Source organism: Candidatus Halocynthiibacter alkanivorans (assembly GCF_003333265.1).
GTDB lineage: Bacteria > Pseudomonadota > Alphaproteobacteria > Rhodobacterales > Rhodobacteraceae > Halocyntiibacter_A > Halocyntiibacter_A alkanivorans.
The window spans coordinates 1-42,017 of the sequence record NZ_QOLB01000075.1 but is presented as its reverse complement, the minus strand read 5'-3'; the positions used below and the strand labels follow the sequence as shown (position 1 = coordinate 42,017).

Sequence of the window (42,017 nt, the reverse complement as noted above, 5' to 3'; positions counted from 1 at the left end):
AGCGCACTCACGTGGATGAGCGTCGTTAGTCACCATAGGGGGGCTGAGGTTGAGGCTGGCCGCAGAGACCACGTTAGATTCAAGGTCGGCTTTGGGCCGTGCGCGACAGAGTGGCAGAGGGAAGTCGAACACGATAAGGCGCCGCATCGCCGCAAGTCTGCTTTGAGCGCCATTCTGCCCTTCGCCCTACCGATTTGAACGACATTGTTCTGGCGGCGTAAGCCTGCCTTCACTGCAGACGCGAGTTCCGTCAAACAGTGTTTCCCAGGCAAACATTCGCCTTGGACCTACCGCCCCGGCGCATAGCCGATGCGCTGCAAAATGCCCCAATTCACCGATTTTCAGTTAAAACCTTGCAAGGGGCCCCGTCGCTTGCTAAATGACCCGGGCTAACGTTTTTCTTTTTCGACCCACTGTCTCCCGTTTTTCGGCGTCCAGTCTTTCGATCCAGACCGACCACGCCAGGTTGCCGCACGATGCGGGCATCACAAATCAGGAGACTACGGATATGGCCAATGGCACCGTAAAATGGTTCAACACGACTAAAGGCTTCGGCTTCATCGCACCCGACAACGGCGGCAACGATGTGTTTGTACACATTTCCGCCGTTGAGCGTTCCGGCCTGACCGGCCTGGCCGACAACCAAAAAGTAACTTTCGACATCGAATCCGGCCGTGACGGTCGTGAATCCGCTGTGAGCCTCGAACTGGCATAAGCCTTTACGAGCGAAGAGTTTTTGAAATGCGGCCCCTGATTGAGGGCCGCGTTTTGCGTTTCTAGCACAGTGTTCTGCGCTGTCTGGAAAACCTTTCCCAGCAGTTCTGTCAGGTTTGATCCGGAAGACGCACGCAGGCCCCAACAGAATGAATGTCTTCCTCTAATCCCTGCTGCCACCGTACCGGCCTGGCGGGACCGGGCGGGCACCAATGCCGTCTTTGGGATCAGCGACGCCAATCCGGAAGCGATCTTCACCTACGCGGCGCGTCAACTTTCCAAGCGCAACCTGGCATATCTGCACGTGCTTGAACCCGCGCTGGACAGCGGTAGCCCGATGTCTGCCGGTCTGCCGCTGCTCGCACCTGCGTTGCGGGAAGCGTACGACGGGCTGATGATCCTGAACGGTTCCCTCACACAACAAACTGGTCAAAGTGCTTTGACCTCCGACGCGGCGGACGCCATCGCATTTGGGGTTCCATTCATCTCAAACCCAGACCTTGTTGAACGGCTCAGAAACAACATCACTCTGAGTAAGCCGAACCCGGACACATTTTATGGAGGCGGTGCAGAGGGATATACTGACTACCCGGCCAAAGTACTCCAAAGCGCGTAAAAACTTAGATCATTCAGCCGCGCCTCGTCTCCACGAGCGCGGCTGAACATTTTTCGGCGCACTGGGTCATTTCATTTTAGTGTGACGGCCCGAACTCGAACTTGCCGGCTTAGGATGTGGCGTGAAGCTCGCCCAAGCCAACCACAGCGGTCACAAATCCTTCAAACTGCTTTTTCGGGGCAAATGGCTCCGGGTTCATCAAACCCTTCTGAACAGCGGGGCGTTCTGACACGCGCGCCCACCAGCGCTTTAAGTTGGCATTCTCATCCAGCGGCAACGTGCTACAGGCCGGGTGAACGACCAAAAGACGGATCCACGGAGCCACAGCCATGTCGGCAATCGTAAATTCATCGCCTGCGATATAGTCCTGCCCCTCCAGACGGGTGTTCAATACTGACAGGATCCGCGAGACTTCCGAGAAATAACGTTTTGTAACGGGCGGAAATTTATTTCCCCAGGCTGCTGCAAATACCAGATATTGCCCGAACATCGGCCCAAGCGAACCCATTTGAAACATCAAAGCTTCAACTGTCGCGGCGCGGGCCCTGGCCTCCGTCGGCAGAAACCGACCGGTTTTCTCGGCCAGGTACATCAAAATTGCACCGGATTCCGTCACCACCAACCCATCGTCTACCAACACCGGAATTTTTTGGTTCGGGTTCATCGCGGTGAATTCCGGCGTGGATTGCTCGCCACCCAGGAACACCTGGTGCGTGTTGTAAACAAGTCCCATTTCTTCAAGTGCGATGGAGATTTTCAAGCCATTCGGTGTTGCATCCGTATAGAGATCCAGCATTTTCTATCCTCGTCTGGTGCGCAAATGGGTAATCCAATGCGTCTGCTACTGAAAATAGTTCCCATAGAAAGCAGCAACAATTCTTGAAATCGCCACAAGGGTGGTGCAAATATCAACCAATGAACAGCTGGGATGATATACGTTACTTTTTGTCGGTCTCACGATCCGGCTCAGTCAGAGCGGCCGCGACAGCGCTGAATGTGAACCATTCAACCGTGCTCAGACGGGTTTCAAATCTTGAGGCTCAACTGGGTACGCAGCTGTTTGAAAAACTTCCTTCGGGATACCGGCTGACGCTCGCGGGCGAAGAGATCCTTGACCTGGCGACGAGCATGGAGGCGTCCTCTTCTCTGCTGCAAACCCGGGTCTTTGCCCGCGATCAGAACCTGAAAGGCCCGCTGCGCATAGCGATGCCGCCGTCGCTGGCCACTGACTTGCTGATGCCGGACCTTGCTACGTTTTCGCGACTTCACCCAGAAATAGAGCTTCAGATTTCGTCGTCTTATGAGGCGGTAAACCTGACCAAACGCCAGGCCGATCTGGCCATCCGTCTGGTTTACGACCAAGCGGCTTTGCCACAGCATCTCTTTGGGTCAGCCGTGCAGGACGTGCACCGAAGCGTTTATATATCGCAGGCGTTGCAAAGCGCTAATCAGAACGGCAATGCAAAAGTTCCAAAATGGATTTTGAAAGAGGAAGACGGCGATGTTCCATCCTGGGCATCAGACGTGGCAATCCCGGCTGACACACCTCCGGTCAAAGTTAGCGACCTCGCCTCACAGCTTGCTGCTGTGCGCGCGGGCATGGGCATGACAATTCTGCCATGTTTTGTGGGCGACATGGATCAATCCCTGACGCGGCTTAAGGGCGCTGCTACGCACTACTACGGTACGCTATGGATCCTTACCCACGGCGAGACCCGCAAAACAGCCCGGGTCCGGCTATTCGGCGATTTCATCAAGACCCGCATCTCGGCTTACAAGGATTTGCTTGGTGGTAGTGTGCCCATTGACCGGCTGCCACTGGGCTAATCGTTGCACCTTGGTGCAGTTTCGCACCAAGGAACGGCAAAACCCACGACTGTGAAGGCATGACCGCACTCTCTACCTGAAGTACATCAGCGAGAGGAAAACCCATGCCGAAAGTATCAACCCCGCTCCCCGGGGACAAAAACAGTTCCGTTGCCCTGGTCGAAGGCGCGATCAGAAACCCAGCAAACCCCAATCATTTCATGGTTGTGATGCCGGTGAAACAGCCTGTGCAAATCCACATCAATCAGACGCTTGTGGCGGAAACGACCCGTGCCTTGAGAGTCATTGAAATTGGCAATCATGCATACCAGCCCCGGTTATATATTCCGGAATCTGACGTCACAGCGAAACTGACAAAGGTGGACAAGACCACCCATTGTCCTCTGAAGGGGGACGCGACCTATTATGCATTTGGCGGCTCCGAAGTGGCGTGGCGCTACGACACATTCGACTTCGCAAACGTCCTGAACGGGCATCTGTCCTTTTCCGCCCCGGAGATGCGAACCACTGAGGGCGAATAATCTCCCTCACGACATTCTTTATTAATTCAGGAGGCCTGACATGGCAAAAATCACCTTAGAAAAAGCTGTAAATGCACCGCTGTCCGACGTTTGGAAGAGCTGGGACGCGTTCGCCGATATTTACACATTCCACCCCGGCATTGAAAACTCTTATCTGTTGGACGGCAGTCAGCCCACCGGAACCGGCGCCCGGCGGCGCTGCGATTTTGTTGGCGGTAAAAACCACGTGCTGGAAGAGATTGTCGCCTACGAGCCGGAGAAAAAACTGACGGTCAAAATCTACGACGGCAACATCCCCCTGAAAGTCGCGTTTGTGACCTTTGAGTTTCGCGCCCTGGGCCCTCAACGCACCCAAATCACAACAACCGCCGACTACGAAATGAAGATGGGTGTGCTGGGCAAACTAATTTCCCCGATCATGCGCAAGCAACTTGGAGCCGGTCTTGACGCATTGTTGGACGGCAACGCCGCCTTCATGACAGAACGTACAAAGGCAGCCTGACAGCAGGAACACGTCATCAAAGGCTGGCACAGAACGTTCCAGCCTTTTTATCTACACCCCAGAATGCTGAACGCCCCGCTGTTTTTGCAGAGCCGCCGTGATTAAAGTGGGGCAGGCGTCAGTAACGCTACACCAAACAGTCCGTCGGCATCTGTCCACATCTTCTGCATTTGCCACCCATTTTGATGCGCCAGCCCCTGCAGTTGTTCACGTGTGTACTTGTGCGAATTCTCCGTGTGAATGCTCTCACCGGCTGCGAACCGGATGGTTTTTCCGAGCAATTCAACCCTCTGAGCAACCTTGCTGATCAGATGCATTTCGATCCGGCTTTTGCCAGCTTTCCAGCGGGCTTCGTGGCGAAAACCACTCAGATCAAAATCTGCGCCGAGTTCACGGTTGATCCGAGTCAGAAGATTGAGATTGAACGCTGTAGTGACGCCCAGCTTATCATCATAAGCCCGGACAAGGGTCTGAGTGTCTTTGACCAGATCCACACCAATCACAAAGGCAGTTACGCCAGCCATCCCGCGCAACCGGCCAAGCAGCCTAGCCGCGTTATTGATCTGGAAATTGCCAAGCGTAGAACCGGGAAAAAACAGAATCTTAGATGTATTGTCCAAAGAGGATGGCAATACGATATCAGCAGTGAAATCCGCAACAACCGGATGAACATTAAGCGTTTCATATTCTGCTGCGACCTGATGGGCCGCAGCCTGCAGATGCTCCTGCGAGATATCAACCGGCACATAGCTTTGCAGACCAGGCAACGCATTCAGCAGGGTGCGCGTCTTGATGCTGGAACCACTGCCCAGTTCGACCAATGCCGTATGGGCGGACACAAACTCCTGCAAGCTGGCGACGTTGTCCTGAAGTATCCCAAGCTCGGTCCGGGTGGGGTAATACTCTTCCAGTTCGGTGATGGCATCAAACAATTGCGATCCGATGGCGTCATACAGCCATTTGCTTTCGATATGTTTTTGAGGCGCGCAAAGCCCGTTCAGGATGGAACGTGCAAACGCCGTTTCAGAAATACTCTGAGGCGCAAACGCAGTGACAGGCGGGTGGAGGGTCATGTGAGGCTTCCTTGAAGGTCAAAAACGTCGTCAGCAAGCCGGAGCCCAAGCATTTGCCAGCGTTGATGCGGGTAAAAGAACGTGCGGTAGCTCGGGCGCATCTGGTAGACAGGCGTGGCACAGGAGCCTCCGCGCAAAACAAACTGATTACACATGAACTTGCCGTTGTATTCGCCCACGGCCCCCTCGGGCGGACGAAATCCCGGATAGGGTGTGAACGGGCTTTGAGTCCATTCCCAGACATCCCCCCAGAATTGCCCATCCGACCGGTTGTCAGAAGGCAGTGGGCGGAAAGCCCCGTCGTCCAGAAAATTTCCTCTGACCGGGCGGTCCCGAGCAACAACTTCCCATTCTGCCTCGGTTGGTAACCGTTTCCCAGACCATCGTGCGAATGCGTCGGCCTCATAATAGCTCACATGAACGACAGGTGCATCCGAATCGATTGCTTGCGCGCCTTGCAGCGAATAGCTCCACCACGCGCCATCCTGTCGCCACCAATACAAGGGTGTGTCCCAGTTTTCGCGCTCACACGTTGCCCATCCATCGGCCAGCCACAATTCGGGCGTCTTATAACCACCTGCCTCGATAAATGCGATCCAGTCGCGGTTTGTCACCAAGCGGGAAGCCAGCCGGAAGGGGCGCAGATAGGCTTTGTGGCGGGGGCCTTCGCAGTCGTAGGCGAAACCGTCTCCATCATGGCCAATCTCAACCAGCCCGCCCGGATGCTCGATCCAACCGACCGGGACTGCAGCGGTAGCAGGTGCAGGCGTGGGTTCACGATATGCAGGCAGTAACGGATTGTGGGAGAGCGCGTGCAGCAGATCGGTGACAAGCAACTCCTGATGCTGCATTTCATGGTGGCAGCCAAGCGTCGCCAGCGCGCTGATTTCTTCCGCATTGGCACGATCCTCAGCCAGCAGCGCCAGCATTGCCGCATCAACATGCGCCCGGTAGGCTAGGACCGCGTCAACGCCAGGTCTCGAAATCAGGCCCCGGTTTGTTCGGGTATGACGTGGCCCCATTCTCACATAATATGAGTTGAACAGGAACGCGAACCGGTCATCCGGCGAAACATAGCCGGCAACGTGGGGCTTCAGGATGAACTGCTCAAAAAACCAACTGGTATGGGCCAGATGCCACTTAGCCGGGCTGGCGTCTTCCATTGATTGCAGCCCCATGTCCTCAGGCGACAGGTTCTTGACTAACGCCAGCGACCGACGCCGCGTGATCTGATAAAATTCGGCAGCGGGGGCATTTTCAGGCGCTGTCTCAAAGGACTGGTTTTGTTTTTCTAGCGCAAACACGGATAAATATCCCTTCACAATAATACACTACGGCACCCCGTGCGGATCCATACGACCCATCCGGGGTGCCACGTTTTGAGCAGTCGCAAACCATTTTCAGATACGGCGCAACCAGTCGGCCAGGCCCTGGCCAATTAAATGCGGGTGATCCTCCTGCAGAAAGTGGGTGCCAGCCCCGACAAAGCGGGTTTCAAGGTTCTTCACCTTTGCTGTCAGATAATCGACAACCCGCTTTGGCATCAGCGCCCCTGGTTCTGCATAGAACAGAAGTTTCGGGATCTCGCTCGACAGCAGCCATTCGCCGTTCCTGATCACCTCAGCCGTGGCGTGTTCCGGCAGCCCTGCAATCGGAACTTCGCGCGGCCATTGCAATGTCGGCAGGCGGCTTTCGGGTGTAGGATAAGGCGCGCGATAGGCCGCCATCTCAACTTCCGTCAGGCCGCGCATTACACCCATTTCCGGCAACAGTTTCTCAACAAAGAAATTGCCCTGCAAGACCATTTCTTCGCCAACTCCCGGTGTGCGCAGCGCTTTGAATAACTCGCCTATCTGAGGCCCCATCGCCTCATAGCTCGGCGCCGGAAGGCCGGGCGGAACAATCGCCTCCATGAACGCCATTGCGGTAACCTTGTCTGTGTTCAGGCGGGCATAACGCATCCCCAGTGCCGAACCCCAGTCATGGATCACCAGAATAATGTCTTTCAGTCCCAGCGCTTTGACAAACCCGTCGAGATACCTGGCATGCTCTTCAAACGTATAAGAAATATCTGGTTTTCCACTGTCGCCCATGCCGATCAGATCGGGCGCAATCGCCCGGTATCCGCCAGTGACATAGGGGATGATATTGCGCCACAGATATGACGAGGTAGGGTTGCCGTGGAGAAACAGAACCGGCTGACCCTCGCCCTCGTCAACATAGGCAATGTCGGAGCCTTCGACGCTGATTGTTTTCTTGGAAAAAGGAAAGTCCCCAGAAATAGCCAGGCCATAGGGGCTGGTTTCATTCGCTCCGACTGTCTGCGCAGCGGCAACTCCCGGCGTCGCCAGAACCGCAGCAACTGCACCCGATTTCAGTAAAGATCTGCGGCTCAGGCCAGATTGTGACTTTTGTGTCTTCGTTTTCAGCATTTCAGTTTCCTTTATTGAGAGATCAAGGGGAGGGGGATCAGCAAGTCACCACGACTTTGCCGACCTGAGTGTTGGATTCCATGTGGCGGAACGCGTCAGAAATTTCGGCAAGCGCGAATTCATTGCCCTCTGCTGTCGGGACATTTTTTCGACTTTGAACAGAGGCAAACAGAAGCCAATTTCGGCACGTAAACGCTCTGGATCGTTGAACAATTCATCCGCCATGTAACAGCTCAGCTGCGCGCCACTGCGTATCATCGCAAACACCGGCAGCAGCGTATTGGCGGCATCCGGGCCACCGTATTCACCGAACTTAACGACCTGTGTTGTTATCGCAGTTTCGCCGGTGCACTGATCCGTATGCGCCTGAAATGTCATCGCCTGTATCCTGTGGTGTTTCGCCTGGCCTGCCACTTCCCCCGAGCGAGAGAACTGTGGAGCTGGTGTGTTGCTGTGATCCACAGATAGTGGCGCAATTGAGCAGCGGAACCGTTGATTTATGCGGATTGTTGGTGCTAAATTGCACCAATGAATGATTGGGATGACCTTCGCTTTTTTCTGGCCATTGCGCGCAAAGGATCGATCCGAGGCGCGGCCGTGCTGCTTGGCGTGAACCACTCAACGGTTTCACGACGCATTGATGCTTTTGAAAAGAAACTCGGCACGCGCCTGTTTGAACGCCTGCCGTCCGGATATTTTATCACCCCGGCCGGCGAGGAAATGAGCCGTTCCGCCGCCAGGATCGAAGCTGAATTCGATACCATCGGACGACGGGTCACCGGCCGCGATGCGCAGCTTGAAGGCTTGCTCAGGGTCACGGTCCACGATTCCCTGGCCCAAAAACTGCTGATGCCGGATCTGGTCGCTTTTGGACGGGAGTATCCTGGCATCGAGCTGGAGCTGATTATCTCGCATTCAATGGCGGATCTTGCCCGGCGCGAAGCAGATGTTGCCATCCGGATCTCCAACGACCCACCAGACAGCCTCGTCGGCCGGCGAATTGTCCGCTATGCCACCTCTATCTATGCGTCACATGAGTATCTGGCGCAGCATGAAAATCTGAAAAATCACACTGATCTGACCTGGATTGGCTGGAACGACCGGGTGCCTGATCCGCAATGGGTACGCGACAGCCCTTATCCTGACGTGCCCGCCCGCAACCTCATTTATCACCCACTGACCCAACTGGAAGCAGTCAAAGCCGGAATGGGTTTGGCCATGTTGCCCTGTTTCATGGCCGACACAGAACCAACATTGCGCCGCGTTCCGCCCGCAACCGCCACACCCAACCGCGATATCTGGATTTTGACTCACGAGGATCTGCGTCACACGGCCCGCGTTCGTCTGTTCACCGATTTCATTGCAAAAGCGATGCTTGCCAGGAAAGATTTGCTCGAAGGCCGGAGTCCGATCAACAGCCCGGCCTCTGTCAGATGACGGAGTCTGCTGCGGCTTCCTTTCCGCCCTTTCGCGCCGAAATGTGCCTGGTGCAGCAATCGGGGCACGTCCCTCCGCCATAACTTTCGAGAAAGGCCCTTACTGGCCAATACTACGGGCGTACGTTCCGGACCGCCTTATTGGCTGATGGCTCCAAACCGCGCTGGCCCGGCGCACAACTCAGACTCCCCTGACAGGCGGCCATACAAGTGACCTGTTTTGTTTTGTGCCGTGCCACGCGCTCAGAGGGGGCACAGGGCGCTGAGTAAGATGTCAGCCTCATAGCCCCGGCCTGGTGCATGGAGTCGACGCTCAGCGGCGTTAAAATTGCGCATCCAAATTTAACGTGATTCTGCCAGGCCATTCCGTTCTGCCGGATCCTGCCTCGCCAGGCCTTTCGTCTCGCCAGGCGGTGCAGATCTGGTGTCGGTGATTTAGTCCTGATCTGGCGCGATCCGGGGCCAGGAGAGCCGGTTGTTTCAGATTGTCATGAAATCATGATAACAGATTGAATTTATAACATTTTTATCGCTCCGGGTCCTTCCCAGCCCTTTCGGTCTGCCGGGGGGAGCGCGGAGCCCGGAACTCGCCGATTCTGCTCAAGTTCTATGCGACAACGGGGTTTATGTACCGATCAGTCCAGTTTCAGCGGAGGGTGACCAGACCGGTTCGGTTTCTGCGGCGGCGCCTGCCGGGCACGGGATCGTGAGATGTGTTATCTCAAAAATTGTGGATGGGGAGCGGAACACCCCAGAACACCCTGGGTTTAGGGGGTGGGTCCGGTTTTTGTCCTTATTTATAAGGCTACAGAACAGTAGAACACCCAGAACACCCTATTTCTATAGAGTAATACTTTAAAGGAGGAGGCGTAAGGGCATTAGGGCAGGGATAATACACTGCCCCCTCATTCTGAGTAGAAAGAATGGGGGTTTGGGGTGTTCTGGGCTGTTCTGCGGCGCGTCGTAAGCGCCATAAGGTGCTGTAATATAACCTAAAAACAGCTAAAACACCTCCCTAACACCGGGGTGTTCCGGGGCTGTTCTGTTCTGGTTTTTGCCCGGTTTTCACATTTGTCGGGGCTAAAATCTGTTCTCACCTTTTCGTTGACAACTCACTCTGCCATCACTTGCCAATTATCTCATGAAACGAGAAAACAGGGAGAGACACTTTGGGACCGGCCGCTTTACACCTTATCGCCAACCCCGTTCAGGGTTACGCCGACGATACCAAAAGGGGGCGTGAAGGACGCAAAGCTCCTATTCCGAGACGACATCCATCTGGTGGCAGGCCTGGACGAGGGGGATCTCATGCGCGATGCCCTCACCTTTGACATCCTGATGTCGGTGATCGCGGACCGCCGCCTCACTGAGCTGCGCGAGCCGCCCCGGGCAGATCGTCGCCGCGCGGCCGGCGAACTGAAGCAGCTCGGGAAGCCGTCCGCCATGTGGACGCAGTTGGAATGGACGGTGGGCGAAACCGCGGCCGCTTCGGTTTGTGTCAAAGAGGCCACGGGTAGGTGCAGGACTGGTGGGACGCCAGGTCCCAGTCGTGGTCCGTGTAGGCCCACAGATCGCCTTGCATGTGGAAAGGAGGGCCGTCGTCCGCCGGCTGGATGTCGCAGGACCACGCGTCGAAGCCCCGCGCCCTGAACGCCCGGCGAACCACGCCGCTGCACTCGTAACCGATGAGAACACACGCGGCCCGGTCAATGGAGCAGGTCCCAGTCAGGGTCGACCTCGTCAGCGGGCACCCAGAGGTCGGTGGTTGTCACGCCCTTCCGCACCCACCAGCGGGCTTTTTTACCGCCCCGTGTGACATTCCCCTCCGGCGCCCAGTCCGTCAGTGTTTTCAGGGCCGCACTGATGATGTTTGGGGCGTTGCGCCCGAGGCCCCGGATGATCGGGTTATCGGCAAGGTCCTCCTGCACCGACGTTACGGACACATAGGCCCGCTTGTAGCGGATTCTGTCGTCCCTGACGTCCACGTCCTCGACGTCGCCGGCGTCGTCGAAAACCCCCTCTTTGTCGAGATACTCCGGAAGGATTTCAGCCACCTGTTCAAAGGGCTGGATGAGGCGCGCGTCCTCCCGCAGGTCGGTGGCCTCTGCAATGGCCTCATCCGACTTGAGCTTGACCATCAGCGCCCCCTCAGGCTGGGTTTTCCGCATTTCGCGGTAGCGGTGCAGCGCCTCGGCCCAGAGCTGATACCGGACTTCGATCAGACGCTTGAAGTCCACCACCCCGCCCTTGGGGATGCCACACTTGATTGGCAGGAACCTTGTGTTGCCCGACGAGTCTTTCAGATACTCACTCAGGTTTGTGGTGCCGGCGAAGATGCAGCGGCGCGGGAAGTTTTCTTCGTTCTTACGGTATGAAAGCCGGACCGTGTCGGAGGTCAGCGACAGGTGATTTTTCACGTCAAGCACGCTCGACCGCGACATCCCCGACAGCTCACCGAGTTCGACAATGAAGCTGTTGCGCTGCTGCTCGACCATCTCCTGCTTGTGTTTGAAGTCGGAGGAGAGAGTTACGTGGTATTTTTCGAACGCGAGGACCTGGAGCGCCCCGGACTTGCCGATGTCCTCCTCGCCCTCCAGCACGATCACTAGCCGGAACACACAGCCGGGCTCATAGGTCCGCAGGGCAGCACCCATAAAGAAAATATGGCCGCATTCGCGGTGGTAGGGCGTGTCTTCGGCCTTGAAAAAGTCGATGAAGAAAGTGTCGAGCCGCTCCACCCCGTCCCAGTCCTCACGCTCCATGTGCCGCTTGACCGGGTTGAAGCTGTTTTTCTGCGCCGCCAGCAGCGCCCCGGTGTGGAGTTGCAGATCGGTGACTTCCATTCCGTATCCGTCGAATTCCCGGGACTCCGAAAAACAGACCGCCAGGTTTGCAAAGTCGGTGTCGCTCACCGGCCTGCCATCGTGGCCATTGGGGATCGGCTCAAAGTGAAGGTCGCAATTCGGGAAATCCAGCGGCCGCAGGAGGTGCGGCGTCCCGGTCAGTTCGTTGGTTGCAATCGAATGGCAAATCCGGATGTCGTTGCACATGATCCGGCTGATGTTGGCTTTGGTCTTTTTGATATTGCCGTTTGTGTCGCGGGTCAGGCGGTTGACCCATTCCGGGATGGCCTTTTTCTTCGGTTTCTTCTTTTTCTTTGCCACCGGCTCGCCGTCATCATCCACCACTTCGAATTCACGTTCACTGAGGTCGTCCTCCTCGTCGTCATCGACCACCTCAAACGCCCTACAAGAAACATTACTGGCCGCAAGCTCGGCCGTCACCTCATCGTATTTCTGCAGCTCCTCGACCATCGCGATATATGACGGCAGATTGGTCGGGCTGGTGTTTTCGGGCTTGCCCTTGTCGAGGTCGCCGTAGAGGTGAAGGCGGACCATGTCAAAGGAGTTGCAGAGCTGCTCCCCAATCGGGTCAGAGCCGTGCTGTGAATAGATGAACAGCCCGTCGTCATAGACAATCGCGCCGTTTGAGCCTGTCCCCTGGATGTAATTATAGCGAACGTCGCTGCCCGGGCTGACACTCGGCTCGTAGACGTCAGGGAGGAAATCGGCGATGGCAGCTTCAATGTCGTAAGTCCGGCAGAACGCCCCGACCATGCCGCGCTTTGTTGTGGGGTCTTCAGCGCGAGTCCCCCGCTCCGACAGGCGCTTTTTTGTGCGCGTCTCGGAATAGGGCAGCAGAGTGTAGTCCTGCCAGTCGTAGTCAACCTCCTCAGCCAGGAACTTCTTTGCGTCGAGGATTTCGCCCTCATTGGCGAGACTCCAGAAATCCTGACCCTTCGAGATCGATGGCAGGTACATGAGCTGAGCGATGCGGAACGACACCTCGTCAACCGCATCCATCGACTCCGCGACCGTGGCGAACAGCATCGAGGCCATGATCCGCGAAATGGCGACGAAACGGACCTCGTCAACCGGCCCTTTGAGGGGGAGATACACGCGAAACTTTGGCTTTCCGGCCGTATGTGACCGGGTCGTGTGCGCCACAAACGTGTATGTGAAGAGCCCAGAAAGCTCGCTCATAAAATAGTCAAACTGCTTGCGTGTCGCGTTGTCGACGTCGAGGTTGATAAGATAGCGTTTTGTCACGTTTTCACGTTTGCGCCGCCCGCCTTTGCAGGGGCCGCCGACGACAAACTTGCCGCATTTCGCTTTTGCCTGGGCGTCAGGATCAAGCGCCATATATTGGGCGACGGTGAGGTTTTTATCGACCGTCGGCTCCTGCATCATCTCCTGGAACCCGGACCACGGAATTTCCCGGTTCTTGACCATTCCCATGTGTTCCAGGCCGTAGCCCTGTGCGAATTTTATCTGTGTGAGATCGGTATTCGATCTTTGTTTTTTAGCCATGTGAAACCTGACCCTCCGTCATAAAGGGTTAGGCTGAACGGAACTTAGCTGCCCGCTTCTCGGCTTTACGCGACTCGGAATTGCGCGCCGGATAGACAATTTCCTCTGGCAGGACAAAGTCGAAAAGCTCCTCGCGCAGAATCACATTGGCGGCGTCCGACTCACGGCTCAGCCGAATCAGATACTGCGCAACACGCAGCGACAGCCGGTTGTCTGTGAAGGACCGGTACATGGTTTGATTAGAGAACCCCAGCTCCCATGCGAGACGCGGAATGTCCAGTATTCCCTGACGTGTCCGGTACTCGGGAAACTTGTAAGTTATCAAATCATACAGGGGTCCGAAAGAATATTTGCGGCCGCTCAGATAGTTAAAATCTTGGGTGCTCATGGGCCTTACCTCATGTTCCTGGAGATGATCCTTGACTCATCGCTAGCATGAATGTTTGGTTGACCCAAGTAAAAATTGATTATTAGTTGAAATCCGGTTACCGATGGAAACCAACGCAAATTGGGAAGCAGAGGAGCGACGAAATGGCACTTGAAAACGTAGTGACGAATCTCGCTACGGCGTCGGATCGGAGCACGGCGGCGCTGATGGCGGCTGCAACAGGCGGGGAGCCCACGCCTTCGAAAGGCGGTCGTCCGCCCAAGGTAATGGTGGAGGAGAAGAAAGCTGCGGATGAGGTCGCACCCGAGAAGCCCGCCGCGAAAAAGCCCGCCGCGAAAATGACTCGCAAAAAGAAGCCTGCGGCGATTGAGGCGCGTGACGAAATCAGCCTCGTCGACATGCGTGCGCTGGCGAAAAGCTACATCCAGATCGACGACGCGAACGGCCGTGCACCGAACCGCGAAAACATCGCTGCGGCGTTTGATCACCTCAGCGTCACCAACCTTGGGAGCATTCCCGAGGACCGCGATATGCGGCGCATGGCGCTCTACCTCGACACCTGGATCGCAGGCAATGAAGTTAACTTTGAGGACCTGGACGGGAAGGTCGCTGAGTCACCCGACGACGACGAAGAAGACGACATGCTGGGCTGAGCTGCCCATCAACACAACAACATATAAGGAGTAATACATTGCAGAATCCAATAGCCTATAAATTATTGACCGATGCAGCCGATGCCATCAACGGCGAGCGTGCCGGAGACTACGGCCCTGCGATCAGGAATTTCGAAAAAATCGCCGGTCTCTGGACGGCTCTGCGGCCTGAAACCCCCGAGGGGTTCAAGGTGAAGTTCGAGCCGTCTGATGTCGCCACGATGCTGATGTGCGTCAAGCTCGCGCGGCTGCAGAACACACCGGACCACGAGGACTCGTGGAAAGACATCGCCGGTTATGCGGCGCTTGGGCACGAAGTGTCTTACGACGACGGCGATGGCGGCGAGGAGCTGACCGACCAGGAGAAAGACGTCGTCGGGGGGCATCCCGATCACTGGCTCCAGATTGCGAAAAGCGTAACGCATTCGGAGTTGATTGGGCGGGTTACCGATTTTGTAAACCGTTCAAAAGACTGCTGCGATTATGTCGATGCGTGCACAAAGGGCATTGGGTTTGCAAACGTTCTCGACATGGGCGGGGTCGACGATATCGCCCGGCTCTGGCTGCAGCTTGAACTGTACGACGTGGTCGGCCCCGAGCGCGCCGCAGTCCTCCGGGAGGCGCTCGACAACGAGATGAAAAAGTTTTTTGACGACTACGCTGCGGACCCGACTGTCACCCACCGGAGGCTGCCCTACCGTCCGCGCCCAACCCCGCCGGCCGGCTGCGTGACTGAAGGCGACGAAGACAGCGATCAGGAATACGTTCTGGAGCGGCTGCCGTACCGCCGGCACGCAACCTTGCAGCGCCGCAACCCAGTGGACAACGTCTCTCCCGAGAGGTTGCCCTACCGTTGGCCCGCACCCGAACAGGCGCAGAAGGGCTGATGTTGGGCGCTCACGCCAAATTCTCGCCGCCGTCGGCGCACCGCTGGCTCGTCTGCCCGAGGCAGTATGTTGCTGTCGACGACGGGCGGCGGCGATGGCAATGGCGGCGGGAGTTCATTCTGCGCGGCGGAGGGCACAGGCTCGCACACTGTTCGCGAATACTGTCTCAACTTCGAGCTGGAGCCGGTGGATTTTCTCGGCGACGTCGTGCAGATCGAAGGTTTCGAAACCACCATAGCAGAGGAGTCCGTCAAGGCGCTGACAGCGGGATTGAGCGGATAAGACTCCGCCCCGGTAAAAAATACTTCGAGCACCGGGTGACGCTTGTACGCTGGCTGCCTGACTGCTTGGGCACGCTGGACTGCGGCATTGTCGGTCGCGACGTGATTGCGCTCGATGGCCTCAAATACGGGGCAGGGATGCCGGTGCCGCCTGGGGGAACCGAGCAACTGCTCACCTGCGCGCTCGGGTTCTGGGACAATATCGTCCGGCACAAAACCGTGGTCACTGATTTTCTGCTGGTGATCGACCAGCCCCGGGCAGTCAGTGGCGGTGGCAAGTGGGAATGCACGCTCGACGAGCTGCTGGAACACGGCGAGCGTCTCACAAAAGAAGACGCGCGCATTGAGGCGATGTCGTCGGGCCTTGAAGACGGGTTTGCCCGGCGCAAACTGATCACGCCGACCCAGGCGAGGGAACTCCTGTCGGCAGACCCTGCCTGGCGGTGGCTGGCGAGGCAGATTGTGCAGTCAGACGTAAGGCCCGTTCCCGTGGATGAGGACGTCAAAAAGTAGGCGATTTCATCGCCTTGTAAGTTCGAGGTCGTGGATTTAGCTGCGACCTAAATGTCACGTTGGGTGAGCATAAAGGCGCCGAACGTGCGTAAACAAGAAGGGAAATACTGTGACAGAAAAAGACAAAAAAGAGAGAGGCCTGGGCGAAGTTTACCTGAAAGACGTGCGCCTGTCGTTTCCGCGCCTCTTTGAGAAAACATCTTCTGTCGACGGCGGCAAGAAAAAGTACCGCGCGAACTTCCTCATCGACCCTGTCGAAAAACTCGGCGCGAAAGTCATCAAAGCCATTGAGAAGGCGAAGAAAGCTGTCGAGAAAGAAAAGTGGGACAAGACGCCGAAATACAAAGACGACCGCTGCTGCTTCCAGGCAGGCGAAAACTTCACCGCAAGTGAGACCGGTGAAATTTACGGCGGCTATGAGGGGATGATGGTGCTCAAGGCGTCGGGCGACGGTCCCTTGAAACTCAAGTACAAAGGCAAAGGGGGCAATCTGACGCGGGATGACGACGACCCGTTTTACGCGGGCTGCCGTGTCGACGCGATTGTCCGCATCTATCCCATCACGAACAAAAAGCAGGGCGGCACCGGCCTTTTTGCTGGGCTTGAGGGTGTTTCCTTCCGTCGCGACGACGAGGCGTTCGGTGCCCCGGGTCTGAGCGATGACGCGTTTGAGGAAGTCGACGACGACGATGAATACGCTGACGACGAGGATGACGACGACGATCTCCTCGACTGATCACCCGGATCAAGTGCGGTGCTGGTTCTGGGTTGAGTTCCCGGCACCGCAGGCGTGGCTTCGCCAACGATCCGTGACGTGTCTCGCCGACATCCGATTGCGTCACGGATCATCGTAAAGTCACGGCCACGGACTCAACCTCCAGTTCGGAGGGCGGCACACGATCTGGTATGGCTTAACTCTGTCACTGAAGCGGTGCCAGCAGTTCGACGCGCGGCTCAGACGTCCAGGACAGGAGAGTCCGCACGTGTTCATCCACCACATTGTCGCTAGCGGCACGTTTGATGAAAGACTCGTGAAGCTCTTGGCAGGAAGGGCGAAAACGTAGCATCAGCTCACCAAAGTCACCAAATCATGCCACGAAAAGCCGTTTAAATTGAGTTTCTGCCGAAATGGATTGATAACTCACTTCTTCATTGAAAAAGGGGATTTTCAACTTTATCGTGATTTGCTATATGGTGTATCAGATGTGAGGACATTTTCATGAACACAGCATTAGAACACCGCAAGTCACCAGGCGCAGACAATTCCCTAGGCACTACTCCGGGCGAAACCCTTGGCGCGCGCCTGAAAGAGATGATGGCGCTGCACCCGCGCGCGCCCGCAGCTGAGCACGGCAGGCTGACATGGCTCCGCAACGAGTTAGAAGAAGTTTCCGGCGTAAAAGTTTCGCTGGAAACCGTCCGCAAGTGGGCCGCTGACGAAACCATCCCGCGCCCATCCAAACTGCCCGCGCTGGCGAAGGCGCTGGACGTCGATGAAGCCTGGCTGTCGCTTGGTCGCAAACCCACACTCACGCTGAAAGAAACGCGCCACGAGGTCCGGTCAGCGCAGAGCGCCTCGCTCTACGTCGCCGGTATCCTCGGGATGGCAGGCGTCAACGTCGCCTTCGCCGACGAAAAGGATGAATCCGGGACGCATATGTACGCGATCTCTTCAGGCTACCATGTTCCCGTCTGCGTGGCGCTGGCCGAGGAGGCTGACGCGACAGTCACGGTGAGCCTTGACGGCGTGAAAGGCGAGCAGGTCACTCTGGCGGTCCTCCCGCGCGGTAGGGATACGTTCCTGGTCTTCGACGTCACCCAGGCAGACTTCGCCCCCCGAGGCGGCCATTGCGCTGCTGTGTTCACCCTGGAAGACGGTGCGGTGAAACAGACGGGGACCGACGTGGTTTGCCCCCGCGTGACGAACATCGGCAAGATTCACAAACTCGGAAAATAAACCCGCCGCCACGTCCCGCGTGCTCGGCCACCGTCGTCCTCCCAAGAGCGGCGGTATTTACGCTCCCCGGTTCGATTCCCGAAAGGACAGTGGTTCGAGTCCCGGCGTCCCGAAAAAAGTTAAAACCCTGATTGCGCCCGACGAGGACCTCCGATTGTTTCTCCGGTGTTTCCCCAGATGTAAAAACTATCTTATAAGTCGTTGAAATCATGCAGAGTACTGTTCCGGCCAGCGGTACCACATTGAATTTAAAGAGGGTTTCTGCCCCTTCATTTTCGGCGTGATCACATCCATTACTCATTCATTACTCGCTTTGTTCTGGGTGCTTGTTTGACGCAGTTCAATAACGCGACTGATCCCTTGCAATTTGTCGCGCGCGTAGATGTCTGTCGCGGACATTTGGGTGTGCTGTGCAGCGTCGCGCAGCGCATATGGATCAGCGGCCATGTTCTTTGCTTCGGTTGCGGAAGCGCCGGCACGTGGGCCGGTTCGGGTGTTCATGCCACGTCAGTTGGGCAAGGATCGCGAGGGCAACTTTGTTACGGATCGCGACGGAAACCTTGTTCGGCTGGATGTCGGATATCAGGGGCGCAAAGCCATGCAGCGGGCCGACGCGTTTGGCGTGATGCAAGTGCAGGCCCGCAAGCGGGTGTTCACTGCCGGACAAATTGAAGCGGGCTACGGCTATGCTGCCCTGTTTGAACGCTATGCCAATGCCGGTGTGCGCTGTTCGTCGCTTGAGGTGATGCCGTCAGGTTCTGGCGGCGGTGGTGAATACATCGATGCTTTGTTTGATCTGGGTAGGCGGCTGCGATTGATCCAGTCCCGGATCGGTGGCGGGCTGGCAAAAGAGATCATGCGCAGTAAGCCTGGCACAGATGCGCGCCGGGTGATCACTGACCGGCAACAGGTGGATCAGGTCTGTCTGGCGGGCAAGACGATTTCGCAAGTGCTGAGGTATTACGGTTCGATCAACATCGAAGCGCTTTTCGGGCGCAAGGCGTGGGTCGGGCTGGAGCTGTCCAGCAAGGTGGACACGACTGCAATCGTGATCGCCATACCGGTTGATGGTCTGATTTATCTGATTTCGTTCACCTTCCTGCCGGTCGACCCCAAAGGGTTCATCCAGCGGGCGCAGATGGAAAAACGCGAGTATTTCGCCTGGCGCGATGATGGCTGGCTTGAGGTTCACACGGGCGGGTCGATTGATGAGGCTGAAATCGTCAACCGGCTTGATTGGGTACGGCAAAAACTCGATCTGCAAGAGTTCGCATATGACCCGTGGGGCATGAAATATCTGGCCGATGAACTGGACAAAAAACGCTTCCCGATGGTCGAACTTCGGCAGGGTTATGCATCGATGTCAAACCCGATGAAGCGGTTTGAAGAAAAGATTGCCCAGAACAAGATCCGGCACGGGGGAAACCCGGTGCCGGCCTGGCAGATCGGCAATGTTAACCGCGACGAAGACGCGGCGGAAAATGTGAAACCGAATAAGAAAAAATCCAACGGGCGGATCAATGCCGCCGTTGCCGCCATTGTTGGACTGCAATCCTTCGTGGCTAATATCGAGTTAACGCAATTGCCGTGAAATCGCCCCATGCAAACTGGGTCATTCACCAATACAGCAGATCACCGCGACCGGAATGTCCCGTCAGGGATGGTTCGGGCGGAACGCATTGAAGCGGCCTTCGCCAATCTCGATCACCCGGAAACAATCCTTTACGAACTGCCAGCGGACGTTGTCTGGCCCAGGAGGGGCGGCGAAAGCATCTGGTGGGAAATCGGGCAACATCCGGATAAACCCATTGTGCCTTTCAAATTGCATTTGGTCTGAGCGTCGGATTGACCAGCCGGGGATTTGGTCTCTGACAATAGCCAGCCATGTGCAGTTGCAGCATTTTGTCAGTATGGGCGGAGAGCAATATTTCGCTGCGATCAGCACCAATGACTGCTGAGCGGGGCGGTTTCAACGGGTCAACGCAAGTCCACAGTTCCCATAAAACGTGTTCCAACGCGATCCTTAAGGCTGGTTTACGCGCCGGCAAAACACTGGAATTTTCGGAGTAGAACGCGAATCTTAGCTACCCACCGCGCGCTTCAATTCGAATTTCCCGCGGGGATTTTCCGTTGCAACTGATGAATGCACGATTGAACGCACTGCGGCTATGAAATCCCACAAGTTCGGCAATACGCTTTACCGGCAAGTTTGACGCTGCCAACAAAGTGGCCGCCTTTTTCATTCGTAGATTTCGAAGCAAATCCATCGGTCCGGCCCCGTAAGAGTCGGAAAAATGCTTGGCAAACGAAGAGCGGCTCATGCCTGCAATATCTGCAAGGCTCGCTACGCTGTGTGGATTTTCCGGATGGTTCAGCATTACACGCAGTGCAATCCAAATTTTTTCATCCGAAAGGGCAGACATCCATATAAGTGCGGAATCCTGTGCAATTATTCGCTTGCGCAGAAGATGGATCATGCATTCCAGAACGAGTGTGCGAACCATTGCCTGACTGCCGAGTTGCGGCGCGGAAAGCTCTGTTATCATCCGTTCAAGTGGAGCGACCAGCGCCTGGTCGGTGATATCGGATTCGGTCAAAGGTTCGCGCACCAGATCAACAATCCCCTGGCTGCCTCGCAACGCAACATGAATGCGGCTGCAAACCGCAAGAAGTCTATGCTGGGGAAGGGAATTAGTAGCAGAAACGACGTGATGTGCCAGACCCAACTCTGCGGGGAGGCATTCGGGAAGAGGACCGTTTTTCATACCAAACCCCCGCAGAATGTGGAATTCGAAAGCGGGAACAAGCACAAGCGTGCCCGGGTACAGCGGCATGCTGGGTCTGTTTTTGAATACAATCTCACCTTCACCAGCCAAAATGTGATGCAGAGTTGCTCCGGCAAGGCGTCCCAGACCCAGATCACATTTACCGTGCAGTTCACACACGGCAAATGGCGTGGTCAGAACTTCCATTTCATCGAAGACATGGGCAACTGGCATAACGAAATCTACGGGGCCCTTGGATGAAAGTACACCATTTTTCGGCTGAACGGGCGCATCTTCCGGACGAAAAGGCACATCATAGTTGTCACATTGTCAGCACCATAACTTGCAAGGAGGACCAAACAATGTGTGAATATCACGACGATAAAACGATCAGCCGGCGCCAGGCCCTGGCAGGCGGTGTTGCACTGGCGGCAGCCACAACCGGTGCCAGCGTGGCCAGCGCACAATCTGGCGAATCCCCTTATGTCGACCCCGCAAGCCCGGCGCTGCCGCCAAGCGATATGGTGCTTGATTTGCCACGTACCGCACTTGTGGTCACCGATCCTCAAATCGATTTCCTCAGCCCGGATGGGGTAACCTGGGGCGTGGTCGGCAAGAGCGTCGAAGAACACAATACAGTGCCAAACATTGGACGCCTGTTCGCGGCGGCCAAGCAAGCCGACCTGACGGTGGTGATCTCGCCGCATTACTACTATCCGACGGACGGCGGCTGGAAGTTCGAGGGCGGGCTGGAAAAACTGATGCACAAAATCAGTATGTTCAGCCGCGCCGGCCCCTATGATATGGATAACTTTGAAAACTCAGGCGCAGATTTCATGCCAGAGTACAAAGAGTACATTCTTGACGGCAAAACAATCATCTGTTCGCCGCACAAGGTCTATGGCCCGGAAGCCAATGACCTGGTACTGCAACTGCGCAAAAACCACATCGACCAGGTGATACTGGCGGGCATGTCCGCCAATCTATGCGTCGAGTCGCATCTTCGCGAACTGCTGGAACAGGGTTTCGAAGTGGCAGTTGTGCGTGACGCAACCGCAGCGGCAATGCTGCCCGAAGGCGATGGATACCTCGCCGCCATCACCAATTTCCGCTACATCGCCAACGCGCTTTGGACAACGGAGGAGGCGGTCAAACGAATGAGCGCCTAAGCGTCGTCGTCGGATCGCATAAAAACAAATCAATTAGAGGGAGTATCAAATAATGAACATCAAAAGCATGATTTCCGTCGTGACGCTTGGCTTCGGTGTCGCTCTGTTCTCCACGGCTGCGAGTGCTGGGCCGAATACGACATTGGTTCTGCAAATGTTGGGAGACGGCGAACAGGTCGGCGATTTGGCTGAGGTATCTGCCCGCGTCGGCGTTGATCTGAGCGGTAAAGATCTCGGCTTTGCACTGACTGACTTTGCCTGCCACGAAGTGCCGCTTATCGACCCGGCGACCAAAATGAAGCTGGGAAGCGGGATCGATTGTCTGGCTGGAATAACGCCGGATGACAAGGGCGGTATGACATTGACTGGCGTGTCGATATTCCTGCTGCCCGGGGGCACCATCATCTCCAAAGGCGAGACCAGCGCTGCCCCGTTCATCGATGGTGTGGGGTCTGGGGATGGGGCCCGCAGCCACATCACTGGTGCCATCCCGATGAGCGATAACATCCTTGCCACCACGGGTGATTTTGAAGGCATGACCGGCAAATCCCGTCTGTCCGGGATGATCAAAGCCGGCGGCGAGAAAATGATGTTCGACTGTCTGTTCGTTCTCGACCTGGAACATACGTAGATTGCTGAGCCGGGCTGACAAATCGAAGCTCAATGTCGGGTGCGCGCATCTTAGCTGCGCGCACCCGACACATCGCTTTGCTTCGCGCGGATCGGCTCAACTTTAGTCCAGACGCGAGAGCGTTCCGTTTCGCCGCAAACATGCATGTTCAGATCCTGGGCAAGACACAGGGCGGCAAGCGTCACCCTCACACCGCCCACTTCCTGCGCCGGTTCGACCGCCTCACGACCATAGACGTAATCGACAAGCTGGTGCGCTTCAGACTGGCTGCTCCAGTGGATTGGACCGGTTCCAGCGCTTCTTCAATGAAGCGATGATTTCTTTCAGTCTTATCGCCCCAAATATCCTCTCCGAAGCAGGCGATCATCCAGGGCCGAATGCGGGTTTGAAAATAGATGTGGCTTTGTTTCAGGTCGCTCATGTCAGGTTCCACTTTGCTTTGTATCCGGCGATGAGATCAGCGGGGAATTGAGAGGCCCAGCCGCAATGGGGCACTTGAACTGCTCCCCGGTGAAACGTGTGCGAGGCATGCTGCAGCTGTCCCCGTCGCCGCAGTAAGGCGTGTATCCTGGTCGGGTCATCAGGTTGTTGCGGATGATGCTGATGCCGCCCCCCCGTTCATGGGGCTGGTTTGGCGCGCGCCCCGGAAACCAGGTATTGAACGGCCTGTGGTGGGATTCAGCGAGCAGATCCAACGAAATCAACGGGTAATAGCCCGCTGAAACGGTTCGCAATTTTGGGATTTCGAAATATCTTGCTTCACGGCGTGCCGGTTCGAGCCCGGCCAGTGGTACCGGCATCAGTTCAATAAGGTTTCAGGCTTCGCGCCGGCAGTGTGGTCACCGCCACAATTCGTCTGATCCGCTATTTCGCTGCTGGTCTTCCTGATTTCGGCAGCGTGAAGCAGCGATGAGCCCTGTCGCCCGGACTGTTGCCAACAGAGCAGCGTGAAATTTTCCGCCGGGCTGAAGCCGCCGCTTTGTTTAGGGCGGTTTACTGAATTTCCAGCGGGACCTAGAATTGAAAAGCGCTGCCGCAGACCGGCGGCGGTATGACCTTATCGGAACTGGCCCTGGTCAAATCAGCATCTGAGCGAGGTGCACGGTTGTGCCCGTCGCGCTGATCGCCGGAATAGCTGTTGGGGCGGCGTGCAGAGTGATCCGCCACGCCCCGTCTCAGGCAACAAAGAGGTCGCGGAAAACGTGGCGTGCAATGTCTTCACGCCGCAGTCCGAGGCTGGCCAGTTTTTTGTCGGTCATTGCGTTCAATTCGTTTATCTCATCCGCCCGGGCTTTTGCCTGGCCAAAGGCAACTAAACCCTGAGAGATGGCGCGGAAGAACGATGCGACGGAACGAGCAACTTTTGAAATCTGGCCATGTGCTGCCGGGGCATTTGCAGTAATATTTGTCATTTGAAACCTCATTCCATTGCGATGGTGGCGTTTTCTGTTGATCACAACATAGGCAGGCAGGGGCGCAACCACCAATGCCGGTTGCGCAACGCCGCTATGCACCATTGCAGGGAAGATCATTATTATGCCGTCACCATAATGCAGATGAGCGAACAAGAAGCCGTGCGGGAAAACGGGTGCAATTACCCTGATCGGTTCGGACAGCAATCTGGCCCGCAGACTGTCTGATATCTTCAGACCTGCTGCGGGCCAGCAACCGGGACGGGCGTTATTTGGCCAGGCTGTAAACTGTTCCTGGCTTTGCGTCGATCAGCGTGGCACTCAGCCCCGCCTCTGTCATCGCGGCGGCCAGATCAGAGGGCCGGTCACCGGCATCGGCATTCAGCCGGTTGTGATGGGCAAAAACCGTGGTCAGATTTGGATTTCCCTCGGTCAGAAATTTCGCCATCAGCGCCACGTCAGCCGCGCGCTGTGCCGGGGCGTATGCTAGCAACGCGACGTCCGGCTGGAACATTTCTCCCCACAGTTTCATATCCAGGGTGATGTCAGTGCTGCCACTGAAATAGAGTGTATAGCCGTTTTCCATCGTGATCATAAAACCCATGGCCGGGCCACCGGTGCGCCCGTTTCCATGCACTGCATTCACCGCACGGATGGTGACGCCATCAACGGTAAATTCGCTGCCTGGCTGCACCGCTCTGGTCTTGAGCTCTGTGCCTTCAAATTTGACCGGGGTGCGAAAACCGGCCCCCGCTTCTTTCCACTGCTGATTGATAACTTCGTGGGAGGCAAAGATTGTGGCGCCGGTTTTGGCCGCAATTTCAAGCGTGTTGCCGACCTCATCGCCATGGCCGGCTGGCACCAGGATGATATCCGCTGCCGGGATGTCCTCCAGAGTGATGCTGCTGTCGCGGTTTGCATACCAGGGGTTGGTCAGGATGACTGTACCGTCAGGAGAGGTGATGCGGAAAAACGAATGTGCCACCCATTCAATTTTCACATCATTTTCGGCCAGCGACGGGCCGGCAAAAAACGACAGGGCTGCGAGCGCCAGCACAGCCGCTCGCGCACGTGATACAAGGTGTCTGAATATGAGCTTGGAGAGATGCATTTGATGAAATCCAATTCTGAAATTACGGGTGAGGGAGGCGTATCTGCGGCTGGATGTATTCGTGTTAATATTGCCTCCGTCGCTATTATACGGCGCTGAGCACAGGTTCCGTCGCTCCCGCGTGCAGTTTGTTTGAATAACGTCAACTTGCCGGCGGCTGATATCTGAACTTTCCGGGCCGGAATTTGACCGTCAGGCGCTGCAGCACCGGCGGCTCCGGTTACTTGTTTCCTGTGGGAACGCATGGGCTGGCGGGGGGCATTGAAACTATGGTATTTTTCCCCGATCACGCGGGGGCAGTTTTTTACACCCTTGATTTGGCACCTGATCCTTCTAAAAGGACAGCTTCAACAGAGCTTAGGAAATATCACGAATGAATATGATTGGCACTTTCATCAAACCGATGCATCCGGAAGGCAGAAAGTTCGTCGCAACTTTTGCCGCCGTTACAGTTGGTTTGTTCCTGCTGTCAGATATCCTGGGCTGGGTTGGGGTGATCCTGACCATCTGGTGTTATTATTTCTTCCGTGATCCTGAACGGGTGACCCCGACCGGCCCCGGGCTGATCATCAGCCCGGCCGACGGTATTGTGTCGCTGATTGAACCCGCCATCCCACCCGCCGAGCTTGGCATGGCCGATGAGCCGCTGACCCGGGTCAGCGTGTTTATGAACGTGTTCAACTGCCACGTGAACCGTGCCCCGATTGCCGGCGAGATCACTGCAGTGGCCTATCGGCCCGGCAAGTTCTTTAACGCGTCGCTGGACAAGGCAAGTGTCGACAATGAGCGCAACAGCCTGTGCATCCGCATGGCGGACGGGCGCTCTATTGCGGTGGTGCAGATCGCTGGCCTGGTGGCGCGGCGTATCGTGTGTTTTGTTAAACCGGGCAGCGAGATGCAGACCGGCGAACGTTTCGGCCTGATCCGCTTTGGCTCACGGCTGGACGTCTATCTGCCCAACGGGGTGGAGCCGATGGTGAAAGTGGGTCAGACCATGATTGCCGCAGAATCCGTGATTGCCGATCTGAACGTGGCTGACGCCGCGCAGGCGGAATAGAATATGGCAGGGCGCCCGATCAAACCCCGGTCCGAATTTGCGCTTATTCAGCTGTTGCCAAACATGCTGACCATTGCCTCCATCAGTGCCGGTCTGACGGCGATCCGCTTTGGGGTGCAGGGCAATCCGGTCTATGCGGTGCAGCTTATCCTTATTGCCTGTGTGCTGGATGGCATTGACGGGCGGGTGGCGCGGCTGCTGGGGGCGGACAGTAAAATGGGCGCCGAGCTGGATTCGCTGGCTGATTTCCTGAATTTCGGTGTGGCACCGCCGCTGGTGATTTATTTCTGGGCGCTGCAGGATATGCGCAGTGCGGCGTGGATTTCGGTGCTGGTCTTTGCGGTCTGCTGCGTCGTGCGGCTGGCGCGCTTTAACGTCAGCACCAAATCGGAAGAGGTGGGCGAGAGCAGCGCTTATTTTGTCGGTGTGCCGGCACCGGCGGGGGCGCTTCTGGTGCTGCTGCCGATGTACCTGTCCTTTGCCTTTCCCGAGCTGAAAGTGCTGCCGGGTTATTTCCTGGTGACCTATATGGTGGTGATCGGCTTGTTGCTGATCAGCCGTATTCCAACCTGGTCCTTTAAAACCACCACGGTGTCGCGCGAAAACGTCAAGTTCTTCCTGGTGGGTTTTGCCTTTGTCGCCGCGGCGGTGCTGACCTTTGCCTGGATCACCCTGATCGTGCTGTGCATCACCTATGTGCTGGTGGTGCTCTGGGGGCTGCGCCGCTTTAAACACGAAACGACACAGGGCGAATAAACCTGCAAACAGATGTCGCTGTGTGGCAGTGCCCGCTGGTGACGCGATGTTTCAACGAAAAACGGCAGCCCCGGGAACAGGGCTGCCTTTTTTGTGTCCGGATGCGGCCGGTTTATTCAACCGTGGTGCGCAACAGAACCAGGTTGTCCAGCACCAGATTAGATGACCAGATGAACTGCGCGTCGGCCTCTTTGTTGTCAAACAACTCATAGAAGTTGGTATAGGCCGTTTTATTGTCCACACCGACGGTATCATTGCTGAAGGTCACCGCATCGGGCCATGCACTGTCATCAAACTCTGACGCCTGCCAGGCCTCGGGCAGCGCCCAGTGCGCCGCGGAGTAACCGGTGCCGTCAGATACGCTTTCGGTGGAGCAGGCGGAGCTGTCCCAGTTGGCACCGTCAATCACCAGGCAGTCACGCGTGTTCAGCGGCGCGGTATAGAAGGTCTGCGCCTTCCAGCCGGCGTCGGTCAGCGCGACATTGTTGCCGGCAGCGTCATCCACCAGCATCAGAAAACCCGCGTCGCCTGGATGATAGGCTTTGCCACGGTTGTTCTCGGAACCAAGACCGAGGTTCTCTTCCCAGTCCACGCCCATCACCGCCATGGAGAAGGGGCGGTCGGCTTTGAAGCGCACCACATTGCTGTTGAACGGGGTAAAGACCACCGGATCGACCGCGATCATCTTGCCGTTGACGTAGAGCTCAAAGTAATTGTCGGCGAAAATATAGGCGGTGAAGATCTCGCTGCCGCCGAGGTCGACCACATCAACTGTGTTCACGTCCAGTTCGGAGATTGAGGTCAGCTGGGTGCCGCCACATTGGTTGAACAGGTCTGCGGCTTTGGGCGCGGTTTCAAAATTGACCGGTGCCGGCACCACCCATTCGCTGCCATCGTCTGCAGTGATACGCCCCAGGGCGCTGACGCGGGACCCCCGGGTGCTGCAGCTGATCAGCCCGGGATTGATGACCTCAGCCGGGCCGGTGGAGAAGGAGACGCTCTGCGCCTGGGCCGTTGTGGCGATGGTGGCGGCAGTGGTGACGCTGGCGAGGCCAAGCGCCGTGATGGCGAGGTAGTTTTTCATATCAGTCCCGTTTGTGTTTGTGGTGAAGTCGCGGCATTTCACTTTGGCGCTGCGTTGTAAAAAGGTGTCAGACCTGTGTGTAAGAGGGGCGGGCCGGAAGCCCCTGTTCATTCCAGGAGGGGCTCCGGCGCCGTCGGCAAATTCGTCAGCGTGCTGCGAGAGGCGCGCCGGTAAAACAGCCCAGAGTGTAAGGGTATTCGCGGGTCAGGTGATAGTGGTAGAGCGCGCGCATTTCCCCGTCCTGCAGCACCGGGCCGGTATGGCCGTGGCAGGCATCAAGATCCTGGTTGCTGATCTGCTGACCGCCACTGCCGCGCAGCCCGTAAAGGCCAAACCCGTCCAACGCATAGCCGATCAGGCCGGAATGCCCGTCGGGTGAGGCGCCGGTCTCAACCATGCAGTCGGTCGGCCCGTGATAATGATACTGGCCCTGTCGCTCGGGGTGGCCGCCACAGCTGTCCTGAATTTCATTTGCCGGGGCGTCGTCACCGCGTGCGTCCAGTGCGTTGTAGATTGCGGCACCGGTCAGCGAAACGCCGATCATGCCCATTGGCAGGCAGGTGGGGTTGGTCGCGGCTTGCGGATCGGAGGGCAGGCGCAGGGTAACATCCTGGGCGCGGATGCGGTTAGGGTTGCGGTCATATTGATAGGCGTCGTCAGACTGCCGCACCGGATAGATGCCGGTGCCATGGGTCGGCAGGTTTGTGGTGGTGAGCACCCGGGTTCCGTTGCGCACATCCTGCTCAACCCCGCCATTTTCCCAGGTCACATTGCCGCTCACAGTGGGCTTGAGTTCGGGATACCACAGGTCGCCCTTTATCCAGTCGCCGGTGGCGCGCGCTCCAGGCGCGTTTTTGTTGAAATTTTGTTGGCAGGAATAGACATAACCCGCTTTGGGCGTGTCGGAGATTTTGCCGCTGCCCACCGGGATGCCCTGGGCGAATGCGGTGGACGTCATGGAGAGGCTGACCATGCCAACCAGGCTGAGCAGAGCTGTCAGGCGAATTTGCGGCCGGGTTTTTAGGTTCATTGCGATATGTCCTGCTCTAATATTTGAGAAATTCTGCACGTGATACGGATGGGGTGCAGGTTTCCGTCGCAATAATTTTCGGGAGTTGTTTGCGCATCAAAGCGCGCAGGGCTGGGGGGCGAGGGCGGCCCGGGCAGGCGCACAGCCGATGAGCCCGCTGCCGATTGGGACGGCGTGGTCCAGGAGACGTATCGGCCACGGCTGGGTGGTGGTCAGCGTGGCGCGGCGTGGCGGTTAAGGCGGCATGGCGATCCGCGCGGCGTGGCAGCCCGCACGGCGTAGCGGTCCGCACGACGTGGCGGTCAGGGGAGCGGCGCGGTCAGGGGGCCTGGACGCGCAGGGGGCGGGGCGTGACCCGGATCCCATCGCCGCGCTGCGCCCGCCCCAGCTTTCTCAGGCGGATTTAAGAAGTTGGCTGCCTGACATCAGTCCGCCAACCACGAAAATCGCAGTGCCAATATAAATCGGGCCGATATGGGTGACCCAATTGTGGTCAAACACATCCAGATAATGCATTGGCAGCGCCACGATCAGTGCCACCACCGGCGAGATCATCGCCGCCCACCAGGCCCACCATCTGCCTTCCTGCACCCCGTACCAGCACAGGGCCATCACCGCGATACTGGTGGAGGCGATGAAACCCGCAGTGGCGATGTGCAAATGCGCGATATAGGCCATGATCGCCGGGTTCAAAGCGTTCAGATCGGCCGGGGTAATCCCGTTCAGCGTTGGCACGCCAATTTCAAAACCGGTGCCGGAAAAGCTGAGGAAGAAAAAGACCACCGCATAGGCCAAAAATATCAAAGCGCCGGTGACCATCAGTTTGCTGCCCTTCTGCAGAGCGGAATTTACGTCTGTCATGATGTTTCCTCTCAAGTCTGAATTACGCAAATTTTCTGGAGCCGGCACGCGGTGCCATGCCCGGGCCCGCGTCTTGCTGACCCTTCTCCCTATTTAGGGCACAGAGCGAAATAATCCGGGAAAATCAGCGTTTCCACGGGTTTGCAATGCAGCCATGCGCCGGTTTATCGCTATGAGTGTGACGATCAAAGCGGTCAGCTCAGCGTGCCGGGATTTGAGTGAAACAGCCGGTTTAGGCGCAGACTTCTGCACGCACCTGCGCCAGGCGCTGCAGTTCAGAACCCGTGAGTTGCAGGTCATATTTCTTGCTGATACGCAGAAAGCGCAGGGTATATTCGCAACGGAACGCCTTTTGCGGTGGCAGCCATTCACCTGGCCCGTCGCCGGGGACCTGCGCACCTTTTTGCGCGTTCAGCCGGCCCTCTGTAACGATCAGATTGCCGGGCTCGTTGAAAAAAGCCCGGGCGCGGGACCGGGGCCAGCGGTTGGCACCGTGGGCCCAGGCAAATTTCAGCGGAACCAGGTGGTCGATCTGCAGGTCTCTGGCCTCAAAATACAGCTGGCCGGAATAAGGATCGCGCCACTGGCCGCGCAGGATACGACAGCCAGAGGCGGATTTAATTGTTGGCTGCAGGGATTGCGCCTCCAGCAACTCCTGGCGCGTGTTCAGACAGTCGCGGTCACTGTCAGGCCAGCGGCCAAAAAACGCCCGGTTGTAACTGATGTCGGCGGCCAGCAGAGCGCTGCCCAGAGCAAGGTAAATCATCAATATGCTGAGGGGAAGTTTCATCGGGGCGGGCGGCCAAATCTTAGAGAAAACAGGTCAGAGCCCGCAGGGTATGTCAAAAATCAATGATTAAAAACAACAAGTTAATTCAAATTCAGTTGGAGCAGTTCCGGTGTGGCCTGCCAGTCCCCCGACAGGCCACAGGGACAGATCAGCGTTTGTAGCTGTCGTCTTTGGCGTCGAGCATACGTTTGAGATGCTCGAAATGTTTGAACGAGGCACCCGTGTAATCCCCCCAGGAGGCGGCGGTCTTTTCCGCCAGCGCATCCGGCATCACCGCCAGTGGCTGGCCAGTGCTGTAGGCCAGAACCAGGGTGCGGGCGGCTTTTTCAAAGAAATACATTGCTTCAAACGCTTCGGCGACGGTTTCGGCCACGATCGAGACACCGTGATTGCCCATCATCAGCGCATTGTGATTGCCAAAGGCGCGCGCGATGCGCAGACCTTCTTCGGCGTCGTCCGCAATACCGCCAAAACCTGTATCCACACCCATGCCAAAAAAGCGCGCGGTGTTCTGGTCCACCGGGTACATGGTCGGATCTTTCAGCGCCGCCAGCGCCGTGGTGTAAGGCGGGTGCAGATGCAACATCACCCGCGCCGCCGGGCTGGTGCGGTGCACCGCGCCATGGATACACCACGCCGATGGGTCCGGCGCGTCCGGCCCCTGCATAACACTGTCATCTTCCGCATCCAGCAACAGCAGATCGCTGGCGCAGATTTCGGAAAAATGTTTCCATTTCGGATTGAGCAGGAATTTTTTGCCGTCGGCCGACACTGCGGCGCTGAAATGATTGCCGACAGATTCATGCCAGTCAAACTCCACCGCCAGCCGGAAGGCCGCTGCCAGGTCGACCCGCAGCTGCCACAGCGCCGCCTCATCCAGATCTCCGGACTGTTTGGATATGGTGGTCTGATCGTTCATGCGGTCTCTCCCTTATTGGACAATGCGCGGTAAGTGCTGCGCAATTCGCCCCGGTCTGTATAACAGCCGCGAAGATGCCGGTCGCCGCTGGAGGCGGTATAGCCCTCGCGCCCGTGCACAATGCGGTGATTATCAAATACAATACATTCGCCGGCGTTCAAACGAAATCGCATCAGATATTTCGGATCGGTCAGCAATTGCCCAAACCGCCAGTAGGCCGGATAGAAACGATCGAGGTAATCCTGCGACAGATCAAACACGTCAGCCAGGTGCCCGGAAATAGTCAGGCCTGAGACCGCGCCGTACCTGTCCAGCTCAATCACGCGCTGACGGGCGCGCATGTCAAATTTCTCATGCTCGCAGTAAAACGGGATATCGGTGCTCGCCAGCAGTGCGAAATCTTCCGGGTTGGAGAGGCGGAAATCTTCTGCCAGCGCCGCGCCATCGAGAAACAGGCTGTTGCCGCCTTCAACGGTGTTGGCGATGCAATGCAGATACTGGATGCCGGGGGCCAGGTCTTCGGCGGGCAGGTCAGTGTGCATTTCAAGCGCTTTGGCGGTGAACGCCAGGTTGGTTGGGTTGATGTGGGTTTTCACATCGAAATAATCGCCAAAGAACGAGGCGCGAATATAGCCCAGAAGCCCGGCGGTGCCGCTCAGCCCTTCTTTGTCGCCCGGCATGTCGGTGATAATGGCCACACCTTCTTCCAGCAGGGTCCGGGCCCAGTCTTTCACCAGCGCCGGGTCTGCCATCAGCGCCGGCTGGCTGAAGCGGTGAATGTCCGGGTAGTGGTCCCCATACCAGAGCTTGCGCGACAGATCGGCAACGTCGCGGCGCGGGCCGGGCGCGGTATGAGCGCGCAGGAAAGACAGCGGGTGGCGGCTCACGTGCTCTTCGCCCTGCCAGCGGATTTCCAGCGCATCAGCGCTTATGTCAGCGCGTTCAGGACGGGGTGGCTGACCGAGTCCGAACACATCAAACACCCGTTCGCGTGTGTTGCTGTCAAAGGACGTCGGACAATTGTCGCGCAGCCAGAAATAGTTAAAATAGGCCGTTTGTCCGTCGCCCAGCGGGCAATCAAGCCCCTGGTGTTGCAGGGTGATCTGAGTATTCATCGCGCTGTCCATCTGATGATCTTGATGCGTTAAGTATGCACACCCGTCTGTGCGGGGTCGTTTTAGTATTGCGCTGTGAGAGCAAACAGAGGAAGGCTGGGAATGCTAAATGTAACATAAGCCAGGATTATATTATGCCAGACCTGCCACCGCTGCGCCTGTTGCTGGTATTTGAAACCGTGCTGCGCCGGGGTGGTTTTGCGCCGGCGGCGGCCAGTCTGAATGTCACCCAGCCGGCGATCAGCCAGTCTTTGCGTCAGCTGGAGGAGCATCTTGGCGAGAAGCTGTTTGACCGCAGCACCCGTCCGGCGCAGCTGACCCGGGCAGGACATATCCTGCACGCGGCCACAAAAGACGGGTTTGAGCTGATGTCTGCGGCGGTGGACGACATTCGCCGGCTCGGCGCGGCGACGCGCAACAGTGTGACCATTTCCTGCACAGTCGGGGTGGCGACCTATTGGCTGATGCCGCGCCTCGCGGTGCTGTCGGCACAAATGCCCGACATTGCCATCAATGTCTCCACTGTGCACCAGGGCACACCGGCCCTGAGCGCCGGCATTGATCTGGCGCTGCGCTTTGGGCACGGAGACTGGCAGGATGGGGAAGTCACCCCGTTGTTTAAGGAACAGGTGGTGCCGGTGGCCAGCCCGGCGCTGATGGCGCGATTTGAAAGCGTGGGCCGCGTGGTGGAACATGCACCGCTGCTGCATGTGGAAGTCGAAGATAAAAGCTGGCTGAACTGGCGCGTATTTGCCGCAAAACAAGGGCTGACGCTGAACACCGGCAAGGGGCCGCGCTTTACCAACTATGTTCAGGCCACCCAGGCGGCGCTGAACGGGCAGGGCGTGCTGCTGGGCTGGCGCTCGATTTCAGGCGATCTGGTGGGGCAGGGGCGGCTGGTGGCGCTGGAAGATCTGATGCTTGAGACCCGGGATGATTTCTATCTGGTCCGGGCGCGGGGCAGTCAGAACGCTGCCGTGGTGGCACTGGTGGAAGCCGCGATACTGGATGCGGCACGGAACGGCGAGCTGACAGAGCCGTGAGCACTGAATCGCCCGGGCTGTGGCGGGAGCGACGCAGCATCCCGGCTAAATCAAATCGGTATTTCAGATCTTAACACCTGTATTCCCGGGCTGACCGCCGCCTTCTACCACCGGTTGCATCCGGTCCGGGCCATACCGTATTTGCCGCAGAAAGCATTGTTCAAATTGGTAAAATTTCGATCCAATCCGTTGCTGTAACGAAATCTAAACACCCGCATCCCATCCTGGCATCGTGATAACTTGAAGCGAATGATGTCCTACTTACCAATCATCCTTATGCAACTGCTTGCCGTCGTCCTGACGCCGGTGGTTCTGGCCATGTCCTCGCCGCCTCAGCCGGATGAGCCGGTACTGGTGGTCGCGCTGGTGGGGGCTTTGGGGCTGGATGAAATCATTGCAAATGCGGGTGGCGAAATACTGGGGCCGGAACAGGCCCCTTTGGCGACACTGGCATATTCAAGTGATCCTGATTTTATCAACCAGCTGCACCTTAACGGGGCATGGCTGGTGCTGGATGGACGCCGGATAGCGGCAATTTGCGGAGTAAGCAGCTAGTGGAAAACGAAACTGAGCGAACAAATTATCAGGCGCGCGCGTCTAAGTTAATAATAATGGGCGTCTGGCTGAGTATCCCGCTTGCGCCGCTTGCGGGTATGTTTGTTGGCAACAATCCGTTGCCGCTTGGCATTGCCAGCGTGATCTTTGCGCTGCTCGGGCAGGTCTCGCTGCGGATGAAACCGGAGATTGCCCGCATTGGGGCGGCGCAGGCGGCGATTGGCCAGGCCATCGTGATCAACGCTGCGTTTGCCGGCCATCGCTGGCAGATCGATATGCATATGCTGTATTTTGCGGTGCTGGCGGTGACGATGATCCTGAATGACGCCCGGGCGACCATTCTGGCCACAGCGACCATCGTGGTGCATCACCTGGCGGCAACAGTGTTTATGCCCGCAATGGTATTTCCCTCCGCGAGCTGGCAGGAAAACCTGCCGCGCACCCTGTTACATGGTGCGGTGGTGGTGATGGAAACCGTGGCGCTGGCCTATGCGATTATCTCCAGAAACCGGCTGGATGACATGGCGGAAAAACAAAGGGAACAGGTGAGCGAGGCGATGCAGCAGGCCGATGTGGCCCGCGGCGAGGCGGAAAGCTCCCGCGAAGCCGCTGAAACAGCGCAACAACATGCGCTTGAGGCCCAGGCCCGTGCCGAGGCCGCACTTCAGACAGCTAAAGAAGAATCGGACCGGGCGCGGGAGGCCGATCTGATGGCGCGTGAGGTTTCTGGACATGAAGCCCGCCAGCGCGAGGAGAACGCGGCGAAACAGATGCAGGTGGTGGATGCGCTGCGCCAGAGTCTGACGTTGCTGCGTAACAATGATCTGACCGCCCATATTGACGCGACATTCGCGCCCGAGTTCCAGGATCTGAAAGACGATTTCAATGAGATGGTGCGCGGCTTGTGCATGGCGATCGAAGGCGTGTTTGCAAATGCTGAAGTGATCGAAACCGAGTCCAACACGCTGTTGGCGGCCTCCACCGATCTGGGCAGACGTACCGAGGGCCAGGCGGCCTCGCTGGCGGAAATTACCGCTTCGGTGTCCTTGCTGGCTACGGCAGTGAACGGGGCGGCGCGGGATGCGCGGACTGCGAAAGATTCGGTCCTGAAAACCCGTGAGGAAGCCACCGAAAGCGCAGGGCTGGTCAATAAGGCGATTTCGGCGATGAATGAGATTGAGACCGCGTCGCATGAGATCCAGAAGATCGTCGGGGTGATTGACGACATATCGTTCCAGACCAACCTGCTGGCACTGAACGCCGGTGTTGAAGCGGCGCGCGCCGGGGAATCAGGACGTGGATTTGCCGTGGTGGCCTCAGAAGTGCGGGCGCTGTCGCAACGTTCAGCCGAAGCGGCGCAGAGCATCAAGACTTTGATCACCGACAGCGCGGCACAGATTGTCCAGGGCGCCAATCTGGTGCGCAAATCCGGCGAGGCCAATGCCTCGGTGATGGAAGCGGTGACTGCCATCGTCGGGCTGGTGGAAAAGATCGCCATCAGTTCTGACGAGCAATCCGTCAGCCTGGCCGAAGTCAACACAGCGCTGTCTGATCTGGATTCGGTGACCCAGACCAATGCCGCGATGTTTGAAGAGACCACCGCAGCCAATACGACGCTGGCCAGTGGCATTGAAAACCTGATCAATGCGGTGCGCATCTTTGTGGTGGAACATCCGGGTGCCCTGGCGGGGGCACCGCAGCAACAACGCATCGCCTGAACCGGGCGCGCGCAAACGCTGACAATATTACGGAGCAACAGAAGCCCCGCGCCGGACGCAAATAGCGATCGGCGCGGGGTTTTACATTTTTGAGACAAGCGGCGCCGGCGGTTGGTTCTGCAAAAAAATGCGCCGTCAGACCCGCCGCAGAGCGGCCCCGATACTGCTCCGGAGCAGGCCGTTTGCAGGCAGTGCGCAAGTGCGGGAGGCATCAGCTCCGGGAAATTTATCCAAACAGTAAAAATATGCTAACCTGGCCCGATCCGGATTTGTTCAGACCCCGTTGTTTCAATGTTTCAGGAGTATGCTGCCATGTTACTGACCCGCAGAAATTTTATCGCCAGCACCGCCGGGCTGATTGCGTTACACCCGTTTTCCGCCAATGCCGCCGGCAACCAGGTCCATCTGAGACTGATGGAAACCACGGATCTGCATGTGCATGTCTTTCCCTATGACTATTATGCCGACAAGCCGCGCGACACCGTCGGGCTGGCACGCACCGCCTCGATCATCAAACAGATCCGCGCCGAGGCCAGCAATTCGCTGATGATCGACAATGGAGACTTTCTGCAGGGCAATCCGATGGGGGATTACATCGCCTATGAGCGCGGCATGAAAGAGGGCGACATGCACCCGGTGATCCAGGCGATGAACGCGGTGGGGTTTGATGTATCGACGCTGGGCAATCACGAGTTCAACTACGGGCTGGATTTCCTGATGAAATCGCTGGCCGGCGCCGCTTTCCCGGTGGTGAATGCCAATATAAGCAAGGAACCAGGCAGCGATCCGCGCAAAGATACCACGCTGCTGAAACCCTATGTCATTCTGGACAAGCAGCTGGTGGATGGCGATGGCGTGGCGCATTCGATCCGTATCGGGTTTATCGGTTTTGTGCCGCCGCAGGTGATGACCTGGGACCGCCGCAATCTGGAAGGAAACGTGCAGGCGCGTGACATTGTTGAAACCGCCCGGGCCTGGGTGCCGCAGATGAAAGAGGAGGGCGCCGATATCATCATCGCGCTGAGCCATTCCGGCATCGGGTCGCCCGAGCACAGTGACGGCATGGAAAACGCCTCGGTGCCACTGGCGCGGGTGGCGGGCATTGATGCGATCATGACCGGACATAACCACCTGGTGTTCCCCTCCAATGCCTTTGACGGTATTGACGGGGTGGATATCGCCGCCGGCACCATTTCGGGCATCCCCGCGACCATGGGCGGGTTCTGGGGCTCGCATCTTGGGCTGATTGACCTGCTGCTGGAACGCTCCGGCGGGCAGTGGCGCATTGTCAGCCATGACTCAGAGGCGCGGCCAATCTCCAAACGCAATGAGGACCGGTCAACCTCGGCGCTGGTGGAAAGCCAGGAGAGTGTGCTGGCCAGCGTGCAGGCGGATCATGACGCGACACTTGCTTATATCCGCCGGCCGGTGGGCAAGACCGACGCGCCGTTGCACAGCTATTTCGCGCTGGTGGCAGATGATCCTTCGGTACAGATCGTCTCAATTGCCCAGAATTGGTACATCACTGAGATGATGAAGGGCACCGAGTATGAGGGCATCCCGATCCTGTCCGCCGCTGCGCCGTTCAAAGCCGGTGGTCGTGGCGGGCCGGAATATTTCACCGATGTGCCCAAAGGCGATGTGGCGATCAAGAACGTTTCAGACCTTTATCTCTATCCCAATACGGTGCGCGCGGTGTTGGTCACCGGCGCTGAGGTCAAGGGCTGGCTGGAACGCTCTGCCGGCATCTTTAACCAGGTCGAGCCTGGAAAAGCGGACCAGGTGCTGCTGAACCCGGCCTTCCCGTCTTATAATTTCGATGTGATTGACGGGGTCAGTTATCAGATTGATTTGAGCCAGCCGTCGATGTTTGATGTCAAAGGCAATCTGCTGGATGCCTCGGCCAGCCGGATTGTGGAGCTGATGTATCAGGGCAAGCCGCTGGATCCGGAGCAAAAATTCATTATTGCCACCAACAATTACCGCGCCAGCGGCGGCGGCAAATTCCCTGGCACAGTGGACAGTGTGATTTTTGAAGGGCCGGACACCAACCGGGATGTGATCGTGCGCTATATTGTGGAGCAGGGCACCATCAGCCCGCGGGCGGACGGCAACTGGCGTTTTGCGCCGCTGGCGGGGACCAGCGTGCTGTTTGACACCGGCCCTGGTGCTGCGGCCTATGCGGGCGATGTGACCGGCGTCAGCATAGAGCCCGCCGGCGATGGTCCCGACGGTTTCGCGCGGTTCCGCATTCCGCTGAACTGAACGAACTGAATACGCCGAACGTGCAGATCCTGGCCGGTTTGAGGCAGAGAAAATCAGCGGCGGCCGCCTCCGGGAATATCCGGTGGCGGCCGCTGCTACAATCTGGCCCGGAAAGTAGCGCTGCCAGTGGCGGCGGGCGAAATTTCCGGCGCGCTCTGACGCGTCTAATGGATGTTATTTACTTAACCAGTCAGCGCCTCGAAACGAGAGATCTTAACCTTATTGTCCTGATAATCCGGCTATAGCCTTTTGATTCGCAGCCGGCAAATAAGGATAGAATCGTGGTAATTTCCGTGGTTTAGAGGACAGTTGCGGCAAAAAGCCACCACTGTTTCCACAGCGACGCCAGAAACCCGGACACAGTACGCCTTTCCGATAAAGTAGCATTTTGGCAAAAATTAACCATTAATTGTCTCCCAATAAGAAACAATAATGCGGCCGCACTATTGCAGCGCCTTACGCCGGAAAACCAATTTATCGATCAAAATAGCTGATTTTTAAAGTGATAGAAACAATTCTGGGATCAGATGGTGCGGAAGATCTGAATTCAAATTTATAGACAATTGGCGCGGTTTTCGCGTGAAGCTGTTCCTTGGTTCACATTGAAACCTTTGAAGAAGTGCCCAGGTTTTGCCCTGGTTTGTTCTTTTTCTGTTGGGGGACGGCGGTTTTTGTGTAGGTTGAACCTGCCCGACTGGGGGGCATTTCTACGGTCACGGGGGTGGCCATAAAATGAAAGTGCGCTGTCAGGCGTGCAAAGAAGATTAGCCGTCTGTGTTACCGGTCTTGCTGCAAAGACCTGGATAACGCGTTTGGATGAACCACCGGACACAGCCCGCAAAGGGTTGCTTCTCACGGCAGGTCATTGACGGAAAACTGCTTTGCCGACCGACGGAGCTTGCAGGTGCTGAGGGGCCTTGCAACTGCGATATGGGTGTAAAAATTACATTCACATTGATTAGAGCGAATTTTGCGGCCGGGACCTCGTCCTGGCAGTGGGTTTGCAAAATGTATCGGCCTTTGTCGGGTAAAACCCGGCAGCAGGCGAAGTAATTTTGTGCGCGGTGTCAGGCCTTTGTCCGGAACTGTGTAAAGTGAGGAGTTATCATGGGCTATGAAATTGACTGGGTTGATACAGAAATTGATGGCGACAATTTGCTGGAGCATGACGGCGATACCATCGGCGTTTCGGTCTTAACGCCTGACAATGACAACGATAATTCCTGGGTCCTGAAAAATGGAACGTTGACCAGCAGCGATGTGACCAAAGAAACTGAGGTTACGCTGACTTTTGACCAGGCGGTTCAGAACGTCACTTTTGAAATTTATGATGTTGATGCCTTCAACCACGAGCCTCATGAGACTGGTGGCTCGGGCGGTTCTGGTGGCTCCGGTAAGGGCTCTGGCGGTTCTGGTGGCTCTGGTAAGGGTTCGGGCGGCTCGGGTGGCTCTGGTAAGGGTTCGGGCGGCTCGGGTGGCTCTGGTAAGGGTTCGGGCGACTCGGGTGGCTCGGGTGGCTCGGGCGATCATGAGCACGACAATGCCTGGGATGACAAAATCACCATTCTGGCCACCAATGCCAACGGTGACGTGATGGAGATCAGTTACTCAGAGTTGATCGCGCAGCACCAGGTGGATGGCAATAGCATCGAGGGCGGCGGCAACGACAACCCAGGCGTCGAGGGCTCCGGCGCGCCGGACACAGTGACTGTGACCATTCCCGGACCCGTGGTGTCGATCACCATTGTCCATGAAAGCGGCGATTCCTCCGACGTCACTGGCACGGTGCGTCTTGGTCCCATCAGTTTTGATGAGGTTGGACCCGAGCTTGACGGTATCGTTTCCGGCACGGCCGGCGACGACCTGATTGACATTGCTTATGACGGCGACCCCCATGGCGATATGGTCGACAATAATGATGCTATCCTGCCTGGCGAAGTGGGCCATGATGACATCATTCTGGCCGGAGGCGGCGATGACGTTGTGTTGGCCGGTGCGGGCGACGATCTGGTCTATGGTGAGGGCGATAATGATACGCTGTCTGGCGGCAGCGGCACCAACGAGCTTCATGGCGGTAGCGGCGATGACACCTTTATCGGTGGCGAGGGCGCGGACAGCTTTTCCGGCGGTGCCGGCCAGGACAACCTGGATTATTCCGGGTCTGATGAGGCCGTGCAGGTCAATCTGAGCAACGGGTCTACTTCCGGCGGTGACGCAGGAAACGATACCATCCTTGGTGGAATCGACGGGGTGATCGGCTCAGATTACGACGATACGCTGATCGGATTTAACGCCTCCAGCACCGACCCCGACGACACGTATACCAATGAATTGTTTGGTGGCAAAGGCAACGATACCATCGAGGGCCGCGGCGGCGACGATCTGCTGGAAGGCGGCGAAGGCAACGATACCATCTCCGGTGAAGGCGGCGCTGATACCATGTCGGGTGGCGACGACCGCGACACCTTTCTGGGCGCCACCGATGGCGACACTGTGGACGGCGGCAGTGGCGGCGATGATTATGATACGCTGGACCTGACCGGCTCGGGCCCCCTGCGTGTCATCTATGACAGCAATCCGGAAGACGGCACCGTCGAGTTTCTCGATGGGGATGGCAATGTCACCGGCACCATGACGTTTGAAGATATTGAAAAAGTGGTGCCCTGTTTCACGCCGGGCACCATGATCGCCACTGCCAGCGGCGAGCGCCGGGTCGAAGATCTGCGCGAGGGCGACAAGGTCATTACCCGCGACAACGGCCTGCAGAAGATCCGCTGGATCGGACAGCAGGTTGTGAACGGTCCGGTACTGGCGGTCAGCCCGCATCTGCAACCGGTTTTGATCCGCGCAGGTGCCCTGGGCAATGGTCTGCCTGAACGCGATATGAAGGTCAGTCCCAACCACCGGGTGCTGGTCGCCAATGACCGCACCGCGCTATATTTTGAGGACCATGAGGTGCTGGTTGCAGCCAAACATCTGGTCAACAACCGCGGCATCAGCGTCGCGATGGAGCGCCAGGTAACCTATGTGCACTTTATGTTTGACCAGCACGAGATTGTCCTGTCCGATGGCGCCTGGACCGAAAGCTTCCAGCCCGGGGATCTGACTCTTGCCGGTCTGGGAAATGCGCAGCGCAGTGAGATCTTTGAACTGTTCCCGGCGTTAAAAGAGCGGGACGGGGTTGAGGCCTATGGCGCGGCACGGCGTACGCTGAAGAAACACGAGGCGCGGCTGTTGCATCACTGAGGCCGGATTTATCGAGGACGTGCAGGTGTTGGGAGGCAGCTGCACGTCCTCTGAATCATCTGGGGTGCTTGGATCAACAGTCGCAATTAACCGCGCCGCGTGCTTGCATGCGGCGCGGTTTTTATATGTTGGTGCCGTGGCGCCGGAGGGAGAGCGGATCTGCGCGGCGCAAACAGAGGTGGCACCGTCGCGTGTCGCAACAGAAACAGCACGGCAAGCAGACCACAGACCACAGACCACAGACCACAGACCACAGACCACAGACCACAGACCACAGACTTTGGAAAACGAACCGCAGAGCGAGCGCAACGGACACCAGC

40 protein-coding genes are annotated in these 42,017 nt (G+C 57.3%); 22 read left to right on the top strand and 18 right to left on the bottom strand.

The annotated features are described in order from the left end of the window. Window positions 1–508 precede the first annotated feature (508 nt). Window positions 509–715, top strand: coding sequence for a cold-shock protein (locus tag DWA01_RS07865; RefSeq protein WP_114285293.1), 207 nt, complete (start codon window positions 509–511; stop codon window positions 713–715). A 39-nt stretch (window positions 716–754) separates the two neighbouring features. Next, window positions 755–1,330: a beta/alpha barrel domain-containing protein gene (locus DWA01_RS07860; RefSeq protein ID WP_114285292.1), complete on the top strand. Its 576-nt coding sequence runs from the start codon at window positions 755–757 to the stop codon at window positions 1,328–1,330. A 109-nt stretch (window positions 1,331–1,439) separates the two neighbouring features. Here DWA01_RS07860 and DWA01_RS07855 read toward each other — a convergent pair whose 3' ends face one another. Further along, window positions 1,440–2,126, bottom strand: coding sequence for a glutathione S-transferase family protein (locus tag DWA01_RS07855; protein ID WP_114285291.1), 687 nt, complete (start codon window positions 2,124–2,126; stop codon window positions 1,440–1,442). 119 nt (window positions 2,127–2,245) lie between these two features. Between DWA01_RS07855 and DWA01_RS07850 the strand changes: the two genes are divergently transcribed. The 3 genes from DWA01_RS07850 to DWA01_RS07840 all read left to right on the top strand — a co-directional run bounded on the left by DWA01_RS07850 (window position 2,246) and on the right by DWA01_RS07840 (window position 4,180). Next, window positions 2,246–3,157, top strand: a complete 912-nt coding sequence (locus tag DWA01_RS07850; RefSeq protein WP_114285290.1) for a LysR family transcriptional regulator — start codon at window positions 2,246–2,248, stop codon at window positions 3,155–3,157. Between the two features lie 104 nt (window positions 3,158–3,261). Next, window positions 3,262–3,678: a DUF427 domain-containing protein gene (locus DWA01_RS07845; RefSeq protein WP_114285289.1), complete on the top strand. Its 417-nt coding sequence runs from the start codon at window positions 3,262–3,264 to the stop codon at window positions 3,676–3,678. 40 nt (window positions 3,679–3,718) lie between these two features. Further along, window positions 3,719–4,180 carry an SRPBCC family protein gene (locus DWA01_RS07840; protein WP_114285288.1) on the top strand — a complete coding sequence of 154 codons (462 nt, stop codon included), beginning with the start codon at window positions 3,719–3,721 and terminating at the stop codon, window positions 4,178–4,180. Between the two features lie 101 nt (window positions 4,181–4,281). Here the strand turns inward: DWA01_RS07840 and egtD are convergent, their stop codons facing one another. From egtD to DWA01_RS07820, 4 genes are all read right to left on the bottom strand, one after another. After that, a complete protein-coding gene (gene egtD, locus DWA01_RS07835; protein ID WP_114285287.1) occupies window positions 4,282–5,253 on the bottom strand; it encodes an L-histidine N(alpha)-methyltransferase in 972 nt (323 codons plus the stop codon). Then, the gene (gene egtB, locus DWA01_RS07830) at window positions 5,250–6,557 is read right to left on the bottom strand and encodes an ergothioneine biosynthesis protein EgtB (RefSeq protein WP_268807708.1); all 1,308 of its coding nucleotides are present in this window, start codon (window positions 6,555–6,557) and stop codon (window positions 5,250–5,252) included. Before egtB ends, egtD begins: the two co-directional genes overlap by 4 nt. A 96-nt stretch (window positions 6,558–6,653) precedes the next feature. Further along, window positions 6,654–7,685, bottom strand: coding sequence for a haloalkane dehalogenase (locus DWA01_RS07825; RefSeq protein ID WP_114285286.1), 1,032 nt, complete (start codon window positions 7,683–7,685; stop codon window positions 6,654–6,656). A gap of 45 nt (window positions 7,686–7,730) precedes the next feature. Next, window positions 7,731–8,303, bottom strand: a complete 573-nt coding sequence (locus DWA01_RS07820; protein ID WP_200832523.1) for a hypothetical protein — start codon at window positions 8,301–8,303, stop codon at window positions 7,731–7,733. Between DWA01_RS07820 and DWA01_RS07815 the strand changes: the two genes are divergently transcribed. Beyond that, entirely contained in the window at window positions 8,283–9,122 is an 840-nt protein-coding gene (locus DWA01_RS07815) for a LysR family transcriptional regulator (RefSeq protein ID WP_235008464.1), read from the top strand. The genes DWA01_RS07820 and DWA01_RS07815 overlap by 21 nt on opposite strands. 1,705 nt (window positions 9,123–10,827) lie before the next feature. Here the strand turns inward: DWA01_RS07815 and DWA01_RS07805 are convergent. After that, window positions 10,828–13,491 (bottom strand): virulence-associated E family protein, encoded by a 2,664-nt coding sequence (locus DWA01_RS07805; RefSeq protein ID WP_114285282.1) that lies wholly within the window; start codon window positions 13,489–13,491, stop codon window positions 10,828–10,830. Window positions 13,492–13,519: 28 nt separating this feature from the next. Then, the gene (locus tag DWA01_RS07800) at window positions 13,520–13,879 is read right to left on the bottom strand and encodes a hypothetical protein (protein WP_114285281.1); all 360 of its coding nucleotides are present in this window, start codon (window positions 13,877–13,879) and stop codon (window positions 13,520–13,522) included. Between the two features lie 143 nt (window positions 13,880–14,022). On the opposite strand from DWA01_RS07800, the gene DWA01_RS07795 reads away from it, so the two are divergent. The 6 genes from DWA01_RS07795 to DWA01_RS07775 all read left to right on the top strand — a co-directional run bounded on the left by DWA01_RS07795 (window position 14,023) and on the right by DWA01_RS07775 (window position 18,170). Then, a complete protein-coding gene (locus DWA01_RS07795; RefSeq protein WP_114285280.1) occupies window positions 14,023–14,532 on the top strand; it encodes a hypothetical protein in 510 nt (169 codons plus the stop codon). A 38-nt stretch (window positions 14,533–14,570) separates the two neighbouring features. Beyond that, window positions 14,571–15,419: a DUF6378 domain-containing protein gene (locus tag DWA01_RS07790; protein WP_136057689.1), complete on the top strand. Its 849-nt coding sequence runs from the start codon at window positions 14,571–14,573 to the stop codon at window positions 15,417–15,419. 66 nt (window positions 15,420–15,485) lie between these two features. After that, window positions 15,486–15,701 carry a hypothetical protein gene (locus DWA01_RS23090; RefSeq protein WP_160115978.1) on the top strand — a complete coding sequence of 72 codons (216 nt, stop codon included), beginning with the start codon at window positions 15,486–15,488 and terminating at the stop codon, window positions 15,699–15,701. Between the two features lie 35 nt (window positions 15,702–15,736). Beyond that, entirely contained in the window at window positions 15,737–16,213 is a 477-nt protein-coding gene (locus DWA01_RS23085; protein ID WP_160115977.1) for a DUF2800 domain-containing protein, read from the top strand. Between the two features lie 109 nt (window positions 16,214–16,322). Continuing rightward, on the top strand, window positions 16,323–16,949 hold the full coding sequence (locus DWA01_RS07780) for an ssDNA-binding protein (protein WP_114285277.1): 627 nt from the start codon (window positions 16,323–16,325) through the stop codon (window positions 16,947–16,949). 483 nt (window positions 16,950–17,432) lie between these two features. Next, complete coding sequence (locus DWA01_RS07775) at window positions 17,433–18,170, top strand: helix-turn-helix domain-containing protein (RefSeq protein ID WP_114285276.1); 738 nt, start codon at window positions 17,433–17,435, stop codon at window positions 18,168–18,170. A gap of 297 nt (window positions 18,171–18,467) precedes the next feature. Here DWA01_RS07775 and DWA01_RS23255 read toward each other — a convergent pair whose 3' ends face one another. Continuing rightward, window positions 18,468–18,617, bottom strand: coding sequence for a hypothetical protein (locus DWA01_RS23255; protein WP_200832522.1), 150 nt, complete (start codon window positions 18,615–18,617; stop codon window positions 18,468–18,470). Here DWA01_RS23255 and DWA01_RS07770 point away from each other — a divergent pair. Continuing rightward, on the top strand, window positions 18,616–19,761 hold the full coding sequence (locus DWA01_RS07770) for a terminase TerL endonuclease subunit (RefSeq protein WP_235008463.1): 1,146 nt from the start codon (window positions 18,616–18,618) through the stop codon (window positions 19,759–19,761). The two genes, DWA01_RS23255 and DWA01_RS07770, sit on opposite strands and share 2 nt — an antisense overlap. Before the next feature lie 493 nt (window positions 19,762–20,254). On the opposite strand, the gene DWA01_RS07760 is transcribed toward DWA01_RS07770, so the two are convergent. Next, window positions 20,255–21,169 (bottom strand): helix-turn-helix transcriptional regulator, encoded by a 915-nt coding sequence (locus tag DWA01_RS07760; RefSeq protein WP_114285273.1) that lies wholly within the window; start codon window positions 21,167–21,169, stop codon window positions 20,255–20,257. A gap of 128 nt (window positions 21,170–21,297) precedes the next feature. Between DWA01_RS07760 and DWA01_RS07755 the strand changes: the two genes are divergently transcribed. Beyond that, the gene (locus DWA01_RS07755; protein WP_114285272.1) at window positions 21,298–22,104 is read left to right on the top strand and encodes a cysteine hydrolase family protein; all 807 of its coding nucleotides are present in this window, start codon (window positions 21,298–21,300) and stop codon (window positions 22,102–22,104) included. A 52-nt stretch (window positions 22,105–22,156) separates the two neighbouring features. Beyond that, window positions 22,157–22,735 carry a hypothetical protein gene (locus tag DWA01_RS07750; RefSeq protein WP_114285271.1) on the top strand — a complete coding sequence of 193 codons (579 nt, stop codon included), beginning with the start codon at window positions 22,157–22,159 and terminating at the stop codon, window positions 22,733–22,735. A gap of 187 nt (window positions 22,736–22,922) precedes the next feature. Here the strand turns inward: DWA01_RS07750 and DWA01_RS23480 are convergent, their stop codons facing one another. The 3 genes from DWA01_RS23480 to DWA01_RS07730 all read right to left on the bottom strand — a co-directional run bounded on the left by DWA01_RS23480 (window position 22,923) and on the right by DWA01_RS07730 (window position 25,204). Next, a complete protein-coding gene (locus DWA01_RS23480; RefSeq protein WP_235008462.1) occupies window positions 22,923–23,156 on the bottom strand; it encodes a hypothetical protein in 234 nt (77 codons plus the stop codon). A 754-nt stretch (window positions 23,157–23,910) separates the two neighbouring features. Next, window positions 23,911–24,267, bottom strand: coding sequence for a DUF1127 domain-containing protein (locus tag DWA01_RS07735; RefSeq protein WP_136057688.1), 357 nt, complete (start codon window positions 24,265–24,267; stop codon window positions 23,911–23,913). Window positions 24,268–24,415: 148 nt separating this feature from the next. Next, on the bottom strand, window positions 24,416–25,204 hold the full coding sequence (locus DWA01_RS07730) for an MBL fold metallo-hydrolase (RefSeq protein WP_160115976.1): 789 nt from the start codon (window positions 25,202–25,204) through the stop codon (window positions 24,416–24,418). Window positions 25,205–25,631: 427 nt separating this feature from the next. Between DWA01_RS07730 and DWA01_RS07725 the strand changes: the two genes are divergently transcribed. After that, window positions 25,632–26,315 carry a phosphatidylserine decarboxylase gene (locus DWA01_RS07725; RefSeq protein WP_114285267.1) on the top strand — a complete coding sequence of 228 codons (684 nt, stop codon included), beginning with the start codon at window positions 25,632–25,634 and terminating at the stop codon, window positions 26,313–26,315. A gap of 3 nt (window positions 26,316–26,318) precedes the next feature. Continuing rightward, on the top strand, window positions 26,319–27,071 hold the full coding sequence (gene pssA / locus DWA01_RS07720) for a CDP-diacylglycerol--serine O-phosphatidyltransferase (RefSeq protein WP_114285266.1): 753 nt from the start codon (window positions 26,319–26,321) through the stop codon (window positions 27,069–27,071). A gap of 112 nt (window positions 27,072–27,183) precedes the next feature. On the opposite strand, the gene DWA01_RS07715 is transcribed toward pssA, so the two are convergent. The 6 genes from DWA01_RS07715 to DWA01_RS07690 form a co-directional block, all read right to left on the bottom strand. Continuing rightward, window positions 27,184–28,155: a hypothetical protein gene (locus DWA01_RS07715; RefSeq protein ID WP_114285297.1), complete on the bottom strand. Its 972-nt coding sequence runs from the start codon at window positions 28,153–28,155 to the stop codon at window positions 27,184–27,186. Between the two features lie 145 nt (window positions 28,156–28,300). Further along, window positions 28,301–29,185 carry a YHYH protein gene (locus DWA01_RS07710; protein WP_114285265.1) on the bottom strand — a complete coding sequence of 295 codons (885 nt, stop codon included), beginning with the start codon at window positions 29,183–29,185 and terminating at the stop codon, window positions 28,301–28,303. A gap of 393 nt (window positions 29,186–29,578) precedes the next feature. Further along, complete coding sequence (locus tag DWA01_RS07705) at window positions 29,579–30,046, bottom strand: SAM domain-containing protein (RefSeq protein ID WP_114285264.1); 468 nt, start codon at window positions 30,044–30,046, stop codon at window positions 29,579–29,581. 232 nt (window positions 30,047–30,278) lie between these two features. Beyond that, a complete protein-coding gene (locus DWA01_RS07700) occupies window positions 30,279–30,836 on the bottom strand; it encodes an HNH endonuclease family protein (RefSeq protein WP_114285263.1) in 558 nt (185 codons plus the stop codon). A gap of 148 nt (window positions 30,837–30,984) precedes the next feature. Beyond that, complete coding sequence (locus tag DWA01_RS07695; protein ID WP_114285262.1) at window positions 30,985–31,755, bottom strand: class II aldolase/adducin family protein; 771 nt, start codon at window positions 31,753–31,755, stop codon at window positions 30,985–30,987. Then, window positions 31,752–32,870 (bottom strand): TauD/TfdA family dioxygenase, encoded by a 1,119-nt coding sequence (locus tag DWA01_RS07690; RefSeq protein ID WP_235008461.1) that lies wholly within the window; start codon window positions 32,868–32,870, stop codon window positions 31,752–31,754. Before DWA01_RS07690 ends, DWA01_RS07695 begins: the two co-directional genes overlap by 4 nt. A 134-nt stretch (window positions 32,871–33,004) precedes the next feature. Between DWA01_RS07690 and DWA01_RS07685 the strand changes: the two genes are divergently transcribed. The 5 genes from DWA01_RS07685 (at window position 33,005) to DWA01_RS23820 (ending at window position 41,697) form a co-directional block, all read left to right on the top strand. Beyond that, a complete protein-coding gene (locus DWA01_RS07685; RefSeq protein ID WP_114285260.1) occupies window positions 33,005–33,913 on the top strand; it encodes a LysR substrate-binding domain-containing protein in 909 nt (302 codons plus the stop codon). 252 nt (window positions 33,914–34,165) lie between these two features. After that, complete coding sequence (locus DWA01_RS07680) at window positions 34,166–34,468, top strand: hypothetical protein (protein WP_136057687.1); 303 nt, start codon at window positions 34,166–34,168, stop codon at window positions 34,466–34,468. 56 nt (window positions 34,469–34,524) lie between these two features. Next, complete coding sequence (locus DWA01_RS23910; RefSeq protein ID WP_160115975.1) at window positions 34,525–36,186, top strand: methyl-accepting chemotaxis protein; 1,662 nt, start codon at window positions 34,525–34,527, stop codon at window positions 36,184–36,186. Window positions 36,187–36,498: 312 nt separating this feature from the next. Then, a complete protein-coding gene (locus DWA01_RS07670; RefSeq protein WP_114285296.1) occupies window positions 36,499–38,451 on the top strand; it encodes a bifunctional 2',3'-cyclic-nucleotide 2'-phosphodiesterase/3'-nucleotidase in 1,953 nt (650 codons plus the stop codon). Between the two features lie 1,107 nt (window positions 38,452–39,558). Continuing rightward, the gene (locus DWA01_RS23820; protein WP_200832520.1) at window positions 39,559–41,697 is read left to right on the top strand and encodes a Hint domain-containing protein; all 2,139 of its coding nucleotides are present in this window, start codon (window positions 39,559–39,561) and stop codon (window positions 41,695–41,697) included. Window positions 41,698–42,017: the final 320 nt, after the last annotated feature.

What these genes read in the sequence shown, in the direction of transcription:
- DWA01_RS23255 (WP_200832522.1), bottom strand. Translation starts at nt 18,617, where the DNA reads ATGGCCGCTGATCCATATGCGCTGCGCGACGCTGCACAGCACACCCAA.
- DWA01_RS07845 (WP_114285289.1), top strand. Translation starts at nt 3,262, where the DNA reads ATGCCGAAAGTATCAACCCCGCTCCCCGGGGACAAAAACAGTTCCGTT.
- DWA01_RS07825 (WP_114285286.1), bottom strand. Translation starts at nt 7,685, where the DNA reads ATGCTGAAAACGAAGACACAAAAGTCACAATCTGGCCTGAGCCGCAGA.
- DWA01_RS23480 (WP_235008462.1), bottom strand. Translation starts at nt 23,156, where the DNA reads ATGAGCGACCTGAAACAAAGCCACATCTATTTTCAAACCCGCATTCGG.
- DWA01_RS07855 (WP_114285291.1), bottom strand. Translation starts at nt 2,126, where the DNA reads ATGCTGGATCTCTATACGGATGCAACACCGAATGGCTTGAAAATCTCC.
- DWA01_RS07805 (WP_114285282.1), bottom strand. Translation starts at nt 13,491, where the DNA reads ATGGCTAAAAAACAAAGATCGAATACCGATCTCACACAGATAAAATTC.
- DWA01_RS07795 (WP_114285280.1), top strand. Translation starts at nt 14,023, where the DNA reads ATGGCACTTGAAAACGTAGTGACGAATCTCGCTACGGCGTCGGATCGG.
- DWA01_RS07695 (WP_114285262.1), bottom strand. Translation starts at nt 31,755, where the DNA reads ATGAACGATCAGACCACCATATCCAAACAGTCCGGAGATCTGGATGAG.
- DWA01_RS07840 (WP_114285288.1), top strand. Translation starts at nt 3,719, where the DNA reads ATGGCAAAAATCACCTTAGAAAAAGCTGTAAATGCACCGCTGTCCGAC.
- DWA01_RS07680 (WP_136057687.1), top strand. Translation starts at nt 34,166, where the DNA reads ATGTCCTACTTACCAATCATCCTTATGCAACTGCTTGCCGTCGTCCTG.
- DWA01_RS07670 (WP_114285296.1), top strand. Translation starts at nt 36,499, where the DNA reads ATGTTACTGACCCGCAGAAATTTTATCGCCAGCACCGCCGGGCTGATT.
- DWA01_RS07750 (WP_114285271.1), top strand. Translation starts at nt 22,157, where the DNA reads ATGAACATCAAAAGCATGATTTCCGTCGTGACGCTTGGCTTCGGTGTC.
- DWA01_RS07775 (WP_114285276.1), top strand. Translation starts at nt 17,433, where the DNA reads ATGAACACAGCATTAGAACACCGCAAGTCACCAGGCGCAGACAATTCC.
- DWA01_RS07685 (WP_114285260.1), top strand. Translation starts at nt 33,005, where the DNA reads ATGCCAGACCTGCCACCGCTGCGCCTGTTGCTGGTATTTGAAACCGTG.
- DWA01_RS07865 (WP_114285293.1), top strand. Translation starts at nt 509, where the DNA reads ATGGCCAATGGCACCGTAAAATGGTTCAACACGACTAAAGGCTTCGGC.
- DWA01_RS07850 (WP_114285290.1), top strand. Translation starts at nt 2,246, where the DNA reads ATGAACAGCTGGGATGATATACGTTACTTTTTGTCGGTCTCACGATCC.
- DWA01_RS23820 (WP_200832520.1), top strand. Translation starts at nt 39,559, where the DNA reads ATGGGCTATGAAATTGACTGGGTTGATACAGAAATTGATGGCGACAAT.
- DWA01_RS23090 (WP_160115978.1), top strand. Translation starts at nt 15,486, where the DNA reads ATGTTGCTGTCGACGACGGGCGGCGGCGATGGCAATGGCGGCGGGAGT.
- DWA01_RS07735 (WP_136057688.1), bottom strand. Translation starts at nt 24,267, where the DNA reads ATGATCTTCCCTGCAATGGTGCATAGCGGCGTTGCGCAACCGGCATTG.
- DWA01_RS07725 (WP_114285267.1), top strand. Translation starts at nt 25,632, where the DNA reads ATGAATATGATTGGCACTTTCATCAAACCGATGCATCCGGAAGGCAGA.
- DWA01_RS07710 (WP_114285265.1), bottom strand. Translation starts at nt 29,185, where the DNA reads ATGAACCTAAAAACCCGGCCGCAAATTCGCCTGACAGCTCTGCTCAGC.
- DWA01_RS07760 (WP_114285273.1), bottom strand. Translation starts at nt 21,169, where the DNA reads ATGCCAGTTGCCCATGTCTTCGATGAAATGGAAGTTCTGACCACGCCA.
- DWA01_RS07770 (WP_235008463.1), top strand. Translation starts at nt 18,616, where the DNA reads ATGTTCTTTGCTTCGGTTGCGGAAGCGCCGGCACGTGGGCCGGTTCGG.
- egtD (WP_114285287.1), bottom strand. Translation starts at nt 5,253, where the DNA reads ATGACCCTCCACCCGCCTGTCACTGCGTTTGCGCCTCAGAGTATTTCT.
- DWA01_RS07690 (WP_235008461.1), bottom strand. Translation starts at nt 32,870, where the DNA reads ATGAATACTCAGATCACCCTGCAACACCAGGGGCTTGATTGCCCGCTG.
- DWA01_RS07755 (WP_114285272.1), top strand. Translation starts at nt 21,298, where the DNA reads ATGTGTGAATATCACGACGATAAAACGATCAGCCGGCGCCAGGCCCTG.
- pssA (WP_114285266.1), top strand. Translation starts at nt 26,319, where the DNA reads ATGGCAGGGCGCCCGATCAAACCCCGGTCCGAATTTGCGCTTATTCAG.
- DWA01_RS23910 (WP_160115975.1), top strand. Translation starts at nt 34,525, where the DNA reads ATGGGCGTCTGGCTGAGTATCCCGCTTGCGCCGCTTGCGGGTATGTTT.
- DWA01_RS07800 (WP_114285281.1), bottom strand. Translation starts at nt 13,879, where the DNA reads ATGAGCACCCAAGATTTTAACTATCTGAGCGGCCGCAAATATTCTTTC.
- DWA01_RS07705 (WP_114285264.1), bottom strand. Translation starts at nt 30,046, where the DNA reads ATGACAGACGTAAATTCCGCTCTGCAGAAGGGCAGCAAACTGATGGTC.
- DWA01_RS07700 (WP_114285263.1), bottom strand. Translation starts at nt 30,836, where the DNA reads ATGAAACTTCCCCTCAGCATATTGATGATTTACCTTGCTCTGGGCAGC.
- DWA01_RS07715 (WP_114285297.1), bottom strand. Translation starts at nt 28,155, where the DNA reads ATGAAAAACTACCTCGCCATCACGGCGCTTGGCCTCGCCAGCGTCACC.